This window comes from Streptomyces sp. NPDC025618 (genome assembly GCF_055558795.1).
This window is the reverse complement of the sequence record NZ_JBVHLW010000015.1, coordinates 1-56,465: the sequence shown is the minus strand read 5'-3', so window position 1 is coordinate 56,465 and position 56,465 is coordinate 1. Positions and strand designations below refer to the sequence as shown.

The 56,465-nt window shown below is 70.5% G+C and carries 51 protein-coding genes and 2 pseudogenes (1 of these 53 running past the window's edge); 17 read left to right on the top strand and 36 right to left on the bottom strand.

Going from position 1 to position 56,465, the window contains the following annotated elements; genetic code table 11:
• Positions 1–404: the 3' portion of a hypothetical protein gene (locus ACZ4A5_RS15660; RefSeq protein ID WP_467583071.1), read on the top strand. It extends 31 nt beyond the left edge of the window; only the last 404 of its 435 coding nucleotides appear in the window; its start codon lies beyond the left edge, outside the window; its stop codon occupies positions 402–404.
• Complete coding sequence (locus tag ACZ4A5_RS15655) at positions 401–709, top strand: winged helix-turn-helix domain-containing protein (protein WP_467583068.1); 309 nt, start codon at positions 401–403, stop codon at positions 707–709. The genes ACZ4A5_RS15660 and ACZ4A5_RS15655 overlap by 4 nt, the downstream gene beginning before the upstream one ends.
• 1,022 nt (positions 710–1,731) lie before the next feature.
• Here the strand turns inward: ACZ4A5_RS15655 and ACZ4A5_RS15650 are convergent.
• The 9 genes and pseudogenes from ACZ4A5_RS15650 to ACZ4A5_RS15610 form a co-directional block, all read right to left on the bottom strand.
• Positions 1,732–2,049 (bottom strand): annotated as a pseudogene (locus ACZ4A5_RS15650) (DUF5655 domain-containing protein); the annotation flags it as partial.
• A gap of 296 nt (positions 2,050–2,345) precedes the next feature.
• Complete coding sequence (locus ACZ4A5_RS15645) at positions 2,346–3,674, bottom strand: class I SAM-dependent RNA methyltransferase (protein WP_467583065.1); 1,329 nt, start codon at positions 3,672–3,674, stop codon at positions 2,346–2,348.
• 84 nt (positions 3,675–3,758) lie between these two features.
• Positions 3,759–5,870 (bottom strand): APC family permease, encoded by a 2,112-nt coding sequence (locus tag ACZ4A5_RS15640; protein WP_467583061.1) that lies wholly within the window; start codon positions 5,868–5,870, stop codon positions 3,759–3,761.
• Between the two features lie 126 nt (positions 5,871–5,996).
• Complete coding sequence (locus ACZ4A5_RS15635) at positions 5,997–7,112, bottom strand: cytochrome P450 family protein (protein WP_467583058.1); 1,116 nt, start codon at positions 7,110–7,112, stop codon at positions 5,997–5,999.
• Positions 7,094–8,563, bottom strand: coding sequence for a cytochrome P450 (locus ACZ4A5_RS15630; protein ID WP_467583055.1), 1,470 nt, complete (start codon positions 8,561–8,563; stop codon positions 7,094–7,096). The genes ACZ4A5_RS15635 and ACZ4A5_RS15630 overlap by 19 nt, the downstream gene beginning before the upstream one ends.
• A complete protein-coding gene (locus ACZ4A5_RS15625; RefSeq protein ID WP_467583052.1) occupies positions 8,560–9,180 on the bottom strand; it encodes a GTP-binding protein in 621 nt (206 codons plus the stop codon). Before ACZ4A5_RS15625 ends, ACZ4A5_RS15630 begins: the two co-directional genes overlap by 4 nt.
• Positions 9,158–9,520, bottom strand: coding sequence for a DUF742 domain-containing protein (locus ACZ4A5_RS15620; RefSeq protein ID WP_366005847.1), 363 nt, complete (start codon positions 9,518–9,520; stop codon positions 9,158–9,160). The genes ACZ4A5_RS15625 and ACZ4A5_RS15620 overlap by 23 nt, the downstream gene beginning before the upstream one ends.
• Positions 9,517–9,915 (bottom strand): roadblock/LC7 domain-containing protein, encoded by a 399-nt coding sequence (locus ACZ4A5_RS15615; RefSeq protein ID WP_398870864.1) that lies wholly within the window; start codon positions 9,913–9,915, stop codon positions 9,517–9,519. Before ACZ4A5_RS15615 ends, ACZ4A5_RS15620 begins: the two co-directional genes overlap by 4 nt.
• 29 nt (positions 9,916–9,944) lie before the next feature.
• Entirely contained in the window at positions 9,945–11,405 is a 1,461-nt protein-coding gene (locus tag ACZ4A5_RS15610; protein ID WP_467583049.1) for an ATP-binding protein, read from the bottom strand.
• Between the two features lie 669 nt (positions 11,406–12,074).
• On the opposite strand from ACZ4A5_RS15610, the gene ACZ4A5_RS15605 reads away from it, so the two are divergent.
• Positions 12,075–12,743, top strand: coding sequence for a potassium channel family protein (locus ACZ4A5_RS15605; RefSeq protein WP_467583046.1), 669 nt, complete (start codon positions 12,075–12,077; stop codon positions 12,741–12,743).
• A gap of 112 nt (positions 12,744–12,855) precedes the next feature.
• A complete protein-coding gene (locus ACZ4A5_RS15600; protein WP_467583043.1) occupies positions 12,856–13,533 on the top strand; it encodes a potassium channel family protein in 678 nt (225 codons plus the stop codon).
• Between the two features lie 120 nt (positions 13,534–13,653).
• Here ACZ4A5_RS15600 and ACZ4A5_RS15595 read toward each other — a convergent pair whose 3' ends face one another.
• The 4 genes from ACZ4A5_RS15595 to ACZ4A5_RS15580 all read right to left on the bottom strand — a co-directional run bounded on the left by ACZ4A5_RS15595 (position 13,654) and on the right by ACZ4A5_RS15580 (position 18,352).
• The gene (locus tag ACZ4A5_RS15595; protein WP_467583040.1) at positions 13,654–14,397 is read right to left on the bottom strand and encodes a DUF3159 domain-containing protein; all 744 of its coding nucleotides are present in this window, start codon (positions 14,395–14,397) and stop codon (positions 13,654–13,656) included.
• Positions 14,398–14,400: 3 nt separating this feature from the next.
• Complete coding sequence (locus ACZ4A5_RS15590) at positions 14,401–14,799, bottom strand: OB-fold nucleic acid binding domain-containing protein (protein ID WP_366005854.1); 399 nt, start codon at positions 14,797–14,799, stop codon at positions 14,401–14,403.
• A gap of 211 nt (positions 14,800–15,010) precedes the next feature.
• Positions 15,011–15,700 carry a response regulator gene (locus ACZ4A5_RS15585; RefSeq protein ID WP_398870709.1) on the bottom strand — a complete coding sequence of 230 codons (690 nt, stop codon included), beginning with the start codon at positions 15,698–15,700 and terminating at the stop codon, positions 15,011–15,013.
• Between the two features lie 99 nt (positions 15,701–15,799).
• Complete coding sequence (locus ACZ4A5_RS15580; RefSeq protein WP_467583037.1) at positions 15,800–18,352, bottom strand: DUF4118 domain-containing protein; 2,553 nt, start codon at positions 18,350–18,352, stop codon at positions 15,800–15,802.
• Positions 18,353–18,567: 215 nt separating this feature from the next.
• Between ACZ4A5_RS15580 and ACZ4A5_RS15575 the strand changes: the two genes are divergently transcribed.
• Entirely contained in the window at positions 18,568–19,110 is a 543-nt protein-coding gene (locus ACZ4A5_RS15575; RefSeq protein WP_467583035.1) for a GNAT family N-acetyltransferase, read from the top strand.
• 120 nt (positions 19,111–19,230) lie between these two features.
• On the opposite strand, the gene ACZ4A5_RS15570 is transcribed toward ACZ4A5_RS15575, so the two are convergent.
• The 5 genes from ACZ4A5_RS15570 to ACZ4A5_RS15550 all read right to left on the bottom strand — a co-directional run bounded on the left by ACZ4A5_RS15570 (position 19,231) and on the right by ACZ4A5_RS15550 (position 27,327).
• Positions 19,231–21,087, bottom strand: a complete 1,857-nt coding sequence (locus ACZ4A5_RS15570) for an NAD-binding protein (protein WP_467583245.1) — start codon at positions 21,085–21,087, stop codon at positions 19,231–19,233.
• A 394-nt stretch (positions 21,088–21,481) separates the two neighbouring features.
• Positions 21,482–22,657 carry a TniB family NTP-binding protein gene (locus tag ACZ4A5_RS15565; protein ID WP_467583033.1) on the bottom strand — a complete coding sequence of 392 codons (1,176 nt, stop codon included), beginning with the start codon at positions 22,655–22,657 and terminating at the stop codon, positions 21,482–21,484.
• Between the two features lie 4 nt (positions 22,658–22,661).
• Positions 22,662–24,785 (bottom strand): Mu transposase C-terminal domain-containing protein, encoded by a 2,124-nt coding sequence (locus ACZ4A5_RS15560; protein ID WP_467583030.1) that lies wholly within the window; start codon positions 24,783–24,785, stop codon positions 22,662–22,664.
• The gene (locus ACZ4A5_RS15555; RefSeq protein ID WP_467583028.1) at positions 24,785–25,552 is read right to left on the bottom strand and encodes a TnsA-like heteromeric transposase endonuclease subunit; all 768 of its coding nucleotides are present in this window, start codon (positions 25,550–25,552) and stop codon (positions 24,785–24,787) included. Before ACZ4A5_RS15555 ends, ACZ4A5_RS15560 begins: the two co-directional genes overlap by 1 nt.
• Positions 25,549–27,327, bottom strand: a complete 1,779-nt coding sequence (locus ACZ4A5_RS15550; RefSeq protein ID WP_467583025.1) for a TniQ family protein — start codon at positions 27,325–27,327, stop codon at positions 25,549–25,551. The genes ACZ4A5_RS15555 and ACZ4A5_RS15550 overlap by 4 nt, the downstream gene beginning before the upstream one ends.
• Positions 27,328–27,407: 80 nt before the next feature.
• On the opposite strand from ACZ4A5_RS15550, the gene ACZ4A5_RS15545 reads away from it, so the two are divergent.
• The 4 genes and pseudogenes from ACZ4A5_RS15545 (at position 27,408) to ACZ4A5_RS15530 (ending at position 30,169) form a co-directional block, all read left to right on the top strand.
• A complete protein-coding gene (locus ACZ4A5_RS15545; protein WP_467583023.1) occupies positions 27,408–27,647 on the top strand; it encodes a helix-turn-helix domain-containing protein in 240 nt (79 codons plus the stop codon).
• A gap of 18 nt (positions 27,648–27,665) precedes the next feature.
• Positions 27,666–28,910 carry a TniQ family protein gene (locus ACZ4A5_RS15540; protein ID WP_467583020.1) on the top strand — a complete coding sequence of 415 codons (1,245 nt, stop codon included), beginning with the start codon at positions 27,666–27,668 and terminating at the stop codon, positions 28,908–28,910.
• A 53-nt stretch (positions 28,911–28,963) separates the two neighbouring features.
• Positions 28,964–29,389 (top strand): annotated as a pseudogene (locus ACZ4A5_RS15535) (TniQ family protein); the annotation flags it as partial.
• 165 nt (positions 29,390–29,554) lie between these two features.
• A complete protein-coding gene (locus ACZ4A5_RS15530; RefSeq protein WP_467583251.1) occupies positions 29,555–30,169 on the top strand; it encodes a hypothetical protein in 615 nt (204 codons plus the stop codon).
• Between the two features lie 435 nt (positions 30,170–30,604).
• On the opposite strand, the gene ACZ4A5_RS15525 is transcribed toward ACZ4A5_RS15530, so the two are convergent.
• A complete protein-coding gene (locus tag ACZ4A5_RS15525) occupies positions 30,605–31,861 on the bottom strand; it encodes a multidrug effflux MFS transporter (protein ID WP_467583018.1) in 1,257 nt (418 codons plus the stop codon).
• 48 nt (positions 31,862–31,909) lie between these two features.
• Between ACZ4A5_RS15525 and ACZ4A5_RS15520 the strand changes: the two genes are divergently transcribed.
• Complete coding sequence (locus tag ACZ4A5_RS15520) at positions 31,910–32,422, top strand: MarR family winged helix-turn-helix transcriptional regulator (protein ID WP_256790147.1); 513 nt, start codon at positions 31,910–31,912, stop codon at positions 32,420–32,422.
• Positions 32,423–32,504: 82 nt separating this feature from the next.
• Here the strand turns inward: ACZ4A5_RS15520 and ACZ4A5_RS15515 are convergent, their stop codons facing one another.
• The gene (locus ACZ4A5_RS15515; protein WP_467583016.1) at positions 32,505–33,449 is read right to left on the bottom strand and encodes an amidohydrolase family protein; all 945 of its coding nucleotides are present in this window, start codon (positions 33,447–33,449) and stop codon (positions 32,505–32,507) included.
• A gap of 4 nt (positions 33,450–33,453) precedes the next feature.
• On the bottom strand, positions 33,454–34,680 hold the full coding sequence (locus ACZ4A5_RS15510) for an amidohydrolase family protein (RefSeq protein ID WP_467583013.1): 1,227 nt from the start codon (positions 34,678–34,680) through the stop codon (positions 33,454–33,456).
• Positions 34,681–34,763: 83 nt separating this feature from the next.
• On the opposite strand from ACZ4A5_RS15510, the gene ACZ4A5_RS15505 reads away from it, so the two are divergent.
• On the top strand, positions 34,764–35,702 hold the full coding sequence (locus tag ACZ4A5_RS15505; protein ID WP_467583010.1) for a LysR family transcriptional regulator: 939 nt from the start codon (positions 34,764–34,766) through the stop codon (positions 35,700–35,702).
• A gap of 72 nt (positions 35,703–35,774) precedes the next feature.
• On the opposite strand, the gene ACZ4A5_RS15500 is transcribed toward ACZ4A5_RS15505, so the two are convergent.
• Positions 35,775–36,755, bottom strand: coding sequence for an aldo/keto reductase (locus tag ACZ4A5_RS15500; RefSeq protein WP_467583007.1), 981 nt, complete (start codon positions 36,753–36,755; stop codon positions 35,775–35,777).
• Positions 36,756–36,809: 54 nt separating this feature from the next.
• Complete coding sequence (locus tag ACZ4A5_RS15495; RefSeq protein WP_467583004.1) at positions 36,810–37,742, bottom strand: oxidoreductase; 933 nt, start codon at positions 37,740–37,742, stop codon at positions 36,810–36,812.
• Between the two features lie 260 nt (positions 37,743–38,002).
• On the opposite strand from ACZ4A5_RS15495, the gene ACZ4A5_RS15490 reads away from it, so the two are divergent.
• Both ACZ4A5_RS15490 and ACZ4A5_RS15485 read left to right on the top strand, forming a co-directional pair.
• A complete protein-coding gene (locus ACZ4A5_RS15490; RefSeq protein WP_467583001.1) occupies positions 38,003–38,845 on the top strand; it encodes a helix-turn-helix transcriptional regulator in 843 nt (280 codons plus the stop codon).
• Positions 38,846–39,012: 167 nt separating this feature from the next.
• Positions 39,013–39,813 carry an oxygenase MpaB family protein gene (locus ACZ4A5_RS15485; protein ID WP_467582999.1) on the top strand — a complete coding sequence of 267 codons (801 nt, stop codon included), beginning with the start codon at positions 39,013–39,015 and terminating at the stop codon, positions 39,811–39,813.
• A gap of 323 nt (positions 39,814–40,136) precedes the next feature.
• On the opposite strand, the gene kdpC is transcribed toward ACZ4A5_RS15485, so the two are convergent.
• The 7 genes from kdpC to ACZ4A5_RS15450 form a co-directional block, all read right to left on the bottom strand.
• Entirely contained in the window at positions 40,137–40,784 is a 648-nt protein-coding gene (gene kdpC / locus ACZ4A5_RS15480; protein WP_467582996.1) for a potassium-transporting ATPase subunit KdpC, read from the bottom strand.
• A 7-nt stretch (positions 40,785–40,791) separates the two neighbouring features.
• Positions 40,792–42,912 (bottom strand): potassium-transporting ATPase subunit KdpB, encoded by a 2,121-nt coding sequence (gene kdpB, locus ACZ4A5_RS15475; RefSeq protein WP_467582994.1) that lies wholly within the window; start codon positions 42,910–42,912, stop codon positions 40,792–40,794.
• Positions 42,909–44,600 carry a potassium-transporting ATPase subunit KdpA gene (gene kdpA / locus ACZ4A5_RS15470; protein WP_467582991.1) on the bottom strand — a complete coding sequence of 564 codons (1,692 nt, stop codon included), beginning with the start codon at positions 44,598–44,600 and terminating at the stop codon, positions 42,909–42,911. The genes kdpB and kdpA overlap by 4 nt, the downstream gene beginning before the upstream one ends.
• Positions 44,601–44,607: 7 nt before the next feature.
• Positions 44,608–44,697: a K(+)-transporting ATPase subunit F gene (gene kdpF / locus ACZ4A5_RS15465; RefSeq protein ID WP_116214304.1), complete on the bottom strand. Its 90-nt coding sequence runs from the start codon at positions 44,695–44,697 to the stop codon at positions 44,608–44,610.
• A 302-nt stretch (positions 44,698–44,999) separates the two neighbouring features.
• Positions 45,000–45,782 carry a DUF3710 domain-containing protein gene (locus tag ACZ4A5_RS15460; RefSeq protein ID WP_467582988.1) on the bottom strand — a complete coding sequence of 261 codons (783 nt, stop codon included), beginning with the start codon at positions 45,780–45,782 and terminating at the stop codon, positions 45,000–45,002.
• A 1-nt stretch (position 45,783) separates the two neighbouring features.
• Complete coding sequence (gene dut, locus ACZ4A5_RS15455; RefSeq protein ID WP_467582985.1) at positions 45,784–46,284, bottom strand: dUTP diphosphatase; 501 nt, start codon at positions 46,282–46,284, stop codon at positions 45,784–45,786.
• On the bottom strand, positions 46,281–46,865 hold the full coding sequence (locus ACZ4A5_RS15450) for a PaaI family thioesterase (protein WP_398873411.1): 585 nt from the start codon (positions 46,863–46,865) through the stop codon (positions 46,281–46,283). The genes dut and ACZ4A5_RS15450 overlap by 4 nt, the downstream gene beginning before the upstream one ends.
• Positions 46,866–46,924: 59 nt before the next feature.
• On the opposite strand from ACZ4A5_RS15450, the gene ACZ4A5_RS15445 reads away from it, so the two are divergent.
• Complete coding sequence (locus ACZ4A5_RS15445; RefSeq protein WP_467582983.1) at positions 46,925–47,368, top strand: DUF3093 domain-containing protein; 444 nt, start codon at positions 46,925–46,927, stop codon at positions 47,366–47,368.
• 5 nt (positions 47,369–47,373) lie between these two features.
• On the opposite strand, the gene ACZ4A5_RS15440 is transcribed toward ACZ4A5_RS15445, so the two are convergent.
• From ACZ4A5_RS15440 to ACZ4A5_RS15425, 4 genes are all read right to left on the bottom strand, one after another.
• Positions 47,374–48,207, bottom strand: coding sequence for a hypothetical protein (locus ACZ4A5_RS15440; protein ID WP_467582981.1), 834 nt, complete (start codon positions 48,205–48,207; stop codon positions 47,374–47,376).
• Positions 48,208–48,220: 13 nt separating this feature from the next.
• Entirely contained in the window at positions 48,221–48,517 is a 297-nt protein-coding gene (locus ACZ4A5_RS15435) for a DUF4193 domain-containing protein (protein WP_116214298.1), read from the bottom strand.
• A gap of 398 nt (positions 48,518–48,915) precedes the next feature.
• Positions 48,916–50,172, bottom strand: coding sequence for a sensor histidine kinase (locus tag ACZ4A5_RS15430; protein WP_467582978.1), 1,257 nt, complete (start codon positions 50,170–50,172; stop codon positions 48,916–48,918).
• A gap of 6 nt (positions 50,173–50,178) precedes the next feature.
• On the bottom strand, positions 50,179–50,832 hold the full coding sequence (locus tag ACZ4A5_RS15425) for a response regulator transcription factor (protein WP_398873549.1): 654 nt from the start codon (positions 50,830–50,832) through the stop codon (positions 50,179–50,181).
• Between the two features lie 353 nt (positions 50,833–51,185).
• On the opposite strand from ACZ4A5_RS15425, the gene ACZ4A5_RS15420 reads away from it, so the two are divergent.
• Positions 51,186–51,353: a hypothetical protein gene (locus tag ACZ4A5_RS15420; RefSeq protein WP_366005867.1), complete on the top strand. Its 168-nt coding sequence runs from the start codon at positions 51,186–51,188 to the stop codon at positions 51,351–51,353.
• Between the two features lie 331 nt (positions 51,354–51,684).
• Here the strand turns inward: ACZ4A5_RS15420 and ACZ4A5_RS15415 are convergent, their stop codons facing one another.
• Positions 51,685–52,485, bottom strand: a complete 801-nt coding sequence (locus tag ACZ4A5_RS15415) for an inositol monophosphatase family protein (RefSeq protein WP_467582975.1) — start codon at positions 52,483–52,485, stop codon at positions 51,685–51,687.
• A gap of 8 nt (positions 52,486–52,493) precedes the next feature.
• Positions 52,494–53,633, bottom strand: a complete 1,140-nt coding sequence (locus ACZ4A5_RS15410) for a ferrochelatase (protein ID WP_467582973.1) — start codon at positions 53,631–53,633, stop codon at positions 52,494–52,496.
• A 155-nt stretch (positions 53,634–53,788) separates the two neighbouring features.
• Between ACZ4A5_RS15410 and ACZ4A5_RS15405 the strand changes: the two genes are divergently transcribed.
• Together ACZ4A5_RS15405 and ACZ4A5_RS15400 are read left to right on the top strand one after the other, a co-directional pair.
• A complete protein-coding gene (locus ACZ4A5_RS15405; RefSeq protein WP_467582970.1) occupies positions 53,789–55,081 on the top strand; it encodes an MFS transporter in 1,293 nt (430 codons plus the stop codon).
• Positions 55,020–56,357: a D-arabinono-1,4-lactone oxidase gene (locus ACZ4A5_RS15400; RefSeq protein WP_467582967.1), complete on the top strand. Its 1,338-nt coding sequence runs from the start codon at positions 55,020–55,022 to the stop codon at positions 56,355–56,357. Before ACZ4A5_RS15405 ends, ACZ4A5_RS15400 begins: the two co-directional genes overlap by 62 nt.
• The last annotated feature ends 108 nt before the right edge of the window (positions 56,358–56,465 follow it).

Below are 56,465 nucleotides of genomic sequence, written 5' to 3'. Positions count from 1 at the left end.
CTTCTGCGGACGCACTGGCTTCGCGGATCCATAACGGAACCCGGAGGCACGCTACCCTGGTGTTCCTTCTGGGCCTCGTGATGATGGTGCTGACGGCTGTGTATGGACTGGTGATTCAGCCTTCCGTACGGTACGCCGTTCCGGTCGTACTGCTGCTCCCGCTGATGCTTCTTGTGATCTACACGGCGACGCGCCCAGTGGTCCCGCGCCATTACCGGGCGCTGTACGCCATCATCACTGCGGCTGGAGCGGGCATTTACACCCTCACGGTCACCCTTGGCACAGCCGTCTTCTCCGGCGAGCCGCTGTGGTGGGTACCAGGAGCGGTCCTGTGTGCTGTGCCGTTCTTCCTGGTCGGCATACTGGACCGCAAGGCCGTTCGCACCACAGAGAGTACGCCGTGACGCATCCGCGGAAATCGCTCGACAACATCATCCACGCACCGGTGCGCTTCTCCATCGTTGCCGCGCTGGCCTCGGTCGACGAGGCCGACTTCAAGACCCTCCGCGAGACCATCGAGGTCACGGACTCTGCTCTGTCAAAGCAGATCTCTTTGCTGGAGGAAGCCGGATACCTGAAAGTCCGCAAAGCCTTCATCGGCAAGCGCGCCCGCACTTGGCTATCCCTCACAACAGAAGGTCGCACAGCCCTCAGCCGCCACCTGACCGCCCTACGCGAGATCGCCGACTGGGGCCCGCGCGCTGGATGACACTGGCTCCGCTCTTGGACGCCGCTGGTGATCTTCAGGTCAGGGTCTGGTGGAGGCTCTGGACTGGCATGGTGATGCGCTGCCCGGTGGGAAACATCCGTTGAGCCGGATGATGTTGGTTCCGGCGGCGGTGAGGACGTGCTGAACATAGGTCTCCGCTGTCCCGTGTGGCGGCAGCGACGTCGGCCGTGGGATTGGACGGTTTCGGAGATGGTGGATTCGCAGCCAGCACGGATCGCGTAGTGCTCCTGCCACGAACGGGTTTCCTGCTCATACCGGACTCGTGTCTAGATCTCCTGCAGGGGCTGGGGCAGGAGAACGGATATGACGGCCTCAGCCGCCAGTGTTGCCTGCACTGCAGGCGATCCTCACAGGCCCGGCAGGCGGGGCTTGGGGAACAGGACGGACAGCCGTTCATGCCCGTCGCCAAGTGTCGGTTGGTTTCCAGAGATGGCCGAACCGCTTTCATCCTGTGCCGTCGGGATGAAAACGGTTCACTGAATCCTCGGCACCCGAGTAGCAACGGCTCAGCCGGGTTCGTGCGAGGGCGTGGTCTCGGCCGCTCGTTCGCAATCGCCATCGGGGACAGCAGCCCTGCGGACTCGGGTGTTCCAGCAGATCAGACAGATCAGCAAGACCGACACCACGAGCACCAGCGCACTTCAGGCCGTTGCCAGAAGAGCCTGGAAAGTACATCTCTGCCACAATCTCGCGTTGCACAGCCAGGCCAACGGGGAGGTCCAGAAGGTACAGGGCAAGTCCGGTTGGCCAGAAGCGGCAGTGTGAGTCTTTTCGGTCATGCCCCACAGGGTCAGAATGCACGGGATGACGAGCAGAGTGATCGACGCCACCACGCGGCTGGGACGAGGGACGAAGCCATCGGAGCCGAGGAATGAAGCGTCGCGAAGGCGAGGACGACACGACCGACGCCGAGCGAGACTTTCCACGCCCACTCTTGCTGCGACGGACTTCGGAGCGGTTGATGTCGGCAACAGGGTCCGTCTTGAGAATGGGGGCGGCACTCGGACCAGGAGCTGAAACTCGGCCCGGTGGTCCGCCAGCCAGGAAAGGTAGAAAAGACCCTGCGGGAGCACACCCGCGCTCTGGCCACGCTTGTACTCCACGATGACGGGCGCGCCGTTCTCGTCCAGGCCCAGCGAGTCGATCCGGCCGCCGTGCCGGGGCCCGGTGCTGTACTCGCTCGCGAGGAAGCGCACGCCCAGCAGCGCCTCCATGTTCCTCTCGACCAGTTCCTGCAGATGCCTCTCACGCACCGCCGTGGCCGGCACCACCTCTGCTGCGCCGCCATCCGCGACGTTGAACAACCTCAGACTCGACACCCGTCCCCCTTGTCCTCGCGGATCACAACGATCCGCGGGGACAGGATTGTTTCCGGAGGCGTGAGCGCACGTCAAAGGACTTCGGGAGGCGTGCCCCGCCGCCTGCGCAGGCCCCTTGTCCTACCCAAACGCTGCCGCCCGTCGACCGGACTCAAAGCCCAGTCGACGGGCGGTTTTGTGCTCGCTGGCCACCCTCCCGACGAGCGTCAAACGAGCGTCACGAGCGTCATTTCAGCGTCAGAAATTCGCCCCTAACGCCCATAGCGCACATAATGCACGCCGGGTAAAACCGCAGGTCAGAGGCGGTTTCCCGTGGGCTTAAGGATCGCGACACACTCCACATGATGCGTCATAGGAAAGAGATCGAACGCCCGCAGCTTCACCGGCCTGTACCCCTCCTCCGCGAAGTAGGCGAGATCCCGCGCCAGCGCCGCCGGATCGCACGCGACATACGCGATCCGCCGCGCACCCAGCGAAGCGAGGTGACGCACCGTCTGCTTGCCCGCCCCCGCGCGCGGCGGGTCCAGCACGATGATGTCGGCTTCCTTGATGCCCGTCCGCGGGAGGACCGACTCGACCTTGCCCTGCTCGATGCGGACGCGCTCCAGGTCCTGGAGGTTGTGGCGGGCGTCCTCCACCGCGCGCTTGCCGGACTCGATGCCCAGCACCGCGCCCTTCTCGCCCACGCGCTCGCCGAGGGCGCCCGCGAACAGACCCACACCGCAGTAGAGGTCGAGGGCCATGTCGCCCTTGCGCGGCATGAGGCCCTGCATGACGGCCTTGACCAGGGTGTCGGCGGCCTTGGGGTGGACCTGCCAGAAGCCGCCCTCGCCCACGCGGTAGGTGCGCTCGTCGGCGCGCTCGCGGACGAAGGGGCGGCCGTGCACGCGGTGGACCTGCTTGTCCTTCTCGCCGATGCGCATCACCGACACCGGCTTGTCCAGCTCGACGATCGGCAGCCGGCCGCCCGGCTTCGGGGTGAGGATCACCTGGCGGTCGGCGGAGCCGGAGGCGGCGATCGCCTCGACGGACGCGATCTGCGGCCACTCCCGCTTCTCGATGCCGAGCTCGGAGACGCCGGGCGCGGCGATCATGCAGTGGTCGATGACCTGGACGTCGTGCGAGCGGTGCTTGCGCAGGCCCGCGTGGCCCTCGGCGTCGATCGCGTACTGGACGCGCGTGCGCCAGGCCGGGACCTCGCCCGCGGGGAGCTTGTCGCCCTCGGCCGGGACGACCGTGCCGTCCCAGCCGGCCTCCTCGGGGGTCAGGCCGGCCAGGTGCCGGAGCTGCTCGGCGACGACCTCGCCCTTGAGCCGGCGCTGGGCGCCCGGCTTGGCGTGCTGCCAGTCGCAGCCGCCGCACTTGCCGGGGCCGGAGAAGGGGCAGGGCGCCTCGACGCGGTCCTTGGACGCCGTCAGGATCTCCACGGCGTCGGCGCGCAGGAAGCGCGACGTCGACTCGCCCTCGGTGACCCGGGCGACGACGCGCTCGCCGGGCAGCGCGTGCCGGACGAAGAGCACCCGGCCGGCCTCGGTGCGGGCGACGCAGTGCCCGCCGTGGGCGACCGGGCCGACCTCCACCTCGTACTCGTGGCCGACCAGCGATGCTTCGGTCTCGTGCTGCATGGCGGGTCGACTCCAGAGAGGTGAGAGGGGGCTGCGGGACAACAGCCGTTCAGTCTACGTCCCGCCGCCCCCTGCTCCTGCCGCCTACTTTTTCGTGGCGGCTCTTTCCTTCTTGAGGTCCTTCTTGAGGTCCTTCTTGAGGTCCTTCTTGAGGTCCTTCCTGGGTTCCTTCTTCGGGGCCGAGACGGGGCCGCGCCGGACCGCGCCGGGGGCGTTCCACTCCGCCCGCTTGCGGGCCCGCTTCTTGGCCGCTTCGGAGGAGTCCAGCTGCCACGGCACCGAGGTGACCATCACCCCGGGGGTGAAGAGCAGCCGGCCCTTGAGGCGGAGCGCGCTCTGGTTGTGCAGCAGGTGCTCGTACCAGTGGCCGACCACGTACTCCGGGATGTAGACACTGACCGCGTCGCGGGGGCTCTCCTTACGGAGGCTCTTGACGTAGTCGATGATCGGCCGGGTGATCTCGCGGTAGGGCGAGTCGAGGATCTTCAGCGGGACGTCGACGGAGCGGCGCTGCCACTCCTCGCGCAGTGCCTTGGTCTCGGCCGGGTCGACGCTGATGCTGAGGGCTTCGAGGGTGTCGGAACGCATCAGCTTGGCGTAGGCCAGCGCGCGCAGGGTCGGCTTGTGGACCTTGGAGACCAGGACGATGGAGTGCACCCGGGAGGGACGCACGGCCTCGTCGCCCGGCTCCTCGTCGACGGCGATCTCCTCGGCGACCCGGTCGTAGTGCTTCCGGATGGCCGTCATCGTGGCGTAGAAGATCACCATACCGAGCAGGGCGACCCAGGCGCCGTGCGTGAACTTCGTCAGCAGGACGACCACGAGGACGAGGCCGGTGAGGAAGGCGCCGAAGCTGTTGATGGCCCGGGAGCGCTTCATGTGGCGGCGCTTGGCCGGGTCGGTCTCGGTGCGCAGGTGGCGGTTCCAGTGCCGCACCATGCCGGTCTGGCTGAGCGTGAAGGAGACGAAGACGCCGACGATGTACAGCTGGATCAACTTGGTGGAGTCCGCGCCGTAGATGTAGGTGAGGACGGCGGCGGCGCCGGCGAGCAGCACGATGCCGTTGGAGAAGGCGAGCCGGTCGCCGCGGGTGTGCAGCTGCCGCGGCAGGTAGCGGTCCTGCGCGAGGATCGAGCCGAGCAGCGGGAAGCCGTTGTACGCGGTGTTGGCGGCCAGGAAGAGGACGAGGGCGGTGGCGGCGGCGAGCACGATGAAGAGGAACGAGCCGCTGCCGAAGACCGCCTCGGCGACCTGGGAGATCACCGGGTTCTGGGTGTAGCCGTCGCCGAGGGGCACGCCGCCCTTGAGCAGGTCGGTGGCGGGGTTCTCGGCCATCCGCACCTTGGTGACCATGGCCAGCGCGATGATGCCGCAGAACATGGTGACCGCGAGGCCGCCCATGAGGGCGAGCGTGGTGGCCGCGTTCTTGCTCTTGGGCTTGCGGAAGGCGGGGACGCCGTTGCTGATGGCCTCGACGCCGGTGAGGGCGGCGCAGCCGGAGGAGAAGGCGCGCAGCAGCAGGAAGACGAGGGCGAAGCCGGCGAGGCCCTGGTGCGGGGCATGGATGGTGTAGTCGGCGGTGGGGGCCTTCATGGTGTCGCCCATGACCAGGCCGCGGAAGGCGCCCCAGGCGATCATGATGAAGACGCCGCCGACGAAGACATAGGTCGGGATGGCGAAGAGCTTGCCCGACTCCCGCACGCCGCGCAGGTTCATCAGCGTGAGCAGGACGATCACGCCGATGGCGCAGGCCGTCTTGTGTTCGACGACGAAGGGGATGGCGGAGCCGAGGTTCTCGATGCCGGAGGCGATGGAGACGGCGACGGTCAGGACGTAGTCGACGAGCAGGGCGCTGGCGACGGTGAGGCCCGCCTTGGGGCCGAGGTTGACGTTGGCGACCTCGTAGTCACCGCCACCGCTGGGGTAGGCGTGCACGTTCTGGCGGTACGAGGCGACCACCGTGAACATCAGCACCACGACCGCCAGGGCGATCCAGGGGCTGAAGTGGTAGGCGGACACACCTGCCACGGACAGGACGAGCAGCACTTCGCCCGGCGCGTATGCCACGGAGGAGAGCGGGTCGGAAGCGAAGACGGGGAGGGCGATGCGCTTGGGGAGAAGGGTCTCGCCCAGCTTGTTGCTGTGCAGCGCCCGGCCGATGAGGATCCGTTTCGGCAGGTCGGTCAATTTGGACACGCAGAGGATCGTAAGGGTTCGGTCTCTTGTACGCCCACCCGCCACCCTCCGGTGCGGGAATGTGGCGCACGCCGCATTCCCGCACCGAAAGCTGGACGATCTTGTCGGGGCCTGATAAGTGCCTGGTCAGCCATGCAGGAGGGCGGGCAGGGCGCGGTGTCCGTTGGAGATGAACGACTCGACGTGCCGCAGCTCGCCGGGGTCGGTGGCGAGCCGGAGCCGGGGGAAGCGTTCGAAAAGGGCGGGCAGGGCGACGGCCGCTTCGAGCTTCGCCAGCGGCGCGCCGAGGCAGTAGTGGACACCGTGGCCGAAGGCGAGGTGGTCCTTGACGGCGCGGGTGACGTCGAAGTCGCCGGCGTCGGCGCCGTGCAGGGCGGGGTCGCGTCCGGCGGCCGCGTAGGCGGCGACGATGGCGTCGCCCTTGCGGAGGGTGAGACCGTCGAGCTCGATGTCCTCGGTGGCGTAGCGCAGCGGCAGGTTGGCGACGGGGGCCTGGACGCGGAGGGTCTCCTCGATCACGTCGTCCCAGCTCGCCCTGCCCTCGCGCACGAGGGCGAGCTGGCCGGGGTGGGTGAGGAGGGCATGGATGGCGTTGTCGAGGAGGTTGACGGTGGTCTCGTGCCCGGCGCTGATGACGAGCAGGAGGGTGTCGGCGAGCTCCTGTTCGCTGAGGCGGGAGCCGTCCTCCTCGCGGGCGGAGATCAGGACGCTGGTCATGTCGTCGCCGGGGGTGGCCCGCTTCTGCGCGATCAGGCCGCCGAGCACCTCGTAGACCCGGGCGTAGGTCGCGGTGACCTCGTCGGGGTCGGCCGAGGTGTGGAAGATGCTGTCGACGCAGGCCCGCAGGCCCTCGCGGGTGGCCTCGTCGGTGACGCCGAAGAGCTCGCAGATGACCTGGATGGGGATGGGGTAGGCGTAGTCCTCGCGGAGGTCGACCGGGGTGCCGTGCGGGCGGGCGGCGAGGCCGTCGAGGAGGCCCGCGGTCAGCTGCTCGATGCGCGGGCGCAGAGCGGCGGTGCGGCGGGCGGTGAACGCCTTGGAGACGAGGGTGCGCAGCCGTTTGTGGTCGCTGCCGTAGGCGGTGAACATGTTCTGCACGGCGACCCAGGTGAACAGCGGCCACTCCGGGGATATCTCACCGTTGATCCAGGCGGGCCAGTGCCGGCGCGGGTCCTTGGAGACGCGGGGGTCGGTGAGCAGCTGCCTGAGGAGGGGCTGGGTGGTTATTGCCCACGCCACCACCTGACCAGGAAGCTCCACGGGCGTTGCGGCGCCCCGGGCCCGGATGCGGGCTGCCTCTCCGTGGATGTCACGGCCTGTGGGGTCGATACGGAGGGGGGCGAGCTGGCTTTCCATCGACTGTCTCCAGGGGTGTCGGCCGGCTGACGAGGGGGCTGGCGGAGGGAGTGCGCGTGGGGGCCCGCCGGGGCGGGCGCGGGCCGCGTGGGGTGCACGGGCGGGAAGCGCACGGGCAGGGCGGTCAGGGCGCGGTGGAAGGGGCCGGGCCGCCAGACCAGGCGGTCGGCGGGGACGGCCAGTTCGAGGTCGGGCAGGCGGTCGAGGAGCTTCTCGACGGCCACGGCGGCGATGAGCCGGGCGGCGTCCTTGGCGGGGCAGGTGTGCGGGCCCGCGCTCCAGGCGAGGTGGGCGCGGTTGCCGGTGCGCTGGTCGGACAGGAGGGCGGGATCGGTGTTGGCGGCGGCGAAGCTCACCACGACGGGCTCCCCGGCGCGCAGCGGCACGCCGCCGAGTTCGAGGTCGTGGAAGGGGTAGTGGACGCCGTAGTTGGCCATCGGCGGGTCGAGCCAGAGGACCTCGTCGAGGGCGTCCTCCACGGGCATGCTGCCGCCCGCGAGGTCGCCCGCGAAGCGGTCGTCGGAGAGCAGCAGCCGCAGGGCGTTGGCGATGAGGTTCTGCTGGGGCTCGGTGCCGGCGCCGATGAGGACGACGAGCTGGTGGAGCATCTCCTCGTCGGTGAGCCGGGCGGGGTGGGCCATCAGCCAGGAGGTCATGTCCGCCCCGGGCTTGACGTGCTTGAGGCCGACGAGCTCGACGAGGCTCTGGGTGATGAGGGCGTCGGCGCGCTCGTGGTCGACGCCGTCGAAGATCCCGGAGAAGCCCTCGACGAGCCGGTCGCCGATCTCGGGCGGGCAGCCGAAGAGCTGCTGGAAGACCAGCAGCGGCAGCATCTTGGCGTACGCGCCGAGGAGGTCGGCCTCGCCGAGGGTGGCGAACCGGTCGATGAGGGTGTCGGCGCTGCGCTCGACGTAGCCGCGCAGGGCGTTGGGGTCGATGCGGGAGAGGCTGTCGGTGACGGCGGCGCGCAGCCGGCGGTGCGCCTCGCCGTCGGAGAAGAGGCAGTTGGGGCGGTAGGCCATCATCGGGACGACGGGGTTGTCGGCGGCGACGCGGCCGTCGGCGAGGGCGCGCCAGCGGCGGGCGTCCTTGCCGAAGGTGTCGGTGCTCCGCAGGACGTCGAGCGCCGCGCGGTAGTCGGTGACGAGGACGGCGTGGGCGCCGGGTGCCAGCTCGACGGGGGCGGCGGGGCCCTGGGCGCGCAGCCGCCGGTAGACGGCGTGCGGGTCGGCGGCGAAGTCCGGCCCGTGGAGCGGGGTGGGCGCCGCCTGGTGGGCGGGGCAGCCCGGCGGGGGGACGGGCGGGGGCGCGGTGCCCGCGTCGGGGCGGTGGGTCACACGGGCTCCTGGGCGGTGCGGGGCTGCGTACGCTGCCGGTCGCGGAGGTATTCCACGAGGGAGATCAGGGCGCGGGTGGAGGAGACCCGGTCCCGGGCGTCGCAGGTGATCAGCGGGGTCTCGGGGAGAAGGTCGAGGGCCTCGCGGATCTCCTCCTCGGGGTGGGCGGGCGCGCCGTCGAAGTGGTTGACGGCGACGGCGTACGGCAGGCCGTGCTCCTCCAGCAGTCCCATGACGTCGAAGGACTGCTCCAGGCGCCGGGTGTCGGCGAGGACGAGGGCGCCGAGCGCGCCGCGGGTCATGTCCTGCCAGAGCCGGGTGAAGCGCTGCTGGCCGGGGGCGCCGAAGAGATAGAGGACGAGGCTGTCGCTGAGGGTGACGCGGCCGAAGTCCATGGCGACCGTGGTGGTGCTCTTGCCCTCGATGCCGGCGAGGTCGTCGACGAGGGCGCCGGCCTGGGTCATGGTCTCTTCGGTGCGCAGCGGCCGGATCTCCGACAGGGAGCCGACGAAGGTGGTCTTGCCGACCGCGAAGTGGCCCACGACGAGGAGTTTCGCCGCGGTCTGCACGCTCTGCCGCAGATAGACCGCTCCCTCAGAGGCGAGCGCGGAGTCCATCCAGTACCTCCTGAAGGATCTGGGCCTCGGGGAGTTGTGCCGAGGGGATGGGGGCCCGGGTGATGAGGTGGCCGCTGTCGACGAGGTCGCCGAGCAGCACCTTGGTGACGCTGACGGGCAGCATCAGGTGTCCGGCGATCTCGGCGACCGACAGCGGGCCGCCGAGGCAGAGCTCCATGAGCCGGCGCTTTTCGGGGCTGAGCCCGCCGAGCGGCCGGTCGTACTGGGCGATGACCAACGTGACCAGGTCGAAGGTGTTGCGGGTGGGGTGGGCCCGGCCGTCGGTGACGACGTACGGCCGCACTAATCCCTGTCCGCGCCGGGGCGCCGGGGGTGTCATGGGGTGCCCGTGCCGTGCCAGGCGGCCTGCCGGGGCGGGCTGGTGAGCTCCTTCCCCAGCCGGTCGACCAGCTTCTGCATGCGGTAGGTGACGGCTTCCATGTCGACGTCCGCGGTGGCGGAGACGGCGAGGTAGGCGCCGGGGCCGGCGGCTATCAGGAAGACGTAGCCGTGGGCGAATTCCACGAGCGTCTGCCGCCAGGGGGTGTCCTGCTGGTTCTGGTGGGTGCAGAACTCCGAGGTGGAGCGGCTGATCGACTGGAGCCCGGAGAGCGCCGCGGCCTGCCGCTCGGCCTCGTCGCGGTCGATGCCCCCGGAGCGGGCGCGGAGCATCCCGTCGGCGGAGAGGAGGATCGCGTGCCGGGCCTCCGGCATCTTCACGACCTCGTCGAGCATCCAGCCGAGCTCGTTGGTGAGGTGGTCGTTCACGCGTACGGGTTCCCTTCGTCGTCTGCGGGTGCCGGGTCGGGGTGACCGGCGGGGCCTGTGCTGCCCGCGCGGCCGGAGCGGGTGCCGCGGGCGAAGGCGCCCATGCGGCGGGCGGTCTCCTCCGCGGTCCGCTCGGGGGCGGCGGGGCCGGGCGCGGGCGGTCCGTCGGGCGCGGCGGAGGGCCCGGTGTGCCGCTCGGCGGGCAGGGGCGCGGCCGGCTGCTGGGGCGCGGGCTGCCGGCGGCGACGCTTGGGGAGCCCGCCTGCCGTGGAGCCGGTGATGGCTCCGGCGTCCGCCGGGGGCATGGCGGAGGGCGGGAAGACGTCGGGCGCGGGCTCGGGGTGTTCCCGCGGCGCGGGTGCCGGGCGCTCCGGCGCGCGTACGGCGCCGGCGGCCGTACGGGCCGGGCCGCCCTCGCGGGTGGGCGGCGCCAGCGGGGTGGTGTCGGGCCCGTCGAGGTCGATCTGGCTGAGCAGGGCGCTCGGCAGGAAGACGACGGCCCGTACGCCGCCGTAGGGCGAGCGGGTGTCGACGGAGACGCTGAAGCCGTAGCGGGAGGCGAGCACCCCGATGACGGGGAAGCCGAACTGCGGGGGGTCGCCGAGCCGGGAGACGTCCACGGTGCGCTGGCCGGAGAGGAGTCCGGCGGCGCTCTGGATCTCCTGGGCGTTCATGCCGACGCCCGCGTCGTCGATGACCACGCAGGCGCCGTTGTGCACGGGCTGGAGGCCGACCTCGACGGTGGTGTTGGGCTGGGAGTGGCGGGCGGCGTTGTCGAGGAGTTCGGCGACGGCGAGGACGACGGGTTCCACGGCCCGGCTGACGACGGCGACGTCGGCGTGGTTGTGCACCTTGACGCGGCGGTAGTCGCGGATGCGGGAGGTGGCGCCGCGGACGACGTCGGTAAGCGGGGAGGCGGCGCGCTGCCTGCCGGGCCAGGATCCGCAGAGGACGGCGATGGCCTGGGCGCGGCGGCCGAACTGGGAGTTGGCGTGGTCGATCTGGAGCAGGTCGCGCAGCACGTCGGGGTTGTCGTGCCGCTCCTGCATGTCGGAGATGGCCAGCTGCTGTTCGTGCGCGAGGCCCTGGAGGGCGCGCATGGACGCCTTGAGCGCGGCCTTCGCGGACTGGTCGGCGCGGGCCTGGGCCTTGTCGACGGCCTGGGTGAAGGTGTCCATCACGGCCTGGAGGCCCTGGGCGAAGACGGTGCCGCCGAGCCGCTCGTCGAGCAGTCCGGGCAGGGGCACCGGCTGGTGCATGGACGCCGTGACGGCCGGGAGCCGGACGGTGACCAGGTGCCTGACTTCGGTGTCACGTGTCTGGAGGCTGTCCTCCAGCGCGGCGACGCGCCTGCGCACGGCGGCGGTGATGCTCCGCTGGCGCACCAGCAGCACCGCCACGACGACCAGCGCGGCGGCCAGGCACCAGCTCACCGCCTCCGGTATGTGATGTGACATCAATTCCTCGCGGGCGAAGGGGGCATACGGTCGGCTGTACGGGGTCGGTGTCCTGAACGTCCCGCCCGGAAGCGGAATACGCCGATCATCCTAACCACGCGAACGGTCGCGTGGCCGATCTTCGCCCACGCTTTACCGAACACGCATCCGTACCCATCCCTCGTGCGAGGAAACCGTACGAGGGCTGCCCCGACGGCAAGGTGAGGGAACGTCATGGACGTGGCGCCTCCTCGGCACCGGACAGCGCGATGATCGCGCCACGCGCGCCGTGACGCACCCGCAAAAGCGGTCAATCGTCGGCCATCGAGCGGGTACTCCTCTTTCCTCGCCCATCGGCGGGGTGACCGGGAAGGCGATCCGGCCGCATGGGGTGGCGGTGGCCGGGAACGGGCCCCACGGGGCGGGGCGATCATCACCCGCCTTGATCGTTCGACGCGCCCCCCACCGGCCCGCGCCGACGGCCGCCGGGCTCGGGCGCGCGCCCCAGGGCACAGCGGATACGGTGGTCCCGTGCGCCGACACGGACCACCCTCCTGTGGGCGCACCGCGTCGACACCGCGGAGCGTGCCGCTCGCGGGCCCATGAGTCGAACAGAAGAACAACAAGGGAAGATGTGAGCAGGTTGTTGGTGCAGGTCAGCGCGGTAGTCCGGAGCACGGGGTAATCGTCATGCACATCGTGATCATGGGCTGCGGCCGAGTGGGCTCGGCCCTCGCGCAGACCCTTGAGCAGCAGGGCCACACGGTCGCCGTGATCGACCAGGACCCCACCGCCTTCCGGCGCCTGGGCTCCGGCTTCGGCGGGCGGCGGGTGACCGGCGTCGGCTTCGACCAGGACACCCTGCGCGAGGCGGGCATCGAGGAGGCCGGGGCGTTCGCCGCGGTCAGCAGCGGCGACAACTCCAACATCATCGCGGCCCGGGTGGCCCGGGAGATGTTCGGTGTCGAGAATGTCGCGGCCCGCATCTACGACCCGCGGCGCGCCGAGGTCTACCAGCGCCTGGGCATCCCCACGGTGGCCACCGTGCGGTGGACGGCGGACCAGATGCTGCGCCGGCTGCTGCCGTCCGGCGCCGAGCCCCTGTGGCGCGACCCGAGCGGCGGTGTGCAGCTCGCGGAGGTGCCGATCGCGGACTCCTGGGTGGGCCACAAGATCAGCCAGCTCCAGGAGGAGACGGGCGTGCGCGTGGCGTTCCTCACCCGGCTGGGTGAAGCGATGCTGCCGACGTCGCAGACGGTCCTGCAGGAGGGCGACCTGGTGCACGTCATGATGCGCACGGACGAGGTCGCGAAGGTCGAGGCCGCGTGTGCCGAGGGTCCCGAGGAGACGCACCGGTGAGCGCCGCGCACGCGGCCGCCGGGCCGCAGACCGACGACGCGCGCTTTCGCCGCGTGGGCGGAGACGGGGGCACCGCCCAGGCGTCGGCTCTGGGGAAGAACGGAGAAGCACGATGAGGGTTGCTATTGCCGGTGCGGGCGCCGTGGGGCGCTCCATCGCGGGTGAGCTGCTGGAGAACGGGCACGAGGTGCTGCTCGTCGACAAGGCGCCCACCGCCATCTCGGTGGAGCGCGTGCCGCTCGCGGAGTGGCTGCTGGCCGACGCGTGCGAGATCACCTCACTCGACGAGGCGGCGCTCCAGCGCTGCAACGTGGTGATCGCCGCGACGGGTGACGACAAGGTCAACCTGGTCGTCTCGCTGCTCGCGAAGACGGAGTACGGGGTGCCGCGGGTCGTGGCCCGGGTGAACAACCCCAAGAACGAGTGGCTCTTCAACGAGTCCTGGGGCGTGGACGTCGCCGTCTCGACGCCGCGCCTGATGTCGGCCCTGGTCGAGGAGGCCGTGAGCGTCGGCGACCTGGTGCGCCTGATGCGCTTCAGCCAGGGTGACGCCAACCTCGTCGAGCTGACCCTGCCGCCGGAGTCCGCCCTCGCGGGCACGCGCGTGGGCGACGTGGACTGGCCGGAGGACACCTCGCTGGTGACCATCATCCGCGGCAACCGCGTGCTGACCCCCAACAAGGAGGACGCGCTGGAGGCCGGCGACGAACTCCTCTTCGTGGCGGCCCCGGCGCGCGAGGAGCAGTTGGAGGACCTGCTGTCCGTGCGCCGCGAGGACGTCACGGGCTGAGGCAGGCAGCGAAACGCCGGACGGGCCGAAGTTCATGGACCACGGTCCGCGGACTTCGGCCCGTCCGGCGTTTTCGAGGACCGGGGCCCGGGGCGGAGCCCCGCGCGACGGACCCCAGTCTTACGAGGCGTCCCGCACCACGGACTCAGGCTCCGCGGAGGCGCGCTCCGCGCGCTCCGCCGCTTCCATCTCCGCGAACACATCGATCGGCGCCGGGGCCTTCGCCAGGAAGATCCACGTCAGGTAGACGGAGAGCAGCATCGGCGGGATGCCGAGGGCCACCTTGACCCAGCCCAGGGACGTCGCGTCGCCCCACCAGTAGAGAGGGAAGAGGATCGCCGACTTGGCGAGCAGGATCAGCCCCCAGGCCCAGCTGGCCTTGGTGTAGGCGACCTTGCGGCCGGGGTTGCGGGTGCGCCAGGAGAGGTTCTCCTTGAACACCGGGCCGAGGATCAGGCCGAGCAGCGGATAGCCGGCGATCGAGGTGACGATGTACGCCACGGCCAGCCCGAGGCTGTAGAGCATGCCCGGCAGATAGAAGTTCTTGGCGTCGCCGGACATCATCGCGAACACCGCGCCGAAGGCGACCCCGAAGACACCGCTGAACGCGTGCTTGAGGGTGTCCTTGCCGACGAGGCGCGCGATGCCCAGCACCAGGGACAGGCCGAGCGCCGCGATGGCCGCGACGTGGATGTCCCGCTTGACGGTGTAGATCGCCACGAAGACCAGGCCCGGCACGGTCGTCTCGACCATGCCCCGCACTCCGCCGAACGCCTCGAAGAGGGCCGCCTCGGTGGCCGATCTCGTGTCGGCGCCGTCGGCGCCCTGCTCCTGCTGGTCCGTCGGCTTGTCGAGAGACGTCACCCGCTACTCCTGTCCGAGCGGTCGGAGTTCGTACTTGGGATTGAACAGCACCCGGCGTCCGCGGCTCATGGAGACCCGGCCGGAGGCGATCAGCTTACGGCCGGGCTCGATGCCGACGATGGAGCGACGGCCGAGCCACACCACGTCGAGCGCCGCCGAGCCGTCGAACAGCTCCGCCTCCAGCGCGGGCACCCCGGCACGGGGGCGGAGCGTGACGGTCCGCAGGGTGCCGGTGACCTTGACTATCTGACGGTCGTCGCAGTCGCAGATGCGCGTGCAACCGACGGCCTCCGCGTCCTGTTGCAGCTCCGCGGAGTGCAGGTCCTCCTGCGAGGTGGACAGCCGGTCGAGCATCCGGCGGAAACGGCCGGTCGGCTTCTCGGAACGGGGTACGGCACTCATGAATCAAGCGTACCGTCGGCCCATCCACGCGGGGCCCGTGCGTCATACAGGCGCCCCGCACGGGCTCGGTCCCCCTCACCCCTCCACGGCGACACCCCCGGCCCCGCCCCGCGCCCTCAGCCCTCGAAGCGGTACCCCATCCCCGGCTCGGTGATACCGCGACCCCCGGGGGACAACCCCCGGACCCCCGGCCAAGCCCCGCCCCGCGCCCTCAGCCCTCGAAGCGGTACCCCATCCCCGGCTCGGTGATGAAGTGCTTCGGATGCGACGGGTCCAGTTCGAGCTTGCGGCGGAGCTGGGCCATGTAGACCCGCAGGTAGTTGGTCTCCGTGCCGTAGGACGGGCCCCAGACCTCCTGGAGGAGCTGCTTCTGGCTGACGAGACGCCCCGTATTGCGGACCAGGACCTCCAGCAGGTGCCACTCGGTCGGGGTGAGCCGGACATCGCGGCCCCCGCGGTTGACCTTCTTCGCCGCGAGGTCGACGGTGAAGACCTCGGTCTCGACGATCGCGTCGTCGCCCGCGGCGGACGGCCCGGTCGGCTCCGCGCGCCGGACGGCGGCGCGCAGCCGGGCGAGCAGCTCGTCCATGCCGAAGGGCTTGGTGACGTAGTCGTCCGCGCCCGCGTCGAGCGCCTCCACCTTCTCGTCGGAGGTCTGCCGGGCGGAGAGCACGAGGATCGGCACCCGGGTCCAGCCGCGCAGCCCCTTGATCACCTCGACGCCGTCCATGTCGGGCAGGCCGAGGTCGAGGATGACCACGTCGGGGTGGCGGGCGGCGGCGAGCTGGAGTGCCGTGGCGCCGTCGGGGGCGGCGTCGACCTCGTACTTCCGCGCCTTGAGGTTGATCACGAGAGCGCGGACGATCTGCGGCTCGTCATCCACCACGAGCACCCGGTTCATGCGGAACCACCTCTGCTGTTCGTTCGGGCCCATCCACTGGGCCCGGGGTCTTGGTCGGTGAGCTGTCTGTGCGGGGCGTCGCCCGGGTGTCGCCGTCGGTCAGGAGGTGGCATGGGCCGGCAGTTCCGGACGGACGGGCGGGTGGCCGGCGGCCACCCGCAGCGTGAGGACCATGGTCATCCCGCCGCCCGGGGTGTCCTCGGCGGTGAGCGTGCCGCCCATGGCCTCCGCGAAGCCCCGGGCGACCGCGAGACCGAGGCCGACGCCGGCCCCGCGCGGCGCGTCACCGTAGCGCTGGAAGGGCTCGAAGATGCGGTCCTTGGCGCTGTCGGGGACCCCGGGGCCCCGGTCGGCCACGCGCACCTCCACGCGTTCGCCGAGCGCGCTGGCGGCGACGAGGACGGGGGTGCCGCCGGGGCTGTACTTCACGGCGTTCTCGACGATGTTGGCGACGCTGCGCTCCAGCAGCCCCGGGTCGACGGCCACCATGGGCAGCGTCTCCGGGATGTCGAGGGTGACGCTGCCCTCGGGGACCCCGCCCAGTGCCATCGGGACCACCTCGTCGAGGTCGATCTCGCGGATCAGCGGGGTGACGGTGCCGGTCTGGAGCCGCGACATGTCGAGGAGGTTGCCCACGAGGTGGTCCAGGCGGTCCGCGCCGTCCTCGATGCCCGCGAGCAGCTCGGCCTCGTCCTCCTCGGACCAGGCGATGTCCTCGGAGCGCAGGGAGGTCACCGCGGCCTTGATCGCGGCGAGCGGTGTGCGCAGGTCGTGGCTGACGGCGGCCAGCAGGGCGGTGCGGATCCGGTTGCCCTCGGCGAGCTCCTGGGCCCGCTCCGCCTCGCCGACGAGCCGCTGCCGGTCGAGGAAGACCGCGGCCTGGGCGGCGAAGGCGGCGAGCACGCGGCGGTCCTCGGCGGGCAGCACCCGGCCGGAGAGGGCCAGGGCCATGTTGTCGCCCACCGGCATGTCCACATCGGCGTCCTCGGGGCGCACCAGGGGCTTGCCGGTGCTGGTGACGACGCTGCTCGCGCAGGTCCAGGGGTCGACCTCGCTGGCGCGTTCCAGCAGGGCGACGGACTCCATCGCGAAGGTCTCCCGGACCCGCTCCAGCAGGGCGTCGAGGCTGGTGTCGCCGCGCAGGACGCTGCCGGCGAGGAAGGACAGCACCTCGGACTCGGCGCGCAGCCGGGCGGCCTGGTGGGTGCGGCGGGCGGCGAGGTCCACCACGGAGGCCACGGACACCGCGACGAACACGAAGATCGCGATGGCGACGATGTTCTTGGGGTCGGTGACCGTCAGCCGGTGCAGCGGTTCGACGAAGTAGTAGTTCAGCAGCAGCGAGCCGAAGGCCGCCGAGGCGAGTGCCGGGAGGAGGCCGCCGAGGAGCGCGGCCGCGACCGTCAGGCACAGGAACAGCAGCATGTCGTTGGCCAGACCGAGGTCCGGGTCGATGTGCGTGAGCAGCAGGCTGAGCAGCGCGGGGGCCACGACACCGGCGATCCAGCCGCCCACGATGCGGCCCCGGCCGAGGCGGGCGCCGCGGGCGACGGGCAGGCCGCGCCCCTTGGCGACCTCCTCGTGGGTGACGATGTGGACGTCGAGGTCCGGCCCGGAGTCCCGGGCGACGGTCTGGCCGACGCCGGGGCCGAAGATGTACTGCCAGGTCTTGCGGCGGCTGGAGCCGAGCACGATCTGGGTGGCGTTGACCCCGCGGGCGAATTCCAGCAGCGAGGCCGGCACGTCGTCGCCGATCACGTGGTGGAAGGTCCCGCCGAGGTCCTCCACCAGGGTGCGCTGGACGGCCAGCTCCTTGGGCGAGGCCGAGGTGAGGCCGTCGCTGCGGGCGATGTAGACGGCGAGGATCTCGCTGCCGGAGCCCTTGGCGGCCATGCGCGACGCGCGGCGGATCAGGGTGCGGCCCTCGGGGCCGCCGGTGAGGCCGACGACGATGCGCTCGCGGGCCTGCCAGATGGTGGAGACGCTGTGCTCGGTGCGGTACTGCCGGAGGTACTCGTCGACGCGGTCGGCCGTCCACAGCAGCGCCAGCTCGCGCAGCGCGGTCAGGTTGCCGGGCCGGAAGTAGTTGGAGAGGGCGGCGTCGACCTTGTCCGGCTTGTAGATGTTGCCGTGCGCCATGCGGCGGCGCAGGGCCTGCGGCGACATGTCGACGAGCTCGATCTGGTCCGCCCTGCGGACGACCTCGTCGGGGACGGTCTCCTGCTGCCGGACGCCCGTTATCGACTCGACCACGTCACCGAGTGATTCGAGGTGCTGGATGTTGACGGCCGAGACGACGTCGATGCCCGCCTGGAGCAGCTCCTCGACGTCCTGCCACCGCTTGGTGTTGCGGGAGCCCGGCACATTGGTGTGGGCCAGCTCGTCGACGAAGGCGACGGCGGGGCGGCGGGCCAGCACCGCGTCGACGTCCATCTCGCTGAAGACGGTCCCCCGGTAGACGATCTCGCGCCGGGGCACCTCCTCCAGGCCGTGCAGCAGGACCTCGGTGCGCGGCCGGCCGTGGTGCTCCACGAAACCGACGGCGACGTCCGTGCCACGCTCGACCCGGCGGTGTGCCTCGGAGAGCATCGCGTACGTCTTGCCGACGCCCGGTGCCGCGCCGAGGTAGATCCGAAGCTTGCCGCGTCCCATGGCCCCATTGTCTTTCACGAAACGCGACCGTGTTCGAAACGGTTGTCCGTCCCGAGGTGCAGCACTGTCGCGCATGTTCGACCTTACGGCCATGGTTGTGGACATTTGGTGCGCGGGGCGGCTGCTCACCAGGTATTGACGCGGTCCTGACGCGCGCCTGCGCGGCTCCGGGCCGGCCCGCCAGGGCCGCCTCCGGCGGGATCCGGGATGGCACCATGCCCGGTATGACTGATGTACGCACCGCGCACACCTCACAGCTGGGCACGGCGGAACTCGGGGCGGTCCGCGCCCTGATGGATCATGCTTTCGAGGGGACCTTCACCGACGACGACTGGGACCACACCGTCGGCGGCATGCACGCCCTCGCGTACGACAACGGCGAGCTGATCGGCCACGGCTCCCTGGTGCAGCGCCGCCTGCTGCACGGCGGCCGCGCCCTGCGCACCGGTTATGTGGAGGCCGTGGCGGTCCGCGCGGACCGCCGTCGCCAGGGCGTCGCCTCGGCGGTGATGGAGGCGCTGGAGCGGATATTGCGCGACGGCGGCTACGAACTGGGCGCCCTCGGCGCGTCCGACAAGGCCGTCCCCCTGTACGCGGGACGGGGCTGGCGGCAGTGGCGGGGCCCGACGTCGGTGCTCGCCCCGACGGGCGTGGAACGGACGGCGGAGGAGGACGGCTGCGTCTACGTGCTGCCGCGGGTGGATGTCGACCTGGGCGGGGAGCTGGTCTGCGACTGGCGGCCGGGGGATGTCTGGTGACCGCCCCGGGCGGCGGCCGACCGGTGTCCGGGGCGGAGCCACCGCGGGCGCGCGAGCGAAGGCCGGACGCCCCGCTTCCGTAGCCCGCGAAACCCCATTCATCCAGCGGCATCCGTCATTTCACACCGGGTCCGTACGCGGCTGGGGCACCGGCCGCCGCCCCAGCAGTCCGGCCAGCCCCTGCCGGGTGGCGGCGACCACGACGCGGTCCTCGGGGCGCAGGACGTAGTCGTCGGCTGGCCCGTCCGCCGGGCCGGGCGTCTCGCCCGCGCTCTCCGCGGCCAGGGCGACGACGCGCCAGGCGCCCGGCTCGAACGCCTCGGCGACCGTGCGGCCGGCCAGTCCCGGGTGGCCTCCGGCCTCCACGGCGGCGATGAGGAGCACCTGCCGCTCCACGGGTACGGCGCCCAGGATCTGGCGGCCCATCATCGCCCCGGCGAAGGCCGGGGCGACCAGATAGGAGACGCTGCGGGTGCGGGTCCGCGCGCGGGGGTGGGAGACGCGCAGCGTGCGGTAGACGGCCTTGGAGAACCGGTCCTCGTAGAGCCGCATCACCACGCCGACGTCGGGCCTGACGGCGCGGGCGTACAGCACGGCTTCGAGATTGGTGGTGTCGCTGCTGGTGAGCGCGAGCAGTGTGCGGCTCTCGCCGATCTTGGCGGCCTCCAGCACGCCTTCCTCCGTGACGTCGCCGATGACGGTCGGCACCCGCAGCGAGCGCGCCAGCGCCACCCCGCGGGCCTGCGGGTCGCGCTCCACGCAGACCACCGGGATGTCGAGTTCGCGCAGCCGGGACAGCACCCGGGAGCCGATCTTGCCGAGGCCGAGCAGCACCACGTGCCCGGACAGCCCGCGTGGCGGGCGGCGCAGCGCGGAGGCCGAGCGGAAGGTGCCGAGCCCTTCCAGCGCGGCGGCGACCAGCAGCGGGAGCAGCAGCAGCCCGGTGAGGCCGGAGAGGAGCTGGAGGATCTGCCGGCCGAGCGGCTGGCCGATCGCCGGGTCGTTGATCGCGAAGAGGTCGAGGAGGGAGAGGTAGGCGGCGTGCGGGGGGTTGGTGTCGGTGACCAGCCAGGAGGCGACGGCCAGCCCGAGGACGGCGGCCGCCAGGCAGCCGAGGGCCCAGCGCAGCCGGGGCGAGAAGAACGACCCCAGGGGCAGGCTGCGGTCCGTCAGCCGCGGCGCGCGCTGCGGTGCTCCCGGATAGTGGACCCGCTCCAGGACGATGCGGCCGCGGCCGCCCGACGCCGCCACCGACTCCGCGTCCGGCAGCATCACGGGCCCCTCCCCGTCGATGCCGTCCGGGCGGGCCGGGGAGAGCAGGGCCACGGTGCCGGCGCCGGGCGCGTGGCGCTCGCCGGGGGCGAGCGGGGGCCGCTCGACCGCCCTCAGCAGCAGCCCGCCCGCCTCGATGACCTTGGAGTGCCCGGAGACGGCGGCGGCGACGAGCGCGGGGGCCGCGGTGTCGGCGTCCGAGAGGACGGTGGTGGTCGCCTCGGCGACGCCGGGGCCGTCCGGGTCGCCGTTGCCCATCCGGGCGGCCTGGTCGAGGAGTTCCTCCAGGCGCTGGCCGAGCCGGCGGTTGTACATCCGGATGACGAGCCGCAGCCGGGGGTTGATCCGGCGGGCGCGCAGCGCGGCGTGGATGTTGGTCTCGTCGTCGTCATAGACGAGGGCGAGCGCGGTGGCACCGGCCACCCCGGCCTCGGCGAGCGTCTCGTCGTCGGGTTCGGGCGCCTGCACGACGCGTACGAGGGTGCCGGCCGAACCCCCGGTGCCCGCGCCGCCGTTGGCTCCGGCGGCGCGGCCCACCACTCCGGTCACCCGGCCGAGGAGGGTGGCGGCGCGGCCGGGCACGGCGGCGGTCCGGGGGCGGCCGTCGCGGGCGGGCGGCACGACGAGGGTGACGCGCTCGCCGTAGACGCCGGAGAGCTCCGCGGCGAGCCGGTGGGCGAGACCGTCGTCGCCGCAGACCAGCATGTGTGGTGCGGGCGGGACGACTTGGGGCTGCGGGGTGAGGGAGGCCACGCTCCCTAGAGTGCCCTGCCGCGGGTCGAACGTTCAGCTGATTAGGCGTGTGTCCCGGATCAAGACATCGGCGGGCGGCCGGGGTTCATCACCCCGGCCGCCCGCCGATGCGCGTGACGTCCTGCCCGTCAGCCCCGGTGTCGGACGGCATGAAAGATTTCAGTGGCCAAGCCGCTGACCTGGCTACTGAAATCTTTTCTGCGCCGACTGTTCTACGCCGTCCGGCACGAAAGATTTCAGTGCGCAACACAGCCGACGGAGCCCGCCTCCCACCATGGCTACACAACGTAGCGTCACCTGTGTGGGGTCGCAGGTGATCTGCTGCCGACTCCGAAGGTCTCCTTCGTCAGCTGGCAGCGGCCTCGCCCTCGGCGCCTGACTCCTTCATGGGGCGGGTGGGCGGCTCCGGGCCTTCCTGCCAGATGGCCTCGTAGGAGCTCTGTGCGTGCTCGTTGATCACGATGCTGTCGAGGAGCCTGCGATCAATGGCCTCGGCGCCGGTGAGAACGGCGTCGGCAGCGGCCTCGCGAACGAGTTCCGCGAGGGAGCTGATATTGCCCCCGGTGCGCCGGTGCAGATACTTCCAGTCCTTCTTGAGGGTGCCCATCTGGTGCCGGTAGAGCACGAGGGCATCTTCCATCGCGCTGATCACGCCGATCCAGTCAGCCTTCTCGTCCTTGGTGCGGATGGCGAAGGACTTCATGTGGAGGAGGGTGTTCCGGCCGGAGGTCTGGGTGACGCGGGCGCCTCCCGTCCCTTCGAGGAACAGGCCGGAGTGCTGGAGGTCGACTCCGGTGTAGATGAAGGTCGCCGCAGTGTGGTTGGCGATGTACTTCAGGTGGTCGTTGACGACCTTGCCTTCCTTGAGGGAGAGGTCCATGAAGTGCGCGTCGTCGATGATGACCAGTTCGACGCCGCACCGGCGCATGTTGTCCAGGACGAGTCGGGTGATGGCGCTCTTGGTGGCGCCGGTCCGGTAGGGCTGGCCGAGATATTCGGCAAGCGCGATGGACAGGTCCTTGGGCGTGGCCTGGGACGGGATGTTGATGTACACCACCGGGGTGTAGTCGATGATGTGCCCGTCGACAATGTAGCGCTTGGAGAACCGCTCGGGGTGTTCGCGTCGTAGTTCGTGCTCGAAGTCGTAGGCGAACATTTTGACCAGGGTGGACTTTCCGAGGGTTGCGGGGCCGTCCAGGACAATGCTTCGGCGGGCACCGGCGGGCTGATGGGCGTTGGTCATCAGCCGCCGGCGTATCTGGTGATGGATGCTCTGCATCTGGCCGGTGCGGACGATGACCAAGGCACTGTGGTGGGCAGCGCGGGCCCTGTTGTGGAGTTTGCGTTCTTTTGGGCTGAGTTGCTGGTAAGCCTCAATGGGCAGCAGGTCCGGCTTGGGCGGGAGCTCATAGTCGAGGTATTCGCGCCACTGTTCCTTGGTACGGGGTTCGGAGAGTCCGGGGTGCTGAAAATCGCGGGGGCTCTGCTCATCGGGCTCGTCGAAGGGGTGGGTGGTGGGCACGGGTTCAGCTCTCCTGGCTGGCGCGAGGGTTCCAGACCTGGGCGAGCTGGATGGCGTCAAGGTCGATGTCGTCCTCGTCGGTCAAAGCGGGGACGGCGTGCAGGCCGGGGACAGTCGGCCTACGTGATTCCGGCGCGGACTGGGGCGGCGGCGCGGGGACAGCCGGGGTGGAGCGGGCCTCGTCCTTGGCCTGGCTGTCGGCGCGGTGCCGGTCGCGGGCGTGGCGCTTGCGGTCGGCCTTGGTCCACTTCTCGGGGGCGTCGGTGCGGTTCTGGAGGTTCCACAGGGCCTTGGCAACCTCGGCCTGGTCGCTGGGGTCGATGCCGCGCGCGGCCAGAAGCCGTTTGGCTTCCCGCAGGGTGATGTCGGTGAAGGGCTGCAAATCGCTGAGCGCGTGCGTCCAGCGCAGCGTGTACCACTTGCCGTCCCGGGGATCGTGGAAGTACGCGTGCAGGAGGTTGCGCGGGTCGTAGCGAATGGGCCAGCGTCCGTTGCTGTACGGGGACTTGGCTTTGCGGAACTGGTACAGGATGTCTGCGTTGTAGACCAAGTGATTGAGTTCAACGCCGTAAGCGTTGATGACCCGGCCGTCCTCGGCGATAGGCAGCAGCTCGTAGTAAAGGCTGGGGTCGCGAGGACAGTCGACGTAGCCGGCTGAGCCCAGAGCCATGGCGTATGCCTCGTTCGGCGAGACGTTCAGGTCCGGAAACCCGTACAGGTGAAGCCCGGAGTGACTCTTGCGCTGATAGACGGCCACGACGTATTCGGCGAAGAACTCGGCGATCTCGTCGAGTGTCCAGCGGGCTTCCTTCTCGACGTTTTGGCCACGGTGCGCGACGTTGAAGCTCTTGTAGCCCGCGACGTGCATGGAGAACTGTTCACGGATGGTGCCGAAGAGCCGCTCGACGTGCGGCTTGTCGGTGGGCTTGAGCTTGCGGGCGTCCTGGATGTCGATCTTCCACGAGACGCAGGCGCGCCGTACGACGTCTGACTTGTAGGGCTTGCCGTGGTCGAACAGCACGGTCTCGGGATAGATCACGGGGCGGGCGGCGGCTTCGGCCAAGCGCTCGTCCAAGCTGAGGTGGCGCTGGTAAGGAACGCGCAGCATCGAGTAGCGCAGGGCGTCGGACCAGTCGGGGCGCATGGGTTCGGGGGCCATGACGTCGGCGAGCAGTAGTCCGATGTCGATGGCTTTGGTGCCGATGGGGGTGAGCCTCCAGGCGAGGAGGGATCGGGTGGCAACGTCCAGGGCGAGGGTGAGCTCGACGTTGTAGGTGTCGTTCATCGCTGGATCCCAGGCCAGGACATCGAGCGGGGTGGTGTCGAGCATGACGACCTGGCCGGGCCGGTGGGCGATGACGTTGCCGAAGGTGCGGTCGGGCTGGTTGGCGTCGGAGGCCCGTTGGTAGGCCGGGGCGGAGGGCCGTCGGTCGAGCAGGAGTTTGACCACGCGGCGGAAGGTGTCCTCCTTGGGCAGCGGGACTTCGCCGGGGCCGTAGTCGGCGTCCAGCCGGTTCTGGGTGCGGCGGCGAAAGCGGGTGGAGACGCTGGAGGAGCTGTCGTAGCGCTCGGCGGCAGCCTGTTCACGGATGGCAGTGATCACGCGTTCGTCGATGTTGCGCAGGGGGTTCTTCAACCGGGCCTTGCGCCGGTCGACCAGCGCCCACAGGCCCTTTTCCTTCCACTCCTCCAGCAGTTGCCAAATGCGGCGCGTGGTCAGATCCAGCTCGGCGGCCTTGGCCTCGACACGTACGGAGAGCGGGAGTTCCGGACGGTACTCATCTCGAGGCTCGCCGGCTTTCGCGGTGAGCGGGTCGCCGGAACGGAAACCGGTGGTGGCCTCCTGCAGGTGGGCTTCCAGCTCCAGGGCCTTGTCGCGGACGTCCTTGGGGAGCAAGGCCAGGACACCACCGGGGTCCAGCCCTTGGGTGGCCTCCTCTTGGCCGGATGGCGGTTCGGTCATGGTGCGGAAGGTCGGGTCGGTCAGCAGGACGCTGAGCATGATGGTCTGGTGATGGCCGGAGGCGGAGCGGAGCCGGACCGAGGCCCCGGTGATGCCCGTCACCTGGTGTTGCTCCTCTTCGAACTCGATCCAATCCTCGGTGGCGATCCGGTAGCGATGGTCCATCAGATGTGCTCCAAGGTGGGCGCGGCCCACACCATGGTGTGGTCGCGAAGAGGGTGGGTGGGGTCGAAGAGGAGGCGGTGGTGCCACATGAGGTGGTAAACGACGGCGCGTTCGACCTGGGAATCAGGACGGAAGGCGAGGAGCTGGCCGATGCTGATGGGCTGGGAAGCGCGGAAGAGCAGGGGGTCAGCGAGGTTGGCGGCGGCGTTGAGCGGTCTTCGGTAGCCGGCCAGCCATTCGACGGTGGCCCACAGCTGCGGGTCCGGTTCCCCGACCATCTGGTAGTCCCACCCGAGCCGTGCGCAGGCTTTCCGGGTGCGGCGAGCCTGGCGCTGGACGGCGAGGCTGTTCATCCGTTCGGGGTTCTTCACGTCCAGGAGCAGTGCCGAGCCGTCGGTGCGGCGGACGAACAGGTCGGGGTAGTGCGTCCATGGCCCTTCGTTGTCGATGCCTTCGAAGATGAAAGGCTGCGCGGCGAATCGGGCGACCTTCGCGTCGAAGTCCAGGAGCTTCATCCAGCGGGCTTCCAAGAAGCTCTCGTACTCCAGGACGGTGTCGCTGCTGGCGGACCAGTAGAAGCCAGGGGTGTGCTTCTGCCCGGCGTAGGTGGGGATGTCGCGGGCCGGCTTGCAGTCCTCGAAGCGGACGTCGGCCGCTCGGGCAGCGGGAAGGAGCCGCTCGGTGTTGTCGGCGTCGTAGTAGTGGAGGAACAGTTGCTCGGCCGCGTGCTGTACGGGCCGCAGCACGCGGGTCCACTTGGGGCTCATGTCCCGCCTTTCGCGTTGATCAGGGTGTGGCCGAATGCGGTGAGCGCCTGGGCGACGGGGGCGGGAATGCAGAGAGCGAAGACACGGCGGCCTTCCCGGACGGACTCGGCATTGGTCATGGGCCACAGTTCGGGTGTGTACGCGGGGGCTTCGCGGATGTCGTCGCAGGTGAGGTGCTCCCATACCCAGGCCGCGGCGTGCCGCCGCCGCTGCATGGTCGCAAGGTACTTCGGGGGCTGGGACGAGTCGTGTAGCACCGCGGCCGGGACGCTGGTCAGGTCGGCCAGCATGCGGCGGCGGGCGGCATAGTTGACCGGGCCTCGCTGCTCGGTCCGTACGCCGAGCTGCTCGATGGCTTGCCAGAAGGCATCGGGGTCGGGGATGCGGGATACCAGAACGCTGGCCACGTGGGCTGCCTTGTGCGGGTCCCTCGCCAGATCGGCGGCGGCCTGCTGCCAGGTCGGAGCACCTGCGAGTCGTGCAAGGGCCAAAGCGGTGAAGCGGCGTCCGCTGGCGACGGTAGTGCCCGGGAGGTGCTGGGCGATCAGGTCCGTGTAGTCGGGCGCGGCGACTACACGGGGCAGGTGGTCCGGCATGAGCCGGCGAGGAGATGCTGGTGCGGTCGCGGTGAGGGCTCCGGTGATGCGGAAGGCGCGCGGGGCGGCTGCCCGCACCACGGACTCCAGGCACGCCGGGCGGGGAATGCGGCGGAGGGGGTCGTGCGTGGTCCGTGACGAGCGTCGCAGCTCAGCCGCGCGTTCCAGCCATGGGGCCAGCACTTCCTGGCACGCCTGTTCGTCGGCAGCCGAGAGCACCCGGTCAGCCAGAACGAGGACAGCCGCTGCGTGCCCGGCGCTCGGCGGGTTGGTCTGGAGAACGGCGCCGGCGCCGCCTTGGTGTGCGTTCCGCCGATCGTGTTGATCGGCCGCGAACTCCTCAGCCGCCTCACGGGGTAGCGCAGGGCAGTCGGCGAGATCCTGATCGGTGGATGCCAGGCGTGCCAGGCCCACTGCGAATCGCAGTGCGGCAAAGAAGTCTGCGGGGGTGGCCTCCTGTCCGGCGACGCGGCCGGGGAGGCCGTTGGCGACGGCGAGCACGCGCTGCTGAAGGTTCGCCAGTGCGGCAGGGGCCGACGTGATGGGCAGGGCGGCCAGTTCCTGGTCGCACAGCCCGGCTTTGCGCCGCTCCCCCGCACGCCGACGGTTGTTGCACCGTGCGAGGTCCGCGTCCTGATGCCGGGTGAGCAGGCCGCGCGGATGACCGGTATTGCCGCGACCCAATCGATCGTGGCAGCGGCGGCAGACGTCGACGAGCAGCACATAGTGCAGCGGGCACACCGCAGCGATGCCCAGACGCCACCACAGCGGCCATACGGGACGTAAGGCGAGGCACTGGGGGCAGGCGCGGCTGGAGGTGAACAGGGCCCATTCCCGGCGTGCGAGGGCGGTGATCGAGGACTCCGAGGCCAGGTCCAGCCCGGTGAGATCCAGCGCCGTCTTGTCGTAACGGGTCAACTGCATCGCTCGCAGCCGGTCCAGTTGGAGCCCGGTGGCCGCTGCTGCGCGTTCGAGGCTCCGCGGGGTCAGGGCAATGCCGAAGAATTTCGGGCGCACGACGCTGTAGCCCGGATGGCAGTCCAGGCCCAGTGCCTGCGCGGCGTGCCCTGGGGCGATCTGCCAGTCGGCCGCCGCCCGGGCCAGCCACGAGACGAACGACTCCCCGTCCTCGGGGAGCGGTACCGCCGGAAGCCGCCGAGGCAGCCCTCTGTGCTCCACACGCCCCTCCCCGGCCGTCAGGCAGCATGATCTTGTAGGAGATCTCCTACAATCTGAGGACCGTACTACGGTTACCGGCTGTGGCGAACAGTGATTCCAATGCCGGCGTCCCGGCCCAGCGGCTTGCCTTCGGGCAACGGCTGCGGACCTTGCGCAAGCGTGCGGGGCTGACCCAGACGGCGGCAGCCGCCGCAGCGGGCGTGGACCGCTCCTTCTACGCGGAAGTCGAAGCCGCCCGTCACAGCGTGTCCGTGGACCGCATCCCCGCACTGGCCAGGGCACTTGGGGTAGAGCCGTACCAATTGTTCCAAGATGACTGACGACTGAGGAAGCACGCAGTGCCGCACCACCGGGCCGACGAACACAGCCGCGCGCAGATCGGAATACCCCGTCGGCTGCCGTCAGTGCCTCTTCCGGCAGAGCGTGAATCCCTGGCGAGCTGGCTTCGGCGCCTCTCCGGCGCCTATGACCTCGACCGCAAGCGAGGGCTCGAGGCGGTCGGGCTGGCCGGAGCACCGGAAATGCGCCCGCGGGTGGTCGGCGTCGCTCTGTCCGCGCCGTCTACCGCTCGACTGTGTGGCGCCACAGGCCTGAAAGAGGACGAAGTCAGTGCCATGCTGCTGTCGCAGCACGCGTCCAGCGCCTTGCCGAACCTGCCTTGCGTCGGCAAGCGGTTCGTGCACTACCTCGGCAGTACGGGCAAGACTGCCTGGAGATTCCCGGACCACTCCACCTGGTGCCCGGATTGCCTGGCAGAGACCGGCCATTGGCGGGTGGACTGGCTTATGCCATGGACCTTCATGTGCCAGACACACGGGGGCTATCTCCTCAGCAGTTGTCCCGTCTGCCGCCTCCCCCAGTCCGGGCCCGCAGGCAGCGGTGATCCGCTGGTGTGCCAGCGGCCCGTAGCGGCCAACGGCTCACGGCATCCGGACCGCAGCCGCTATCCCCGGGGATACGGGCCAGCCTGTGGTACACGGCTCGACCAGGCCGAAACCCAGCCGGTCACAGACCCGCTGTCCCTCCAGGCCCAGGCTGCGCTAACCCGCTGGCTCCGCTCACCGAACGCTGCCGAGGAAGTAGCGGAAGCCGAGTTCGCCTCTCTGGTGGCCGTCGTTCTGGTGTCGCTGACTCCGTCCATGGTCGACGAAGCCCCGTCACCGGTGCGCAAAGCGGTTCTCTGGCACTCGTACTACCGGGCTGTGAGCTCGCATCGAAGCCTCACGCCTGCGTGGGCCCAACCACTGCGCATGGCCGGGGCGGCCCATGTGGCTCAGTGGCTGACAGCAGCCGGTCAGACCCTGTCCGCCATGATGCAGTGGCTGCAGGAAGCCCGCCTCCACGATGAACACCTCAACAAGTTCCGGCACATGCACCAGCAGTTGGGTATCTACACAACCCGGCTCAATCCAAGCGATCTGGTGCACGGCCCCTGGTATCACCGGACACGCACCCTCCAGGCGGCTCTTCAGACCGACCTGATCGCGCTACCCCAAAACGCGCCAGCACACCTGGCCGCGCTCACCCCGCATGACGTGCGGGTCCAAGCTGTCCGCCGTCGGCCCCTCCCGTACAGTCGTTGATACTGACACCGGGCGCCAGGGAACAACGCGGCGCCCGGTGGTTTCATGGCCAGGTGCAGTCCGCAAACCTCAGCTCCGCGGCGTCGCCACCGCGACGGCTTCCCCAAGTTCCGTTGCCGATAGCCGACGAGTCCCTGTTCAGCTGGGTCGACCACCTCGCGTACACCTACGAGGTCGATCGCCCAGCGATGATGCGCGCACTTGGCCTAATGGTGAAGAACATGCACGCCTTCAAACTTTGCCAGCTCACTGCAAGCCTGACGCCAGGCGAAGCCCATCGGCTTGAGGCCGCGACCGGACTGTCCCAAGACGATCTCAGCTTGCTCACCATCAACGGCATCGCGAAGAACGACCGGGCCCGGGACCGTGGTACAGACACTGCGAAAGAGGCATGGGCGTTCTGCCCACAGTGCCTTACCCCTGCGGGCCGGTGGCCCTTGTGGTGGTACCAGTCCTGGGCGGTACTTTGCCCGGTCCACCATTGCTATTTGATGTCGTTCTGCCCTGACTGTGAATCGCCATTCCGGCCGGCGGACCTGCGAGGTGACACACCCGGGATGTGTTCGGGCTTTCCGGGTCATCCTTACGAGGGGCAGCCAGGCCCATCAGGGAGACGGCCGAAGCGCAAACGATGCAACCGTCCCATGTGGGAGATCGACACGATTTCTGTCGCAGATCCGTCGCTCTTCGAACTCCACCATCGCTTGCGGTACTTCATGAAGCGCGGAAACCGGAAACAACGACCTACCCCCAGCCAGTGGCTATGCGACTTCCATACCGTGCGCAAGCTAATTTCACGCTGGACCACTGTGCAGTCCTTCAACAGCCCTGACCCAACACTGCAGGCACGCTTCACCGGTAAGTCTGACTGGGAGAGTGGTTGGTCGCGAAGCAGCTCAGGGTTCCTTGAGCCGATGAAATTGGTCTCACATGGAGATTTCCGTACCGGGTACACGCTCCGCGATCCGATCACCGAAGCTTGCGAGATCAGCGCTGTCGGTCAGATCGTCCTGTCCCACGACATGGAGGCCAGCGCCCGCGACACGCTCGAGATAAGACATTCGGTGGAGTTTTCCAAGTTCGAGGAGGGCTTTCGCCTGTTCTACCCGATAGCAGCTAGTCCGTCCTTGGACGGGATCCTCAGCGACCTACTCGGGGAACGCGGCTTCGCCGCGCTCACCGAGCGCCGGGCCGACGCAGTACACCGCTCGCAACAGCACACAGCCTATGAGCCAGGGGGGCGCGACAAGCAGGAGTAGGCACGTCCGGGTCAGAGAAGTCACAACCCACTGGGCATGGTTGACGCAGATCGGCCGTCCCGAGCGAACGCCTTTCATTCGGACCGGCCGCTTGTATCGCCACTGCCGCAATCTATCGGGTCATGTAGGTTCTTCCCGGCAAGGCCAATTGCACTATAACGACCTGTGGTTATTCCAGACGTTCGGGTGGCCTGCGAGCAAGATCTTCCACTTATCGGGGCCAATGAGTCGGGTTGCTTGCCGTCCATCCTGAGGTGGCTGTGACGTTGAGCGATAGATGGCCAGCAGTTTTCGCTTCTCCGTACATCGGGCGGCAGCGTGGATCCGTGGTTGGCCGATGTGTGGCGGGATAGGTGGCCGCTCACCATTCGGGTTCTCTCCGGCCACCGCGGAGACCGGAGGGAAGGCGACGTGGGCTCCCGCCCCGGGTGGGGGTCAGTTGTCAGTGAGCGTTTCGCCGTGGCGGAGCCAGGGGCGGGCGAGGGTGATCAGGGCGAGTGCGGCGAGGGCGACGGCGGTGAGCATGATGAGAGCCATGGGTGTGGAGCTGGTTTCGCCGAAGAGGCCGACGAGGGGGGAGGCGAGGGCGCCGAAGAGGAATTGGAGTCCGCCGAGGAGGGCGGAGGCGGCTCCGGGGGCGGTGCGGCCGAGGGCCTGGCCGAGGGTGGTGGCGGCGGGGAAGATCAGTCCGACGCCGAGGAGGGTGACGAAAAGGCTGGCCCAGGTGCCGGCGAGGGTTTCGCCGGCTGTGCCGAGGATGGCCAGCTGGCCGGTCACCCCGAGGCCGCATATGGCGACGCCGGTGGTCAGCATGGTGTTGAGGCTGATCTTCCGGGAGAGCTTGCTGAAGGCGAAGCCCGCGATCAGCATGCCGACGGCGTTGGTGGCGAAGATCAGGGAGTAGGCCGTGGACGAGACGCCGTGCAGGTGCTCGAAGACGAAGCTGGAGCCGCTGATGTAGGCGAACAGTGCGGCCGAGGTGAGGCCGAGGACGAGTACGTAGCCCATGAACGCGCGCCGGCGGCACAGGCCGCCCATGGCGCGGAATGTGTTCGCCAGCCCCTGTGACTGCCGGTTCTGCGGGGGCAGGGTCTCGGGGACCTTGGCCAGCACTGCCACGGTGAGCAGGGCACCGGTCAGGGCGAGGGCGACGAAGATGCCGCGCCAGGCGGTCACGCTGAGGATGGCGCCGCCGAGGACGGGGGCGGCCACGGGGGCGATGCCCAGGACCTGGGCGAGCAGGGCGAAGTAGCGGGGGACCTCGGGGCCGTCGAAGCGGTCGGTGAGGACGGCGCGGGCGAGGACCATGCCGGTGGCGGCCGCGACGCCCTGGAGCAGGCGCAGGATCAGAAGCGTCTGGACGTTCGGCGCGAGGGCACAGGCCAGGGACAGGGCGGCGAAGGCGGCGGTGCCGCCGATGAGGAGTCTGCGCCGGCCCATTGCGTCGCTGAGGGGGCCGATGACCAGCTGGCCGGCCACCAGGCCTGCGAGGAAGGCGGTCATGGTCAGCTGGATCGCCGAGCTGTTTGCGTGCAGGGCGGCTCCCATGGCGGGGAAGCCGGGCACGTACATGTCGGTGGCCAGCGGTGCCACGGCGCTGAGGGCGCCGAGGACGGCGATCAGGGCGGCGCTGCGGCCTGCGGGGGCGGCCGTGCGGGGGGTGCTGTTCGTGGTTCGGGTCGGGGATACCATGAGAAAAACCGTAACCAATACATAACTGGTTAAGCAATTGGAGGTCCGGTGCACGCGCACTCGGGCAGGGTCCGCGGCCAGTGGGCGGCGAACAACCCTGGGCTGGACACGTCCTCGATGGAGATCGTCACGCTCATCAAGCGGTGCGCGTCGTTGCTGGACCGCGCGGTGGAGCCGCTCGTCGAGGGCGCCCCGCTGACGTTGCAGGAGCTGGATTTCCTGGTGCCGCTGCGTTACGAGGAGGAGCCGGTGATCGCGCGCCGGCTCGCCGAGGACCTGGGGCTGACCCAGGCGGCGGTGAGCAAGGCGCTGGCGAAGCTGGAGCGGCGGGGGCTGATCGAGCGTGCCCCCAATCCGGCCGACCGGCGTGCGTCGCTGGTGACCATCACCGAGGAGGGCAAGCGCCTGATGGACTCGCTCTTCCCCCGGCGCCTGACGGTGGAGGCCGAGATGTTCCACGCGCTGGGCGGCGCCCGCGCCGAGGTGCTCGAGGCACTGGAGCGTCTCGCCGAGGTGATGGGCGATCACGTCGAGAAGACGGCCGGCGACCGCCGGCGCTGAAGGACCGCCCGCGCCCTCACCACGCGGTGCGGGGCTGCCCGCCGGCCGTACGCGCAGCCGGCAGGCGGCGATGTTCGGATGTTCAGCCGAAGAGCGCCTCGGTGTTGGCGCGCAGGGCCTTGGCCATGCCGTCCTCACCGAGGGCGGTGGTGGCCGCTTCGAGACGTCCGGCCCAGGCGAGGACTTCCGGCAGCGGGGTGAAGGGCCAGTCGCTGCCGTAGTGGAGACGGGCCGGGTCGGCGACGTTCAGCAGGGCCGGCAGCATTTCGGGCAGGGGCATGCCCGCCAGGTCGAAGTGGAGGGTGCGCAGGGCGTTGCGCATCGGCTGCTGGTGTTCCTTGCCGGCCGTGCGCGCGCCGATGACGTCGACGCGCGAGGCGACGGCGGGCAGAACGGCACCGGCGTGCGGGACGATCACACGGAGGCCGGGGTGACGCTCCAGTACACCGGAGAGCACCATGTCGGTCACCGTCCGGGTGGTGTCGAAGAGAAACTCCAGCATGGGCCGCGGGTACGGCAGGGCCGGGGCATGCCCGGTACAGGGGGCGGCGGGGCTGGTGGGGTGCAGGAACAACACGGCGTTACGGCGGCCGAGTTCGGCGTAGACCGGCTCCAACCGCTCGTTACCCAGGTAGAGGCCGTCGAAGTTGGTCTCGAAGACCACGCCGTCGGCGCCGAGCTCGTCGAAGGCGTACGCGATCTCCGCCAGGGCTCCGTCGATGTCGGGCAGCGGCGTCGAGGCGAAGAACCCGAACCGGCCCGGGTGGGCACGCGCGAGCCGCGCGGCCTCCTCGTTGACCCGCCGGGCCAGAACACGGGCCGCGGCCGCGTCACCGAAGTGAACTCCGGGGGAGGAGATCGACAGATACGCCTTGGCGATCCCGGCCTCGTCGAGCATCCGGAGGGCGGAGGTCTCGTCCCAGCCGGGGATGCCCCAGATGCCGTCGGGACGGGAGTGCCCGTTGTCGATCAGCGCCTGGCGGTAGAAGTCGGGCAGGAAGTGGTGATGGACGTCGATCTTCGTCACGTGGTCACGCTCCTTCGCCCTCGAAGACGACTCGGCCGCTTCGGATCACCTGGTGGACACGGCCGATGGCGGTGATGTCCTGGGCCGGGTTGCCGGAGACGATCAGCAGGTCGGCGATCTTGCCCGGCTCGACGGTGCCCAGGCGGTCGGCGATGCCGAGCAGCTCGGCATTGTTCTTCGTCGCCATGGACAGGGCTGCGGGGGCCGGGATGCCCTGGTCGTGGACCATCATCACCAGCTCGTCGCGCAGCTTCCAGCCGTGCAGCCCCGGGGAGTGCGCGTCCGAGCCGACCCCGAGCCGCACGCCCGCCTCGTAGGCGCGGTGGACCAGGTGGTTGCCGTAGCGCAGGGTGCGGGCGTCCCCGTCGGCGGTCGCCTCGAACTGGTGGGCCACCATGGTGGGGACGAGGTAGGTTCCGCGGTCGGCCATGAGGGCGAACAGCGCCTCGGCGGCGGCCTCGTCCTGCGGCTCCTCCGCGCGCAGCACCAGGTGCTCGATGTCGTCGACACCGCGCTCGACCGCCGTCCTGGCGTCCTCGACGGTCTCGGTGTGGGCGGCGACCCGCAGCCCGCGGGCGTGGGCGGCATCGGCGATGGCCTCGGTGAGGTGCCAGGGCATCTTCAGTTCCGGGCGGGCCGGGCCGAAGATCGCGTTGTTCGAAATGATGATCTTGACGAGGTCGACGCCCGCGGCGGCGAGCTCGTCGACCATGCGCTCCGCTTCTTCGGCCGTCTTCGGCATGCGGGCGCCTTCCCGTACGGCTGCCGGCTCGCTGCCCCAGACAGTGGCGTTGGGGTGCCCGCCCTCGACCTGGAAGCTCGGCCCGCTGGTCACGACCCGGGCCCCGGCCAGGGTGCCGTTCTCGATGCCGTCCCGCACGGCGATGCTGTCGTGGAGGAAGTCGCCCAGGCTGCGCTGGGTGGTGACCCCGTACCGCAAGGCCCCTTCCCGAGCGGCGGCGTAGTCGTCGGTGGCGGCCCGGCCACCGAACGGCGGCGTGCTCCGAAAGCCCAGTCCCCCCAGATGCACATGGGCGTCGATCAGCCCCGGAAGGACCGCCTTGCCCTCCAGGTCGACCACCCTCGCGTGGGGAGGGACCAGTGCGCCGGTTCCGATGGCGACGATCCGGCCGCCGGAGACGAGGACGGTCGCGCCGTCGACCGCGGGCCCGCCGGTGCCGTCGATCAGCAGGGCATTGGTGAGCGCGAGGCTCGGTTCGTGCTGGTTCATGCCATCGAGTCTTCCGTCGGACCAGTCATAAAGGAAATCAATGATCTATATGGGTTTATCAGTCTTGTTGATAGTCTTGAGGTGTGGCCCGTCCTGATCTGAACCTGCTCGTCGCCCTGCAGGCCCTGCTCGAGGAGCGGCACGTCAGCCGCGCGGCCGAGCGGATCGGGGTCAGCCAGCCGGCGGCCAGCGCCATGCTCGCGCGCCTGCGCCGGCACTTCGGCGACGACCTGCTCGTACGCGAGGGCAACCGCTACCGCCTCACCCCGCTCGCGCAGCAGCTGCGGGAACAGACCGGCAGCGTCCTGCAGCTCTCCGACCGGCTCTTCACCACCAAAGCCCACTTCGACCCCGCCACCACCGAGCGGGAGTTCACTCTCCACGTCTCCGACTACGCCATGGCCGTCCTCGGCCCCCGGCTCCTGACCGCCTTCCAGGAGCGGGCTCCGCACGCCCGGCTGCGGTTCCGCCAGTTCGGCACCCCCGAAGCCATGCACGACGAAGCCGGCGCCTCCGCGGCGGACGGGCTGATCGCGCCCCGGGACAGCGGCGTGAGCGGACTGCCGAACCTGGCTCTCTTCGCCGACGAGTGGGTCGTCATCGCCGACCAGCACCACCCCCTCACCCTCGCCGCACCCGGTGCGGATGACATCGGTGGACTGCGGTGGGTGCTGGGGCAGTTCGAGCCGCGCGACTCCCGCTTCATGCTGCACCGCCTCGCCGAAAGCGGCCTCCAGCTGAAGCCCGAAGCCGTCACCGACAGCTTCCTGGCCCTGCCCCTGTACGTGGCCGGCACCGACCGCGTCGCCGTCATCCAGCAACGCCTGACCAGGGCCGTACCCCTCCCGCCAACCCTGCGCGTACTCCCCTGCCCCTTCGACGCCGGGCCCATCAACGAGGCCCTGTGGTGGCACCCCGTCCACACCCACGACACCGGCCACCGCTGGTTCCGCACCCTCATCCACGACACCGCCCGCCAACTCGAAGCGAAAGAGCCCCTCGTCGGCAAGGCCGTCACCTAAAGACCTCAGCCGGCCAACGCGCACGCTGTGAGCACGGCGACCGGCCGGGTGTTATCAGGCTGCGGGCTGGTGTCAGCCCTTGGGCATGAAGGGGGCCGCGTAGCGGTCGCCGAAGGCGCCGTTCGGCAGGATCTCCTTGATCCGGGCGAGGTCCTGGCCGGTGAGCGTGACGCCGGTGGCGCCGACGTTCTCCGCCAGACGCTCTGGGCTGCGCGTGCCGGGAATGGGGACGATGTCGTCGCCCTGCGCGAGCAGCCAGGCAAGGGCGAGCTGGGCGGTGGTGATGCCCTTCGAAGCGGCCAACTCGGTGAGGGCGGCGACGGCTTGGGCGTTGGCGTCGAAGTTCTCGCCCTGCCAGCGCGGGTCGAGGCGGCGCCAGTCGTCCGCGGTGTACTGGTCGGCCGGCTTCATCGCCCCGGTGAGGAAGCCGCGGCCCAGCGGGGCATAGGGCACGAACCCGATCCCGAGCTCGCGCACGACCGGCAGGACGGTGTCCTCGACGTGCCGCTCGAAGACGGAGTACTCGGTCTGCAGGACCGAGACCGGCTGCACGGCGTGGGCGCGGCGGATGCTGTCGGGGCCGGCCTCGGACAGACCCAAGTAGCGGACCTTGCCCGCCTCGATCAGCTCCTTCACCGTCCCGGCGACCTCCTCGATCGGCACGTCCGGGTCGACGCGGTGCTGGTAGAGGACGTCGATGTGATCGGTGCCGAGGTAGCGCAGGCTGTTGTCGGCGACCTTTCGGATGTTGTCGGGCCGGCTGTTGAGACCGCCGGGGTTGGCGAGGTCGTAGCCGAACTTGGTGGCCAGCACCACCTCGTCGCGGAAGCCCTTGACGGCCTCACCGAGCAGCCGCTCGTTCGATCCGGTGCCGCCACCGTAGACCTCGGCGGTGTCGAACAGGGTCACCCCCAGGTCGAACGCACGGCGGATGGTGGCGAGGTTCTCCTCGCGATTGCTGGGGCCGTAGAACATCGTCATCCCCATCGTGCCCAGCCCCAGGGCGGAGGTGGTCAGGCCCTGGCGGCCGAGGACGCGCTTGTGCATGGTCATCTGTGGTGCCTTCCGGATGTCTTCGTCGATGGACGCGATGGCGTCGGGCAGTGGTCAGTGGGAGGGGTAGCGGACCTGGGTGAGCTGCTCGGAGACCGACCACAGTCGACGGGCGACGTCCAGGTCCTGGGCGGCCTTGTCGGGCTGGACGACGGTGGGGTGGCCCCGGTACTCGCCGAAGCCGTCCGGGCCGAGGAACTGGCCGCCCTGCACCCCGGGTGCGGTGGCCGCATAGAGCTGGTTCCAGGCGCCCTTCTCGACGGGCTGGGCCATCAGCGGATTGGCGATCTTGGAGAAGAAGAACCGCAGGAAGCCGGTCGGGCCGCTGGACTGCAGGTTGGTGCTGGCGTAGCCCGGATGGGCCAGGACGCTCGTCACCGTCGATCCGGCTGCGCGCAGCCGCCGGTCGAGTTCCAGGCCGAACAGGGTGTTGGCGAGCTTGGACTGGGAGTAGTAGGCGCGCGGGGTGTAGCCGCGTTCGCCGTGCAGGTCGTCGAAGAGGATGGTGCCGCCGCGGTGCTCGACGGAGCTGACCGTCACCACGCGGGCGTCGCGGCCCTGGGCGGCGGACTGCTCCAGCCGACCCAGCAGCAGGCCGGTGAGTGCGAAGTGGCCGAGGTGGTTGGTGGCGAACTGCAGCTCGTAGCCCTGTCGCGTGAGCCGGTGCGGGGGCCACATGACGCCCGCGTTGTTCACCAGGACGTCCACCGGCAGGCCGTCGTCGAGGATCTTCTGTGCGAAGGCGGTCACCGAGTCCAGGTCGGACAGGTCCAGCAGGCGCAGCTCGACGCTCGCCCCCGGCTGCTCGGCCAGGAGCCGCTCCACGGCGGCGGTGCCGCGGCTACGGTCCCGCGCGGTCATCACGACGTGGGCGCCGTGGCGGGCCAGCTCGCGGGCCGTCTGGAAACCCAGACCGCTGTTGGCCCCGGTCACGACAGCCGTGCGGCCCTTCTGGTCGGGGATGCGGGCGCTGGTCCACTTGGCCATGGGATGAAGCTCCTCAGCAGTGCTCGACGGCTGCAAAGCACCGTCTACGTGCGAAAACACCGGCCCGGGAGGGGGTCTCCCAGCGGCTGTCTCCCAGCCTGCTGCAGGCACGAAGAGGTATCCACGGTGCGTTTATCGTCGGTCCGGCAGTACGTGGATAACCGGAGGCGGACATATCAAGCTGGTCATGTCAGCGACTGCGAGCCGGCCCCGCCCCGATCCGCTCGCAGTGCCCGCCGTACCGCCAGGGAGCACCGAAGATGACCGACCGCCGAGAGCTGGGCCGCTTCCTGCGCGCCCGCCGCGAGGCCCTGCGCCCCGCCGACGTCGGCCTCATCCCCGGCGGACGGCGCCGCACCCCCGGCCTGCGCCGCGAGGAAGTGGCCATGCTGGCGAACATCTCCACCGACTACTACGAACGCCTCGAACAGGCACGCGGAGTCAACCCCTCCGAAGCCCTGATCGGCGCCCTCGCCCGCGCCCTGCGCCTGTCCACCGACGAACGCGACCACCTCTACGCCGTCGCCGGCTACCAGCCTCCACAACACCACTCCGCCGACGGCTACGCCGACCCCGGGCTGATGCACATCGTCGACGCCCTCACCGACACCCCCGCGCAGATCGTCGACGAGCTCGGCACGGTGATCGTGCAGAACGCCGCGGCCGTCGCCCTGCTGGGACCGCTGGCCAACCGTCCGGGCCGGGAGGGCAACGGCGCCTGGCTCTGGTTCACCCACCCCAGCGGCCGCGGTCTGTACCCGCAGGAGGACCACGCGTCACTCGGCCGCGTCATCGTCGCCGACCTGCGCGCGGCCGTCTTCCGCCACGGCCCCCACCCAGCCGGCGAGCAACTCGTCAACGACCTGCTCGAGCGCAGCGAGGAGTTCTCCGCCCTCTGGGAACTGGGCGAGGTCGCCGCCGTCCGCTCCGCCCGCAAGACCCTCCTCCACCCGCACGTCGGCCGCCTCGACCTGCAATGCGACGTCGTCCTGAGCCCCAGCACCGGCAACCGACTCTTCCTCTACCGGCCCCAGCCCGGCACCGACGCCGCCGAACGCCTGGAATTCCTCCGCGTCCTCGGCCACCAGACCTTCACCACCTGACACCACCCGCCCAACCCAGCCCGCCCAGGCCCCCGGACGTGCGCCGACGGGTGCCGGAATGCGCCCAAGGCGGCGGTTCGGACTCCTTCGCACCACGAGCGGGAGCGTCCGTCAGCCTCGGCGACCGCCACCCGACCCGCCCTTGATCACCTGAGCAGGAGGATCCCGTGTCACAACCGCTGCCACAGGAGCCCGACCACCGGCACGAGAGCGCAGAAGATGCCGCGCACATCATGCGCGGCATCACTCGCCGGATGACCCCGCCGGTCGGAGCAGCCTTCACCAGTCACCTGCTCTACACCCTGGGCCTGATGCGGATCGTCGGCGAGGCTGAGGGGGCAGCCGCCGTCGACCGCGCCGGCACCGGAAAGATCCACCGCAGCGGACAAGCCCGCGCCGACGACACGATCGCCTACTTCCAGCACTGGGTCCGGCACGGTGCGGCAAGCCCGCAGGCCGCCGCCTCGATCGACCGGGTCCAGCGCATGCACGTCCACTACGCCCGCAGCTACCCCTTCTCCCACGAAACGTACGTTCACGGCATCGCACTGTTCACTCTTCTGTCCGACGAGATCCTCACCCTCGCCGACATCAACGCCTTCACCGACAGGGAGAAAGCCGCTCAGGTCCAGCACTGGCGCGCCATCGGCGCCCGTATGAACATCCGCGACCTGCCCACCACCTGGACCGGCATGCAGCAGGCCCTCCGCGACTACGAACAATCCCCCCAGTGGTACCGCCCAACCCCCGCCGGACGACGCAGCGCCGCAGCCCTCATCCACCAGTTCAACCACCGCTGGTTCCCCCGCCCCCTGCACCGGCTCGGCCGCGCCGTCCTGCTCTCCCTCCACCACGACCACGTCCTTGCCGCCATCGGGCAGGACCCACCGCCCGCCTACCTGGTCCGCCTGACCCGCCGTGCGCTCCGCATCGCGTACTCAGCACAGATACGGGTCGCAACCCGTTGACGAAGGCCATGCAGCATCACCCGGTGTCCGCGCAACGTCACAGTTGCTTGCTGTCCATCCTGACGGTAGATCGTGCACGGGTGAATCCGAACTCTTCAACCAAGAGGGCTGACGCTCATGCCGGGCATCCCCCTTCGAGATGTTGACGGCCGGCCCCACCAGCGATGCAGGCACGCGAGCGAGGCTGAGGTTCTCCGACCCTGTCGGTGAACCTCAGCCCCGAGCACGCTCAGTGACCGCTACCCGAGCACTGAAATCTTTCGTGCGGTCACTGCAGAACCTACTGAAAACAATCGTGCGCTACTGAAGTCTTTCCTGCCGTCCTACACCCGGGCGAGCTCGCGGAGCGCGACGTTGAGCTTGAGGACGTTGACGCGCTCCTCGCCCATGAAGCCGAGGATACGGCCGTCGGTGTGCTCGTCGACGAGCTTGCGGACCTGGTCGGCCGGGAGGTGGTTGGCCTTGGCGACCCGCTCCGCCTGGAGGCGTGCGTAGGCCGGGGAGATGTCGGGGTCGAGGCCGGAGCCGGAGGCGGTGAGCGCGTCCGTCGGGACCGCCGCCGGGGAGACGCCGTTGAAGGCGGCGACGTCGGCGCGGCGCTGCTGGACGCTGTCCAGCAGGACCTTGCTGTCGGCGGCGAGGTTGGAGGCGCCGGACACCACGAGCTTGTACTGCGTGTTCTCGGTGTTGGGCCCGGCCGCCGAGGGGCGGCCCTGGAAGAACTTCGGGTCGGGCAGCGGGTTGCCGGCCTTGTCCTTCTCGTCGAGGGTGTAGGACTGGCCGAGCCGCTCGGAGCCCACCGACTTGCCGTTCACCTTGATCTCGGAGCCGTTGGCCTTGTCGTGGAAGGCCGCCTGGGCGATGCCGGTGACGACGAGGGGGTAGATCACCCCGCAGATGACCGTGAGGACGAGCAGGGCCCGCAGGCCCGCGCCGGCCAGCCGGGCCGTGCCGCGTACGGAGTTGTTCATGGTGTGGTCACCCGATGCCAGGGATGAGGGAGATGAGCAGGTCGATGATCTTGATGCCGATGAACGGGGCGATCAGGCCGCCCAGTCCGTAGACGGTGAGGTTGCGCCGGAGCATGCTGTCCGCGCTCATCGGCCGGTAGCGCACGCCCTTGAGGGCGAGCGGCACCAGGGCCACGATGACCAGCGCGTTGAAGATGACGGCCGACAGGATCGCGGTCTGCGGACTGTGCAGGCTCATGACGTTGAGCTTGTCCAGGCCCGGGTAGGCCACCGCGAACATCGCGGGGATGATCGCGAAGTACTTCGCGACGTCGTTGGCGATCGAGAAGGTGGTCAGCGCGCCGCGCGTGATCAGGAGCTGCTTGCCGATCTCGACGATCTCGATGAGCTTGGTGGGGTTGGAATCCAGGTCCACCATGTTCCCGGCCTCCTTGGCGGCCGAGGTGCCGGTGTTCATGGCCACACCCACGTCCGCCTGGGCCAGCGCGGGGGCGTCGTTGGTGCCGTCGCCCGTCATCGCGACGAGCTTGCCACCGGCCTGCTCGCGCTTGATGAGCGCCATCTTGTCCTCGGGGGTGGCCTCCGCGAGGAAGTCGTCGACACCCGCCTCCTCGGCGATGGCCTTGGCCGTCAGCGGGTTGTCGCCCGTGATCATGACGGTCTTGATGCCCATCGCGCGCAGCTCGTCGAACCGCTCGCGCATGCCCTCCTTGACGACGTCCTTGAGGTGGATGACGCCCAGGACGCGGGCGCCCTTGTCGTCCTCCACCGCGACCAGCAGCGGCGTGCCGCCGGCCTGCGAGATGTCGTCCGTCAGCTTGGTCGCGTCCTCGGCGACCGTGCCGCCCTGCTCCTTCACCCAGGCGACGACCGAACCGGTCGCGCCCTTGCGGACCTTGCGGCTGCTGCCCGCCTCGGTCACGTTCACACCCGACATGCGGGTCTGCGCCGTGAAGGGGATCCACTCCGCCCCGACGAGCTCGCCCTCGTGCCGCTCGCGCAGGCCGTACTTCTCCTTGGCGAGGACGACGATCGAGCGGCCCTCGGGTGTCTCGTCGGCCAGCGAGGAGAGCTGGGCGGCGTCCGCCACCTCGGCGGCCATGGTGCCCTTGACGGGGACGAACTCGGCGGCCTGGCGGTTGCCGTAGGTGATGGTGCCGGTCTTGTCGAGCAGCAGCGTGGAGATGTCACCGGCCGCCTCGACCGCGCGCCCGGACATCGCCAGCACATTGCGCTGCACCAGTCGGTCCATGCCCGCGATGCCGATGGCGGAGAGCAGCGCGCCGATGGTGGTCGGGATCAGGCAGACCACCAGGGCCGCGAGCACGATCATCGACTGCTCGGCGTGGGCGTAGATCGCGAACGGCTGGAGCGTGACGACGGCCAGCAAGAAGACGATCGTGAGCGAGGCCAGCAGGATGTTCAGCGCGATCTCGTTCGGCGTCTTCTGCCGCGCCGCGCCCTCGACCAGGTTGATCATCCGGTCGATGAAGGTCTCGCCCGGCTTCGTCATGATCTTCACGACGATGCGGTCGGAGAGCACCTTCGTGCCGCCGGTGACGGCCGAGCGGTCGCCGCCGGACTCGCGGATGACCGGCGCCGACTCGCCCGTGATCGCGGACTCGTCGACGCTCGCGACACCTTCGACGACATCGCCGTCGCCGGGGATGATGTCTCCGGCCTCGCAGACGACGAGGTCTCCCACGCGCAGGTCGGTGCCGGGCACCGACTCCTCCGTGCCGCCGGTCAGCCGGCGCGCGACGGTGTCGGTCTTGGCCTTGCGCAGGGTGTCCGCCTGCGCCTTGCCGCGCCCCTCGGCGACGGCCTCGGCGAGGTTGGCGAAGATGACGGTCAGCCACAGCCAGATGGTGATCGCCCAGCCGAACCAGGCGCCCGGGTCCTTGAGCGCCAGCCCGGTGGTGACCACCGAGCCGACCTCGACCACGAACATCACCGGGGACTTCACCATCACCCGGGGGTCGAGCTTGCGGAACGCGTCCGGCAGCGACTTCAGCAGCTGCGCCGGGTCGAAGAGACCGCCGGAGACGCGGCCGGCCTCCTCGGAGCCGTGCGGACGCTCCTCCCCGGGCCCTTCGGGGGCGGTACGGACAGGGGTGGTCGTGCTCATGAGAGTCCCTCCGCCATCGGGCCAAGGGCCAGTGCCGGGAAGTAGGTCAAGCCGGTGATGATCAGGATCGCGCCCACGAGGAGGCCGGCGAAGAGCGGCTTCTCGGTGCGCAGGGTGCCCGCGGTCTCGGGCACGGGCGTCTGCTCGGCCAGCGAGCCGGCCAGCGCCAGGACGAAGACCATCGGCAGGAAGCGCCCGAGGAGCATCGCGAGGCCGATCGTGGTGTTGTACCACTGCGTGTTGGCGTTCAGGCCGCCGAAGGCCGAGCCGTTGTTGTTGGCGCCGGAGGTGAAGGCGTAGAGGACCTCCGAGAAGCCGTGCGCCCCGCTGCCGTCCACGGAGTTGCCCGCGACGTTGAGCATCGAGTGCGGCGGCGTCGCCAGCGCCATGGACAGGGCCGTGAAGCCCAGCACCAGCGTCGGGGTGATGAGGATGTAGCAGGCCGCGAGCTTGATCTCGCGGGTGCCGATCTTCTTCCCGAGGTACTCGGGCGTACGGCCGACCATCAGGCCCGCGATGAAGACCGCGATGATCGCCATGACGAGCATGCCGTAGAGGCCGGAGCCGACGCCGCCGGGCGCGATCTCGCCGAGCATCATGCCGAGCAGCGCGATGCCGCCGCCGAAGCCGGTGAAGGACGAGTGGAAGCCGTCCACCGCGCCGGTCGAGGTCAGGGTGGTGGAGGTCGCGAAGATCGACGTACTGCCGATGCCGAAGCGCTGCTCCTTGCCCTCCAGCGCGCCGCCCGCGGCCTGGAGTGCCGCGCCGCCGTGGTGGAACTCGGTCCACATCATCAGCGCGGTGAAGCCGAGCCAGATCAGGCCCATGGTGGCGAGGATCGCGTAGCCCTGCTTGACGTTGCCCACGAGCTTGCCGAAGGTGCGCGTCAGCGAGAAGGGGATGACGAGGATCAGGAAGATCTCGAAGAGGTTGGTGAAGGCATTGGGGTTCTCGAACGGGTGGGCGGAGTTGGCGTTGAAGTAGCCACCGCCGTTGGTGCCGAGCTCCTTGATGGCCTCCTGCGAGGCCACGGCGCCGCCGTTGACCTGCTGGGTGCCGCCGGCGAGCTGCCCGATGTCGTGGATGCCCGCGAAGTTCTGGATCGCGCCGCAGGCGACGAGCACGACCGCGGCGATCACGGAGACCGGGAGCAGGATGCGGACCGTGCCGCGCACCAGGTCGGACCAGAAGTTGCCCAGCTCGCCGGTGCGGGAGCGGGCGAAGCCCCGTACGAGCGCGACGGCGACGGCCATGCCGACGGCGGCCGAGACGAAGTTCTGGACGGCGAGGCCGAGGGTCTGGACGGCGTGGCCCATGGCCTGCTCGCCCGAGTACGACTGCCAGTTGGTGTTGGCGACGAACGAGGCGGCGGTGTTGAACGCCTGGTCCGGGCTGATCGCGGTGAAGCCGAGGGAGAGCGAGTGCGGCAGGACGCCCTGGATCCGCTGGATCAGGTACAGGAAGAGCAGGCTCGCCGCGGAGAAGGCGAGGATGCCGCGCAGGTAGGCGGGCCAGCGCATCTCGGCGTCGGGGTTGGCGCCGATCGAGCGGTAGATCCACTTCTCGACGCGCAGGTGCTTCTCGGAGCTGTAGGCACGGGCCATGTAGTCGCCCAGCGGGCGGTGGACCAGCGCCAGCGCCGCGACGAGCGCGGTGAGCTGGAGGACTCCGGAAAGGACGGGGCTCATATCTTTGCTAGAACCTCTCCGGGAAAACGAGGGCGAGGATCAGGTAGCCCAGCAGGGCGACGGCCACGACCAGGCCGACGATGTTCTCGACGGTCACAGCTTCGTCACCCCCTTGGCGACGAGAGCCACCAGCGCGAAGACCGCGATCGTGGTGACGACGAAGGCCACGTCGGCCATCGTGTGCTCCTAGAGAGTTCGGATATGAACGGACTCCCAAAGCAAACCTCTGTTGTCACGGTGCGAGCGCCCCGTTGACGCCTCTCATACGGCCATTAGCGCCCCCTTGACGGATTCCATACGCGCACCGCCCTGACCTGCTAAAACGCCGCTGGGCCGCAACCCCGAATCGGGGTTGCGGCCCAGCGGAACGGCGTAATCCAGCCGTTTGACGAGCGGTTTTCAGCGCACCTCGGAGATCTCCGGGCCGCGCTCCAGGCGGTCCACACCGCCGGCGAAGCGCGAGGCGCCGTCCTCGTCCTGCTGCTGGAGGCCCTCGGCGACCATCTGCGCGTCGTCCGGCAGCTTCAGCACGATCGGGTCGCGGGGCGCCATCGGGGACTCGCCGCGCACGACGACGGTGTCCTGGAAGATCTGCTCCAGCAGCCCGGCGGTCTGCGGCTGCACCGCACCCTGGCCCGAGATGACACCGCGCAGGAACCAGCGCGGGCCGTCACAGCCCACGAAGCGGACGAGCTGGACGCCCTGGGTGCCGTCCGGCAGCGCGACCGGCACCTGGGCCCGCAGCTCCCAGCCCAGCGGGCCCTGGACCTCGTCCACGACGCCGCCCTGCTGGGTGATGCCGGAGGCGATCTCCTCCCGCACCTCGTGCCAGATGCCCTCGCGCTTGGGGGCGGCGAACGCCTGGAGCTGCACGGCGCTGTCGCGCAGCACCACCGTCGCGGCGACGATGGCGTCACCGGCGACCTCGACCCTCAGCTCCATGCCCTCGACCCCGGGCACGAACAGTCCGCCCAGGTCCACGCGGCCCTCCGCGGGGTCGCGGACCTCGGAGAGGTCCCACGGCCCGTCGGGGCGCGGCTCCGGCTCCAGCCGGAGCCGGCTCTCGGCCGCGATGTCCTCTGCGGACGCGTTGGAGAGGGAGTCCTCAGCCAACTCCTCGGAGGTCACGTCGTCGACCTGGTCGACGGCGTCCTCCCCGCGCTTGCGGCGACGACCGAACACGTCACTGTCCTTCCCGGTCGCTTGCGACCGAAGCGAATCCATACCCCACGGCAGCGTGGCCACCGGTGGACCCGAAGCCCCCTTCGGCCCGTGCCGAGCCTGGAAGCTCCGCCACCTCGTGGAAGCGGACCTTCTCGACCTGCTGGACAACCAATTGGGCGATCCGGTCGAACCTCTCGAACCGCACGGTCTCGCGCGGGTCCAGATTGACCACAATCACCTTGATCTCTCCACGGTACCCGGCATCGATGGTCCCCGGGGCATTCACCATGGAGACCCCGCACCTGGCTGCGAGACCCGAACGCGGGTGCACGAAGGCGGCGTAACCGTCGGGCAGCGCGATGGCGACCCCGGTGGGCAGCACCAGCCGCTCCCCCGGCGCCAGCTCGGCGGCCTCGGTGGTGACCAGGTCGCAGCCGGCGTCGCCGGGGTGGCCGTAGGAGGGGACGGGCACCTCCGGGTCGACCCTGCGGATCAGCACATCCAGCGGCATACGGCTCACGGGTTCACCTCAAAAGCTCGCGCGACCTTCACCTGGTCGGGGTCGGCCAGGGCGGCCTGGATCTCGGTGGCCCGGCCGTTCTCGATGAAGTGGTCGACCTTGACCTCGATGAACACCGCTTCCGCCTGGACCGCGACGGGGCCCTCCGGGCCGCCGATCCGGCCGGTGGCCGTGGCGTAGATCTTACGGCCGTGCACGGCGCGGACCTCGGCCGCCAGGTGCAGCACGGTGTCCACGGGCACGGGCCGTACGTAGTCCGTCTCCAGCCGTCCGGTCACCGCGATCACCCGCAGCAGCCAGCCCAGCGAGCCCAGCGTCTCGTCGAGCGCCGTGGCCAGCACACCGCCGTGCGCGAGGCCGGGGGCGCCCTGGTGCGCCTCCTTGACGCGGAACTCCGCGGTGACGCTCACGCCCTCACCGGCGCGCACCTCGACGTGCAGACCGTGCGGGACGCCTCCGCCGCAGCCGAAGCAGTATTCGTAGTGCGCCCCGATGATCTCCCCGGGCGCGGGCGCGTCCGCGTGCCGCACCGGTGGCTCGGCCCCGGGCGGCAGCTTCGGCGTAGTCGTTCGTCCACTCACAGGGGCTGACCTTACCCGCGGGAGCAGGGCCCGGTCCCGTCCGTGGCAGGCTTGGTCCCATGCAGCCTTACGAAGAACGCCTGACCGCGCCCCGATCCTGGTGGTTCATCGCGGTGCTCATCGGGGTCGCCATGGCGCTGATTCTGCTGCCGCTGGGCACCGTCCCGATGCTGGGCGGGCTCGTCGGCGGAGCGGCGCTGGCGTCCGTCGCGGTCAGCTCCTACGGCTCGGTGCGCATCCGCGTCGTGGGCGACGCCCTCGTCGCCGGTGACGCGCGGATCCCGGTGGCGGCGCTGGGTACGCCGGAGGTCCTGGACGCGGAGGAGGCCCGCGCCTGGCGCACGCACAAGGCCGACACCCGCGCCTTCATGCTGCTGCGCGGCTACGTCCCCACGGCGGTGCGCGTCGAGATCACCGACCCCGCGGACCCCACGCCGTACGTCTACCTCTCCACCCGCTCCCCCGAGCGCCTGGCGGCGGCCCTGGCGGGCGCGCGCGCCTAGGGTGCTCAGGGGGAGCCGGGCTCCGGCAGGAGGGCGTCCCAGGGGACCTGGCGGGTGCGCAGGTCCTTGCGGACCTTCTCGGCGAGCCTCTTGGTGTCGCGGCGGTTCATGACCGCGCCCACGGTCGCGCCGATCATGAACGGCGTGAGGTTGGGCAGATTGCGGAAGGTGCGCTTGAGGACCTGCTGGCGCAGCTCGCGCCGCAGCTGGCCGCCTAGGGCCGCGTTGACGGTCAGGGGCGAGGTGACGTCGATGCCGCGCTCCTCGGCCCACGCCCCGAGATAGGCGACCGCGCGCTGGCGCACGGTGCCGGGGGCCCGCAGGCCGTAGACCTCGTGCAGCTCGGCGATGAGCTTGAACTCCACCGCGGCGACACCGACGATCTCGGCCGCCAGCTCGGCGGGCATCGCCGGCGGGACCGGCAGCATGGCCGCGGCGCCGACGCCGGCGCCCACGGTGGACGTGCCGTGCGCGGCGCCCGCGACCAGTTTGTCCGCGAGCTCCTCCGGGCCGAGGCCCGGGAACTGCTCGCGCAGGGTCGCGAGATCGCGCACCGGGACGCGCGGGGCGTTCGCGATGATCCGGTCGGCCACGGCGGTCAGTCCCGCCCTCGCCCCCCGGCCGCCCTTCCTGGCGCCACGGCCGACAGCCGCGGCGAGCGAGGCCGTGCGGCCCCGCTCGACGTCTGTGCCGGCCCCGGCGGCAGGGGTGATGTCCACGGCGCCGACGGTGACGTCGGCGTCATCGGCACCCTCCTGCCGTGCGGCGTCGCCCTCAGGTCCGGTGGTCGGTTCGGACCGCTGGGAGCGCCGCTTGCGAAACGGGATCGAGCCTGCCACGCAGACCCGCTCCTCACTCGCAGTCGCGGCAGATCGGCTGACCGTTCTTCTCGCGGGCCAGCTGGCTGCGGTGGTGCACGAGGAAGCAGCTCATGCAGGTGAACTCGTCGGCCTGCCGCGGCAGGACCCGGACGGACAGCTCCTCGTTGGAGAGGTCCGCGCCGGGCAGCTCCAGGCCCTCCGCGGCCTCGAAGTCGTCGACGTCGACCGTTGAAGCGGACTTGTCGTTCCGCCGGGCCTTCAGCTCCTCGATGCTGTCCTCATTGACGTCATCGTCGGTCTTGCGTGGGGTGTCGTAATCCGTTGCCATGTCGCTCTCCCCCTCTGGGTGTCTGCGGTGTCTCCAGCGCACGTAACGCGTGAGAGGCCGGACTTGTGCCCGACCCGAGGCGGAGATTTTGCCTCACATCAAGGTCTGTTACTCAATCGACACCCAACCGCACACCTGAAGAGGTGATGGGGATGGATGGCGAACGGGACCGTACACGGTCCGGATGCCGCATGTGGATACGCCATCACGTGTACTTCCCGTGATCAGGACCCCCGGAAACCCCCATTTTCCCGGCGTTCCGTCGGCCCTGATGATCACGGAGAGTGGATGGCCGGAAGTTTGCGCATGTGAGCGATCACACACGCCCCCGGCTGGGGGCGGACCATGAAAATTCCGCCCAAAGCGAACCTTCGGCCGCCCTATTCTCGCAGAAATTCTCAGGTCGGAAGTACCACTCTCATGATCAACCCACCCCCGTCGCGCGGCACGGCGGTGATCCTGCCGCCGTGCGCGCGGGCGACGGAGCGGACGATCGACAGTCCGAGGCCCACACCCTTGTCGCTGCCGGTCCGCTCGGTGCGCAGGCGGCGGAACGGCTCGAAGATGTTGTCCAGCTCGTACGCCGGGACGATGGGGCCGGTGTTCTCCACGACCAGCACCGCCTGGCCCGGCTGGGCCTCGGTGGTGACCTCGACCCAGCCGTCGGCCGCGTTGTAGCGCACGGCGTTCTGCACGAGGTTGAGCGCGATGCGCTCCAGGAGCACGCCGTTGCCCTGCACCACCGCGGGCTGCCGGGTGCCGCGCAGCTCCACGCCCTTGGCCTGGGCCTCCGCGCGCGTCTGGTCGATGGCCTGGGAGGCCACCTCCGCGAGGTCGACGGGCTTGCGGTCCACGATCTCGTTGTCGCTGCGCGCGAGCAGCAGCAGGCCCTCCACGAGCTGCTCACTGCGCTCGTTGGTGGCCAGCAGGGTCTTGCCGAGCTGCTGGAGCTCGGGGGACGCCCCCGGGTCCGAGAGGTGGACCTCCAGCAGGGTGCGGTTGATCGCGAGCGGCGTGCGCAGCTCGTGCGAGGCGTTGGCGACGAAGCGCTGTTGCGCGGTGAACGCCCGCTCCAGCCGGTCGAGCATCTCGTCGAAGGTGTCCGAGAGCTCCTTCAACTCGTCCTCCGGGCCGCCCAGTTCGATCCGCCGGGAGAGGTCCGTGGCGGCGACCCGGCGGGCCGTACGCGTCATCTTGCCGAGCGGCGAGAGGACCCGGCCCGCCATGGCGTAGCCGAAGGCGAAGGCGATCACGGCGAGGCCGAGGAGGGCCAGGAGGGAGCGCTTGAGGAGGCTGTCGAGGGCGAGGGCACGCTGGTGACTCGTGCACGTGCTCAAGATGTTGTTCGCCTCGTCGGCGGTGAGGCCGGGGCGCAGGTCGGGGCACAGGCTGGAGTCGGGCACGGTGACCTGGCTGCCGTTGATCAGCTTGATCAACGGCGCGCTGCCGGAGTCCAGCGCGTGGGCCGCCAGCAGGTAGATGATCGTCAGCAGGAGCACGCCGGCCATCAGGAACATCCCGCCGTAGAGCAGGGTGAGGCGTATCCGGATGGTCGGGCGCAGCCAGGGGAACGGCCGTACGACGGGCTGGCGGGGGTCCCAGCTGGGCTTCGGCGGGGTCTGCGGGGCCGCGGGCGGTGTGGGGGTGCCGGGCATCGGGCGTCAGATCCGGTATCCGGAGCCGGGCACGGTGATGATCACCGCGGGCTCCCCGAGCTTGCGGCGGAGCGTCATGACCGTGACGCGGACGACGTTGGTGAAGGGGTCGGTGTTCTCGTCCCACGCCTTCTCCAGGAGCTGCTCGGCCGAGACGACCGCTCCCTCGCTGCGCATGAGCACCTCCAGCACCGCGAACTCCTTGGGCGCCAGCTGCACCTCCCGGCCCTCGCGGAAGACCTCGCGGCGGTTGGGGTCCAGCTTGATGCCGGCCCGCTCCAGGACGGGCGGCAGCGCCACCGTCGTACGGCGGCCGAGGGCACGCACGCGTGCGGTGAGCTCGCTGAAGGCGAAGGGCTTGGGCAGATAGTCGTCGGCGCCGATCTCCAGGCCCTCCACGCGGTCGCTGACGTCGCCGGAGGCGGTCAGCATCAGGACGCGGGTGGGCATGCCGAGCTCGACGACCTTGCGGCACACGTCGTCGCCGTGGACGAGGGGAAGGTCGCGGTCGAGGACGATGACGTCGTAGTCGTTGACGGCGACGCGCTCGAGCGCGGCCGCTCCGTCGTACACGACGTCGACGGCCATGGCCTCCCGGCGCAATCCGGTGGCGACGGCATCGGCGAGCAGTTGCTCGTCCTCGACGACGAGTACGCGCACGGCGTTGATCCTTCCCTTGGCGCCCTTGGTCAGGGCAGGCATGTCGGTTCTTCGGCGGGTGTGTCCATCCTGCCTCCTACGCCGGTAAACCGGCTGTAAGGGGCGCCGGGGGCGGCCGTGGCAGGACGTGTGGCACCGGCGTGGTTCCGGATTGCCGGGCGGCCGCAGGTTTCCCCGCGGACGGCGATGGGGAAGACGACTGCACACCCGCGATCACGCCCGAGCAGCGGCACGTCACGATCGGCCGCGTCCGAAGGGGCAGGGTGTGATCGTTTCTCCCCCGGTCCCCGCCGGGGGTGACCCCCAGGCACACCCCCGTGCCGCCGAGCCGACCCTGGAGGGGGCGCAGCACTATGGACGCGTTCACCGCTGGCATTCTGCAGCGCATAGAGAGCACCCGGTCCGACCTGGACCAGGCCCGCAGGTCGGGCGACGAATTCCTCGCCGAGGTGGAACAGGCGGCGCTGGAGGACCTGCACCGCCTCGCGGCGGAGCACGGCGTCGAAGTGAGCGCCGCCTGACGGCAGCCGCCACTGGCCGATCCACGCACCGAACGCCCTCGCACCTTGCCGGTGCGGGGGCGTTCCGGTGTCTCCTGGAGTGTCCTGGGGCCTCCTGCGGGGGCTCCGGACCGCAGGCGGCGCGGTCGCCGTCGGCCGTTCCACCGCCGCCCCAGACGCCCCTGGCCTCCGGGGCGCCGCCCGAGCAGGTCGAGTGGAGTCCACCGCGGTTCGGCAGCGCCCTGAAGGGGCACGGGGAGGCGTCGATGTGCGGCACCGCCGCGTGGGCGCGACCGGCCACGACGGCGCCGCGGACGACCGACGGCACCTCACCGTGTTTCCGGCGGAGCGCTCAGTCGTGCCAGGCGCCCAGGTCCTCCAGGCGCCCCTGGAGCCGCTCGAAGAGCGCCGGTGGTGCCGCCACCGTCAGCTCCGTGGACGCCGCCTCGCCGGGCCGGCCGCCGGTGAGGGCGCCCGCCTCGCGGGCGATCAGGGCCCCGGCCGCGTAGTCCCAGGGGTTGAGCCCCCGCTCGTAGTAGCCGTCCAGCCGGCCGCAGGCCACGTCGCACAGGTCGATGGCCGCGGACCCGCCGCGCCGGATGTCGCGGACCTCCGGGAGCAGGCCGCGCAGGACCTCCGCCTGGGCGGCCCGGCGGGCGGTGAGATAGCCGAAGCCGGTGCCGATCAGGGCCTGGTCCAGGGACGGTGCGGGGCGGACGGCGAGCCGCCTGCCGCCCAGGAAGGCACCGCGGCCACGCACCGCGCTGTAGGTCTCGCCCCGGACGGGTGCCGCGACCACGCCGACGACCGCCTCGCCGTCGATCTCGGCGGCTATCGACACGGCCCAGGAGGGCAGCCCGTAGAGATAGTTGACCGTGCCGTCGACCGGGTCGACGACCCAGCGCACCCCGCTGGTGCCCGCGCTGCTGGCGCCCTCCTCGCCGAGCACCCCGTCGGCGGGGCGCCGCTCGGCGAGGAAGCCGGTGATCAGCTTCTCGGCGGCGATGTCCATCTCGGTGACGACGTCGATGGGGCTGGTCTTGGTCGCGGCGACGCCCAGGTCGGCCGGGCGGCCGTCCCTGAGCAGGGCACCGGCCCGCTCCGCGGCCTCCAGGGCCACGGCCAGGAGTTCGTCCTTCAGGGTGTCGCTCACAGTGCTCCTTACGCGTACGGGCTGTCGGCTCCGGCGGCGGCCGGGCGGGGGGCGCGGGCCGGGCAGCAGCCGACGGGACAGAGGTCGTGGGAGGGGCCGAGCGCACCGAGCGCGCAGCGCCGCGGGTCGAGGCCGCGCTCGGTCGCCGCGCGCTCCAGCACCAGCTCGCGGACGGCGGCCGCGAAGCGCGGGTCCGCGCCGACGGTGGCCGCGCGGGCGACCGGCAGGCCGAGCTCGGCGGCCTTGGCGGTGGCCTCGGTGTCGAGGTCGTACTTGACCTCCATGTGGTCCGAGACGAAGCCGATCGGGACCATCACGACCGCCTCGGCGCCCGCGCCGTGCAGGGTCTCCAGGTGGTCGCAGATGTCGGGTTCGAGCCAGGGGACGTGCGGGGCGCCGCTGCGGGACTGGTAGACGAGCCGCCAGGGGTGCTCGACACCGGTCTCCTCGCGGACCGCGTCGGCGACCAGCCGGGCGACCTCGAGGTGCTGGGCGACGTAGGCGCCGCCGTCACCGTGGCCCTCGACGGGCCCGGAGGTGTCCGCCGCCGCCGTGGGGATGGAGTGCGTGGTGAAGGCGAGGTGTGCGCCCGCCCGGACGTCCTCGGGGAGAGCGGCGAGCGCCGCGAGGGTCGCGTCGGCCATGGGCCGGACGAAGCCGGGGTGGTTGAAGTAGTGCCGCAGCTTGTCCACGCGCGGCGGCGTGATCCCCTCGGCCTCCAGGGCGGCCAGGGCGTCGGCGAGATTCTCGCGGTACTGCCGGCAGCCGGAGTACGAGGCGTAGGCGCTGGTGGCGAGCGTCAGTACCCGGCGGTGCCCCGCGGCGGCCATCTCGCGCAGGGTGTCGGTCAGATACGGGGCCCAGTTGCGGTTGCCCCAGTGAACCGGCAGGTCGATGCCGTGGTCGGCGAACTCCTCGCGCAGCGCGGCCAGCAGCTCGCGGTTCTGGTCGTTGATCGGGCTGACGCCGCCGAAGAGGAAGTAGTGCTGCCCGACCTCCTTGAGCCGCTCGCGGGGGATCCCGCGGCCCCGGGTGACGTTCTCCAGGAACGGGACGACGTCGTCCGGGCCTTCGGGGCCGCCGAAGGAGAGCAGCAACAGGGCGTCGTACGGGGCTGTTGCTCGCTGGTCTGCTGGCTGATCCGACATGGTCCGATCCTGCCACCCGCCACTGACAGGCAGGAAATGGCCGTGCACCGCGCACCCGTACGCACGTAAGCTGTATCGGCCACTTACATCCCTTACCGGCACCCTCATCCACTGTCAACCTTCTCGGTTCACCCCCTGATCCCCTGGCGGCTCCCTTGCCCAGTCCTTACCGCGAAATATTCGCCGCCCCCGGCTCCAGAAGCTTCTCCGCCGCCGGGTTCCTCGGCCGGATGCCGCTGTCGATGATGGGTATCGGCATCGTGACGATGGTGTCCCAGCTGACCGGCCGGTACGGGCTGGCGGGCGCGCTCTCCGCGACCCTGGCCATCTCGGCGGCCGTCGTCGGCCCACAGATATCCCGGCTCGTCGACCGGCACGGGCAGCGCCGGGTGCTGCGCCCGGCGACGCTGGTCTGCGTGGTCGCCGTCGCGGGGCTGCTGCTCAGCGCGCAGCAGCGCTGGCCCGACTGGACGCTCTTCGTCTTCGCGGCCGCCGCGGGCTGCGTGCCCAGCGTGGGCTCGATGGTGCGGGCCCGCTGGGCGGCGATCCACAGCGGCAGCCGCGAGCTGCACACCGCGTACTCCTTCGAGTCCGTGGTCGACGAGGTGTGCTTCATCTTCGGCCCGATCCTCTCGATCGGCCTGTCCACGGCGTGGTTCCCCGAGGCGGGCCCGCTGCTGGCCGCCGTGTTCCTGGCCGTGGGCGTCCTCTGGCTGACCGCGCAGCGCTCCACCGAGCCCGTGCCGCACCCCCGCGAGCAGCACCACGGCGGCTCGGCGCTGCGCTCCCCCGGGCTCCAGGTGCTGGTGGTGACGTTCGTGGCCACGGGCGCGATCTTCGGGACGATCGACGTGGTGACCGTCGCCTTCGCCGAGGAGCAGGGCCACAAGGCGGCGGCGAGCCTGGTGCTCTCGGTCTACGCGCTGGGCTCCTGCCTGGCCGGCGTCGTCTTCGGACTGCTGCGCCTCAAGGGCGAGCCGGCCCGCCGCTGGCTGCTGGGCGTCTGCGCGATGGCCGTGAGTATGATCCCCCTCCAACTGGTCGGGAGCCTGCCGCTCCTGGCCGTGGCGCTCTTCGTCGCGGGCCTGTTCATCGCGCCGACCATGGTGACGACGATGGCCCTCGTCGAACAGCACGTACCGCGCGCGAAGCTGACCGAGGGCATGACCTGGACGAGCACCGGGCTCGCGGTCGGGGTGGCGCTGGGTTCGTCGGCCGCCGGCTGGGTCGTCGACGACGCCGGGGCGAGGGCGGGGTACGTGGTGTGCGTGGTGGCGGGTGCGCTCTCGGCCGCGGTGGCGTTCCTCGGCTACCGCCGGCTCCGCACGCCGGCGCCGCAGCGGCCGGGGGGACCCGCGCCGCAGGCAAGGGGAGGGTCCGACGCACATGACGAGAACGACCGGAACCAAGAGCAGTACGACGGCCGGGACAAGGGGCGCGTGGCGTAACTGGGCGGGGAACGTCACCGCCCGCCCCGCGCGGACCGTGGCACCGGCGAGCACCGCGGAGCTCGCCGAGGCGGTGGCACGGGCCGCCTCGGACGGCCTGAAGGTCAAGGCGGCCGGCACCGGCCACTCCTTCACCGCGGTGGCCGCCACGGAAGGACTGCTGATCCGCCCGGAGCGGCTGACCGGGCTGCGGGCGGTCGACCGGGCGGCGGGGACCGTGACCGTGGCCGCCGGGACCACGCTCCGGCAGCTGAACACGGCGCTGTCCGCGCACGGCCTGTCGCTGGCCAACATGGGCGACATCATGGAGCAGACCGCCTCGGGCGCGGTCAGCACCGGCACCCACGGCACGGGCCGCGACTCCGCCTCGCTCGCCGCCCAGGTGCGGGGCCTGGAGCTGGTGACGGCGGACGGCTCGGTGCTCACCTGCTCACCGCGTGAGCACCCGGAGGTCTTCACGGCTGCCCGGCTGGGTCTCGGCGCGCTGGGGGTGATCACCGCGATCACCTTCGCGGTGGAGCCGGAGTTCCTCCTGCGGGCCCGGGAGGAGCCGATGACCTTCGACCGGGTCACCACGGGGTTCGATCAGCTCGTCGCCGAGAACGAGCACTTCGAGTTCTACTGGTTCCCCCACACGCCCCACTGCACCACCAAACGCAACAACCGCAGCGCGGGCCCCGCAGCACCGCCCGGCCGCGCCGCCGCCTGGGTCGAGGACGAGCTGATAGCCAACGGCCTCTTCCAGGCCGTGTGCTCCGTGGGCCGCGCCGCGCCCGCCGCGGTCCCCGGCATCGCCCGGCTCGCCGGCCGCGCCCTGTCGGCCCGCACGTACACCGACGTCGCCTACAAGGTCTTCACCAGCCCCCGGCGGGTCCGCTTCCTGGAGATGGAGTACGCCCTGCCGCGCGGGGCCGCCGTTGCGGCGCTGCGCGAGCTGCGCGCGACGATCGAGCGCTCCCGGCTGCGGATCAGCTTCCCCGTGGAGGTACGCACCGCTCCGGCGGACGACATTCCGCTGTCGACGGCGTACGGGCGGGACACGGCCTATGTGGCCGTGCACATGTACCGCGGCACGCCGCACCACGCGTATTTCGCGCTGGCGGAGCGGATCATGACGGCGCACGGCGGGCGCCCGCACTGGGGCAAGCTGCACAGCCGCGACGCGGCGTATCTGGCCGGGGTCTATCCGCTCTTCGGGGAGTTCACCGCGCTGCGCGACCGGCTGGACCCGGAGGGTGTGTTCGGCAACGCGTATCTGCGGCGCGTCCTGGGCTGAGGCTTCCGGCGCGGACGCGGGGGGGGGGGGGGGGGGGGGGGGGGGGGGGGGGGGGGGGGGGGGGGGGGGGGGGGGGGGGGGGGGGGGGGGGGGGGGGGGGGGGGGGGG

What these genes read in the sequence shown, in the direction of transcription:
- ACZ4A5_RS15645 (WP_467583065.1), bottom strand. Translation starts at nt 3,674, where the DNA reads ATGCAGCACGAGACCGAAGCATCGCTGGTCGGCCACGAGTACGAGGTG.
- ACZ4A5_RS15625 (WP_467583052.1), bottom strand. Translation starts at nt 9,180, where the DNA reads ATGGACTCCGCGCTCGCCTCTGAGGGAGCGGTCTATCTGCGGCAGAGC.
- ACZ4A5_RS15620 (WP_366005847.1), bottom strand. Translation starts at nt 9,520, where the DNA reads ATGACACCCCCGGCGCCCCGGCGCGGACAGGGATTAGTGCGGCCGTAC.
- ACZ4A5_RS15615 (WP_398870864.1), bottom strand. Translation starts at nt 9,915, where the DNA reads ATGCTCGACGAGGTCGTGAAGATGCCGGAGGCCCGGCACGCGATCCTC.
- ACZ4A5_RS15610 (WP_467583049.1), bottom strand. Translation starts at nt 11,405, where the DNA reads ATGTCACATCACATACCGGAGGCGGTGAGCTGGTGCCTGGCCGCCGCG.
- ACZ4A5_RS15605 (WP_467583046.1), top strand. Translation starts at nt 12,075, where the DNA reads ATGCACATCGTGATCATGGGCTGCGGCCGAGTGGGCTCGGCCCTCGCG.
- ACZ4A5_RS15600 (WP_467583043.1), top strand. Translation starts at nt 12,856, where the DNA reads ATGAGGGTTGCTATTGCCGGTGCGGGCGCCGTGGGGCGCTCCATCGCG.
- ACZ4A5_RS15590 (WP_366005854.1), bottom strand. Translation starts at nt 14,799, where the DNA reads ATGAGTGCCGTACCCCGTTCCGAGAAGCCGACCGGCCGTTTCCGCCGG.
- ACZ4A5_RS15585 (WP_398870709.1), bottom strand. Translation starts at nt 15,700, where the DNA reads ATGAACCGGGTGCTCGTGGTGGATGACGAGCCGCAGATCGTCCGCGCT.
- ACZ4A5_RS15580 (WP_467583037.1), bottom strand. Translation starts at nt 18,352, where the DNA reads ATGGGACGCGGCAAGCTTCGGATCTACCTCGGCGCGGCACCGGGCGTC.
- ACZ4A5_RS15575 (WP_467583035.1), top strand. Translation starts at nt 18,568, where the DNA reads ATGCCCGGTATGACTGATGTACGCACCGCGCACACCTCACAGCTGGGC.
- ACZ4A5_RS15570 (WP_467583245.1), bottom strand. Translation starts at nt 21,087, where the DNA reads ATGCTGGTCTGCGGCGACGACGGTCTCGCCCACCGGCTCGCCGCGGAG.
- ACZ4A5_RS15560 (WP_467583030.1), bottom strand. Translation starts at nt 24,785, where the DNA reads ATGGACCATCGCTACCGGATCGCCACCGAGGATTGGATCGAGTTCGAA.
- ACZ4A5_RS15555 (WP_467583028.1), bottom strand. Translation starts at nt 25,552, where the DNA reads ATGAGCCCCAAGTGGACCCGCGTGCTGCGGCCCGTACAGCACGCGGCC.
- ACZ4A5_RS15530 (WP_467583251.1), top strand. Translation starts at nt 29,555, where the DNA reads ATGTGGGAGATCGACACGATTTCTGTCGCAGATCCGTCGCTCTTCGAA.
- ACZ4A5_RS15525 (WP_467583018.1), bottom strand. Translation starts at nt 31,861, where the DNA reads ATGGTATCCCCGACCCGAACCACGAACAGCACCCCCCGCACGGCCGCC.
- ACZ4A5_RS15510 (WP_467583013.1), bottom strand. Translation starts at nt 34,680, where the DNA reads ATGAACCAGCACGAACCGAGCCTCGCGCTCACCAATGCCCTGCTGATC.
- ACZ4A5_RS15500 (WP_467583007.1), bottom strand. Translation starts at nt 36,755, where the DNA reads ATGACCATGCACAAGCGCGTCCTCGGCCGCCAGGGCCTGACCACCTCC.
- ACZ4A5_RS15495 (WP_467583004.1), bottom strand. Translation starts at nt 37,742, where the DNA reads ATGGCCAAGTGGACCAGCGCCCGCATCCCCGACCAGAAGGGCCGCACG.
- ACZ4A5_RS15490 (WP_467583001.1), top strand. Translation starts at nt 38,003, where the DNA reads ATGACCGACCGCCGAGAGCTGGGCCGCTTCCTGCGCGCCCGCCGCGAG.
- kdpC (WP_467582996.1), bottom strand. Translation starts at nt 40,784, where the DNA reads ATGAACAACTCCGTACGCGGCACGGCCCGGCTGGCCGGCGCGGGCCTG.
- kdpB (WP_467582994.1), bottom strand. Translation starts at nt 42,912, where the DNA reads ATGAGCACGACCACCCCTGTCCGTACCGCCCCCGAAGGGCCCGGGGAG.
- kdpA (WP_467582991.1), bottom strand. Translation starts at nt 44,600, where the DNA reads ATGAGCCCCGTCCTTTCCGGAGTCCTCCAGCTCACCGCGCTCGTCGCG.
- ACZ4A5_RS15445 (WP_467582983.1), top strand. Translation starts at nt 46,925, where the DNA reads ATGCAGCCTTACGAAGAACGCCTGACCGCGCCCCGATCCTGGTGGTTC.
- ACZ4A5_RS15435 (WP_116214298.1), bottom strand. Translation starts at nt 48,517, where the DNA reads ATGGCAACGGATTACGACACCCCACGCAAGACCGACGATGACGTCAAT.
- ACZ4A5_RS15430 (WP_467582978.1), bottom strand. Translation starts at nt 50,172, where the DNA reads ATGCCCGGCACCCCCACACCGCCCGCGGCCCCGCAGACCCCGCCGAAG.
- ACZ4A5_RS15420 (WP_366005867.1), top strand. Translation starts at nt 51,186, where the DNA reads ATGGACGCGTTCACCGCTGGCATTCTGCAGCGCATAGAGAGCACCCGG.
- ACZ4A5_RS15410 (WP_467582973.1), bottom strand. Translation starts at nt 53,633, where the DNA reads ATGTCGGATCAGCCAGCAGACCAGCGAGCAACAGCCCCGTACGACGCC.
- ACZ4A5_RS15400 (WP_467582967.1), top strand. Translation starts at nt 55,020, where the DNA reads ATGACGAGAACGACCGGAACCAAGAGCAGTACGACGGCCGGGACAAGG.